This is a genomic window from Variovorax sp. Root318D1 (genome assembly GCF_001424835.1).
Taxonomy (GTDB): domain Bacteria; phylum Pseudomonadota; class Gammaproteobacteria; order Burkholderiales; family Burkholderiaceae_C; genus Variovorax.
Map to the genome: position 1 here is coordinate 283,634 of NZ_LMCQ01000001.1, position 55,836 is coordinate 339,469.

General features: G+C 66.5%; 53 protein-coding genes (1 of these 53 running past the window's edge). 9 read left to right on the forward strand and 44 right to left on the reverse strand.

What is annotated here, in order from left to right:
- The 12 genes from mdcB to ASC78_RS01335 form a co-directional block, all read right to left on the reverse strand.
- Nucleotides 1-71, reverse strand: partial view of a triphosphoribosyl-dephospho-CoA synthase MdcB gene (mdcB, locus tag ASC78_RS01280; protein WP_055795376.1) — the beginning only. Its footprint begins 793 nt before the window's first position; 71 of the gene's 864 nt are visible here — the first part of the coding sequence; its start codon is at nt 69-71; its stop codon lies beyond the left edge, outside the window.
- Nucleotides 68-760 carry a malonate decarboxylase holo-[acyl-carrier-protein] synthase gene (mdcG, locus tag ASC78_RS01285; RefSeq protein ID WP_055795378.1) on the reverse strand — a complete coding sequence of 231 codons (693 nt, stop codon included), beginning with the start codon at nt 758-760 and terminating at the stop codon, nt 68-70. Before mdcG ends, mdcB begins: the two co-directional genes overlap by 4 nt.
- 17 nt (nt 761-777) lie before the next feature.
- A complete protein-coding gene (gene mdcE / locus ASC78_RS01290; RefSeq protein ID WP_055795380.1) occupies nt 778-1,479 on the reverse strand; it encodes a biotin-independent malonate decarboxylase subunit gamma in 702 nt (233 codons plus the stop codon).
- Nucleotides 1,480-1,499: 20 nt separating this feature from the next.
- Nucleotides 1,500-2,381 carry a biotin-independent malonate decarboxylase subunit beta gene (locus ASC78_RS01295; protein WP_055795382.1) on the reverse strand — a complete coding sequence of 294 codons (882 nt, stop codon included), beginning with the start codon at nt 2,379-2,381 and terminating at the stop codon, nt 1,500-1,502.
- Nucleotides 2,378-2,710 (reverse strand): malonate decarboxylase acyl carrier protein, encoded by a 333-nt coding sequence (mdcC, locus tag ASC78_RS01300; RefSeq protein WP_055795384.1) that lies wholly within the window; start codon nt 2,708-2,710, stop codon nt 2,378-2,380. Before mdcC ends, ASC78_RS01295 begins: the two co-directional genes overlap by 4 nt.
- A 14-nt stretch (nt 2,711-2,724) precedes the next feature.
- Nucleotides 2,725-4,407 carry a malonate decarboxylase subunit alpha gene (mdcA, locus tag ASC78_RS01305; RefSeq protein WP_055795386.1) on the reverse strand — a complete coding sequence of 561 codons (1,683 nt, stop codon included), beginning with the start codon at nt 4,405-4,407 and terminating at the stop codon, nt 2,725-2,727.
- Nucleotides 4,408-4,452: 45 nt separating this feature from the next.
- Complete coding sequence (locus tag ASC78_RS01310; protein WP_055795388.1) at nt 4,453-5,826, reverse strand: SLC13 family permease; 1,374 nt, start codon at nt 5,824-5,826, stop codon at nt 4,453-4,455.
- Nucleotides 5,827-5,984: 158 nt separating this feature from the next.
- Nucleotides 5,985-6,899, reverse strand: coding sequence for a LysR family transcriptional regulator (locus ASC78_RS01315; protein WP_055795390.1), 915 nt, complete (start codon nt 6,897-6,899; stop codon nt 5,985-5,987).
- 118 nt (nt 6,900-7,017) lie between these two features.
- Entirely contained in the window at nt 7,018-7,326 is a 309-nt protein-coding gene (locus ASC78_RS01320) for a hypothetical protein (protein WP_055795391.1), read from the reverse strand.
- A gap of 14 nt (nt 7,327-7,340) precedes the next feature.
- Nucleotides 7,341-7,616: a hypothetical protein gene (locus tag ASC78_RS01325; protein ID WP_055795393.1), complete on the reverse strand. Its 276-nt coding sequence runs from the start codon at nt 7,614-7,616 to the stop codon at nt 7,341-7,343.
- 268 nt (nt 7,617-7,884) lie between these two features.
- Nucleotides 7,885-9,528 (reverse strand): AMP-binding protein, encoded by a 1,644-nt coding sequence (locus ASC78_RS01330; protein ID WP_055795394.1) that lies wholly within the window; start codon nt 9,526-9,528, stop codon nt 7,885-7,887.
- A gap of 31 nt (nt 9,529-9,559) precedes the next feature.
- Nucleotides 9,560-10,153 carry a 2-hydroxychromene-2-carboxylate isomerase gene (locus ASC78_RS01335; RefSeq protein ID WP_055795396.1) on the reverse strand — a complete coding sequence of 198 codons (594 nt, stop codon included), beginning with the start codon at nt 10,151-10,153 and terminating at the stop codon, nt 9,560-9,562.
- Between the two features lie 158 nt (nt 10,154-10,311).
- On the opposite strand from ASC78_RS01335, the gene ASC78_RS01340 reads away from it, so the two are divergent.
- Together ASC78_RS01340 and ASC78_RS01345 are read left to right on the forward strand one after the other, a co-directional pair.
- A complete protein-coding gene (locus ASC78_RS01340) occupies nt 10,312-11,052 on the forward strand; it encodes an SDR family oxidoreductase (protein WP_055795399.1) in 741 nt (246 codons plus the stop codon).
- A 7-nt stretch (nt 11,053-11,059) separates the two neighbouring features.
- Nucleotides 11,060-12,046 carry an NAD(P)H-dependent flavin oxidoreductase gene (locus ASC78_RS01345; protein WP_055795400.1) on the forward strand — a complete coding sequence of 329 codons (987 nt, stop codon included), beginning with the start codon at nt 11,060-11,062 and terminating at the stop codon, nt 12,044-12,046.
- 83 nt (nt 12,047-12,129) lie between these two features.
- Here the strand turns inward: ASC78_RS01345 and ASC78_RS01350 are convergent, their stop codons facing one another.
- The 18 genes from ASC78_RS01350 to ASC78_RS01435 form a co-directional block, all read right to left on the reverse strand.
- A complete protein-coding gene (locus ASC78_RS01350) occupies nt 12,130-13,200 on the reverse strand; it encodes an enolase C-terminal domain-like protein (RefSeq protein ID WP_055795402.1) in 1,071 nt (356 codons plus the stop codon).
- Nucleotides 13,201-13,221: 21 nt separating this feature from the next.
- The gene (locus ASC78_RS01355) at nt 13,222-16,761 is read right to left on the reverse strand and encodes an indolepyruvate ferredoxin oxidoreductase family protein (protein WP_082517360.1); all 3,540 of its coding nucleotides are present in this window, start codon (nt 16,759-16,761) and stop codon (nt 13,222-13,224) included.
- On the reverse strand, nt 16,758-17,702 hold the full coding sequence (locus ASC78_RS01360; protein WP_055795404.1) for a 2-dehydropantoate 2-reductase: 945 nt from the start codon (nt 17,700-17,702) through the stop codon (nt 16,758-16,760). Before ASC78_RS01360 ends, ASC78_RS01355 begins: the two co-directional genes overlap by 4 nt.
- Nucleotides 17,703-17,717: 15 nt before the next feature.
- Nucleotides 17,718-18,692 (reverse strand): Bug family tripartite tricarboxylate transporter substrate binding protein, encoded by a 975-nt coding sequence (locus tag ASC78_RS01365; RefSeq protein ID WP_055795406.1) that lies wholly within the window; start codon nt 18,690-18,692, stop codon nt 17,718-17,720.
- A 39-nt stretch (nt 18,693-18,731) separates the two neighbouring features.
- A complete protein-coding gene (locus tag ASC78_RS01370) occupies nt 18,732-19,736 on the reverse strand; it encodes a tripartite tricarboxylate transporter substrate binding protein (RefSeq protein ID WP_055795408.1) in 1,005 nt (334 codons plus the stop codon).
- Nucleotides 19,737-19,746: 10 nt separating this feature from the next.
- Nucleotides 19,747-20,844 (reverse strand): enolase C-terminal domain-like protein, encoded by a 1,098-nt coding sequence (locus tag ASC78_RS01375; protein WP_055795922.1) that lies wholly within the window; start codon nt 20,842-20,844, stop codon nt 19,747-19,749.
- A gap of 14 nt (nt 20,845-20,858) precedes the next feature.
- On the reverse strand, nt 20,859-21,641 hold the full coding sequence (locus ASC78_RS01380) for an SDR family oxidoreductase (RefSeq protein WP_055795410.1): 783 nt from the start codon (nt 21,639-21,641) through the stop codon (nt 20,859-20,861).
- 182 nt (nt 21,642-21,823) lie between these two features.
- Nucleotides 21,824-22,861 carry an AraC family transcriptional regulator gene (locus ASC78_RS01385; protein ID WP_055795412.1) on the reverse strand — a complete coding sequence of 346 codons (1,038 nt, stop codon included), beginning with the start codon at nt 22,859-22,861 and terminating at the stop codon, nt 21,824-21,826.
- Nucleotides 22,862-22,900: 39 nt separating this feature from the next.
- Nucleotides 22,901-24,082 (reverse strand): thiolase family protein, encoded by a 1,182-nt coding sequence (locus ASC78_RS01390; protein WP_055795414.1) that lies wholly within the window; start codon nt 24,080-24,082, stop codon nt 22,901-22,903.
- The gene (locus ASC78_RS01395; RefSeq protein WP_055795417.1) at nt 24,079-25,614 is read right to left on the reverse strand and encodes an AMP-binding protein; all 1,536 of its coding nucleotides are present in this window, start codon (nt 25,612-25,614) and stop codon (nt 24,079-24,081) included. The genes ASC78_RS01390 and ASC78_RS01395 overlap by 4 nt, the downstream gene beginning before the upstream one ends.
- Nucleotides 25,615-25,636: 22 nt before the next feature.
- Nucleotides 25,637-27,415, reverse strand: coding sequence for an acyl-CoA dehydrogenase C-terminal domain-containing protein (locus tag ASC78_RS01400; protein WP_055795419.1), 1,779 nt, complete (start codon nt 27,413-27,415; stop codon nt 25,637-25,639).
- A gap of 16 nt (nt 27,416-27,431) precedes the next feature.
- Nucleotides 27,432-28,616, reverse strand: coding sequence for an acetyl-CoA C-acyltransferase (locus ASC78_RS01405; RefSeq protein ID WP_055795420.1), 1,185 nt, complete (start codon nt 28,614-28,616; stop codon nt 27,432-27,434).
- A 2-nt stretch (nt 28,617-28,618) separates the two neighbouring features.
- The gene (locus ASC78_RS01410) at nt 28,619-30,391 is read right to left on the reverse strand and encodes an AMP-dependent synthetase/ligase (protein WP_162246071.1); all 1,773 of its coding nucleotides are present in this window, start codon (nt 30,389-30,391) and stop codon (nt 28,619-28,621) included.
- 5 nt (nt 30,392-30,396) lie between these two features.
- Nucleotides 30,397-31,596 (reverse strand): ABC transporter substrate-binding protein, encoded by a 1,200-nt coding sequence (locus ASC78_RS01415; RefSeq protein WP_082517362.1) that lies wholly within the window; start codon nt 31,594-31,596, stop codon nt 30,397-30,399.
- Between the two features lie 15 nt (nt 31,597-31,611).
- Nucleotides 31,612-32,394, reverse strand: coding sequence for an ABC transporter ATP-binding protein (locus ASC78_RS01420; RefSeq protein WP_082517363.1), 783 nt, complete (start codon nt 32,392-32,394; stop codon nt 31,612-31,614).
- A gap of 4 nt (nt 32,395-32,398) precedes the next feature.
- A complete protein-coding gene (locus ASC78_RS01425) occupies nt 32,399-33,175 on the reverse strand; it encodes an ABC transporter ATP-binding protein (RefSeq protein WP_235504945.1) in 777 nt (258 codons plus the stop codon).
- Between the two features lie 68 nt (nt 33,176-33,243).
- Nucleotides 33,244-34,317 (reverse strand): branched-chain amino acid ABC transporter permease, encoded by a 1,074-nt coding sequence (locus tag ASC78_RS01430; RefSeq protein ID WP_055795427.1) that lies wholly within the window; start codon nt 34,315-34,317, stop codon nt 33,244-33,246.
- Nucleotides 34,318-34,321: 4 nt separating this feature from the next.
- Nucleotides 34,322-35,194 carry a branched-chain amino acid ABC transporter permease gene (locus ASC78_RS01435; protein ID WP_055795429.1) on the reverse strand — a complete coding sequence of 291 codons (873 nt, stop codon included), beginning with the start codon at nt 35,192-35,194 and terminating at the stop codon, nt 34,322-34,324.
- 220 nt (nt 35,195-35,414) lie between these two features.
- Here ASC78_RS01435 and ASC78_RS01440 point away from each other — a divergent pair, with 220 nt between their 5' ends.
- A complete protein-coding gene (locus ASC78_RS01440; RefSeq protein ID WP_055795431.1) occupies nt 35,415-36,005 on the forward strand; it encodes a TetR/AcrR family transcriptional regulator in 591 nt (196 codons plus the stop codon).
- Nucleotides 36,006-36,053: 48 nt separating this feature from the next.
- A complete protein-coding gene (locus ASC78_RS01445) occupies nt 36,054-36,527 on the forward strand; it encodes a MarR family winged helix-turn-helix transcriptional regulator (protein WP_235504946.1) in 474 nt (157 codons plus the stop codon).
- Nucleotides 36,528-36,537: 10 nt separating this feature from the next.
- Here ASC78_RS01445 and ASC78_RS01450 read toward each other — a convergent pair whose 3' ends face one another.
- From ASC78_RS01450 to ASC78_RS01475, 6 genes are all read right to left on the reverse strand, one after another.
- Complete coding sequence (locus tag ASC78_RS01450) at nt 36,538-37,743, reverse strand: porin (protein ID WP_082517366.1); 1,206 nt, start codon at nt 37,741-37,743, stop codon at nt 36,538-36,540.
- 151 nt (nt 37,744-37,894) lie between these two features.
- The gene (locus tag ASC78_RS01455; protein ID WP_055795435.1) at nt 37,895-39,064 is read right to left on the reverse strand and encodes an ABC transporter substrate-binding protein; all 1,170 of its coding nucleotides are present in this window, start codon (nt 39,062-39,064) and stop codon (nt 37,895-37,897) included.
- A 37-nt stretch (nt 39,065-39,101) separates the two neighbouring features.
- Nucleotides 39,102-39,482 (reverse strand): YciI family protein, encoded by a 381-nt coding sequence (locus tag ASC78_RS01460; RefSeq protein WP_055795437.1) that lies wholly within the window; start codon nt 39,480-39,482, stop codon nt 39,102-39,104.
- Nucleotides 39,482-40,405: a VOC family protein gene (locus ASC78_RS01465; protein WP_055795438.1), complete on the reverse strand. Its 924-nt coding sequence runs from the start codon at nt 40,403-40,405 to the stop codon at nt 39,482-39,484. Before ASC78_RS01465 ends, ASC78_RS01460 begins: the two co-directional genes overlap by 1 nt.
- Nucleotides 40,406-40,414: 9 nt before the next feature.
- Nucleotides 40,415-40,729, reverse strand: a complete 315-nt coding sequence (locus ASC78_RS01470; protein ID WP_055795441.1) for an NIPSNAP family protein — start codon at nt 40,727-40,729, stop codon at nt 40,415-40,417.
- Between the two features lie 266 nt (nt 40,730-40,995).
- A complete protein-coding gene (locus ASC78_RS01475) occupies nt 40,996-41,889 on the reverse strand; it encodes a LysR family transcriptional regulator (protein ID WP_055795925.1) in 894 nt (297 codons plus the stop codon).
- Nucleotides 41,890-41,990: 101 nt separating this feature from the next.
- Between ASC78_RS01475 and ASC78_RS01480 the strand changes: the two genes are divergently transcribed.
- From ASC78_RS01480 to ASC78_RS01495, 4 genes are all read left to right on the forward strand, one after another.
- A complete protein-coding gene (locus tag ASC78_RS01480; RefSeq protein ID WP_235504947.1) occupies nt 41,991-42,905 on the forward strand; it encodes an NAD(P)-dependent oxidoreductase in 915 nt (304 codons plus the stop codon).
- A 5-nt stretch (nt 42,906-42,910) separates the two neighbouring features.
- Nucleotides 42,911-43,867 (forward strand): fumarylacetoacetate hydrolase family protein, encoded by a 957-nt coding sequence (locus ASC78_RS01485; RefSeq protein ID WP_055795928.1) that lies wholly within the window; start codon nt 42,911-42,913, stop codon nt 43,865-43,867.
- Between the two features lie 65 nt (nt 43,868-43,932).
- Nucleotides 43,933-44,946, forward strand: coding sequence for an ABC transporter substrate-binding protein (locus ASC78_RS01490; protein WP_055795445.1), 1,014 nt, complete (start codon nt 43,933-43,935; stop codon nt 44,944-44,946).
- A gap of 62 nt (nt 44,947-45,008) precedes the next feature.
- A complete protein-coding gene (locus ASC78_RS01495; protein ID WP_055795447.1) occupies nt 45,009-46,886 on the forward strand; it encodes an amidohydrolase in 1,878 nt (625 codons plus the stop codon).
- A gap of 34 nt (nt 46,887-46,920) precedes the next feature.
- Here the strand turns inward: ASC78_RS01495 and ASC78_RS01500 are convergent, their stop codons facing one another.
- Genes ASC78_RS01500 through ASC78_RS01510 form a run of 3 tightly spaced genes read right to left on the reverse strand, consistent with a single transcriptional unit; the run spans nt 46,921 to nt 50,576 of the window.
- Complete coding sequence (locus ASC78_RS01500; RefSeq protein WP_055795449.1) at nt 46,921-47,994, reverse strand: maleylacetate reductase; 1,074 nt, start codon at nt 47,992-47,994, stop codon at nt 46,921-46,923.
- Between the two features lie 3 nt (nt 47,995-47,997).
- Nucleotides 47,998-48,867, reverse strand: coding sequence for an intradiol ring-cleavage dioxygenase (locus ASC78_RS01505; protein ID WP_055795451.1), 870 nt, complete (start codon nt 48,865-48,867; stop codon nt 47,998-48,000).
- Nucleotides 48,864-50,576: an FAD-dependent oxidoreductase gene (locus ASC78_RS01510; protein ID WP_055795930.1), complete on the reverse strand. Its 1,713-nt coding sequence runs from the start codon at nt 50,574-50,576 to the stop codon at nt 48,864-48,866. The genes ASC78_RS01505 and ASC78_RS01510 overlap by 4 nt, the downstream gene beginning before the upstream one ends.
- A gap of 91 nt (nt 50,577-50,667) precedes the next feature.
- Here ASC78_RS01510 and ASC78_RS01515 point away from each other — a divergent pair, with 91 nt between their 5' ends.
- Nucleotides 50,668-51,144, forward strand: a complete 477-nt coding sequence (locus ASC78_RS01515) for a MarR family winged helix-turn-helix transcriptional regulator (protein ID WP_055795453.1) — start codon at nt 50,668-50,670, stop codon at nt 51,142-51,144.
- Between the two features lie 57 nt (nt 51,145-51,201).
- Here ASC78_RS01515 and ASC78_RS01520 read toward each other — a convergent pair whose 3' ends face one another.
- From ASC78_RS01520 to ASC78_RS01540, 5 genes are read right to left on the reverse strand one after another with little or no spacing between them, the layout of a single operon-like run.
- On the reverse strand, nt 51,202-51,915 hold the full coding sequence (locus ASC78_RS01520) for an ABC transporter ATP-binding protein (protein ID WP_055795455.1): 714 nt from the start codon (nt 51,913-51,915) through the stop codon (nt 51,202-51,204).
- On the reverse strand, nt 51,912-52,670 hold the full coding sequence (locus ASC78_RS01525; RefSeq protein WP_055795457.1) for an ABC transporter ATP-binding protein: 759 nt from the start codon (nt 52,668-52,670) through the stop codon (nt 51,912-51,914). The genes ASC78_RS01520 and ASC78_RS01525 overlap by 4 nt, the downstream gene beginning before the upstream one ends.
- Nucleotides 52,670-53,695 (reverse strand): branched-chain amino acid ABC transporter permease, encoded by a 1,026-nt coding sequence (locus ASC78_RS01530; RefSeq protein ID WP_055795460.1) that lies wholly within the window; start codon nt 53,693-53,695, stop codon nt 52,670-52,672. The genes ASC78_RS01525 and ASC78_RS01530 overlap by 1 nt, the downstream gene beginning before the upstream one ends.
- 4 nt (nt 53,696-53,699) lie before the next feature.
- Nucleotides 53,700-54,617 carry a branched-chain amino acid ABC transporter permease gene (locus ASC78_RS01535; protein WP_055795462.1) on the reverse strand — a complete coding sequence of 306 codons (918 nt, stop codon included), beginning with the start codon at nt 54,615-54,617 and terminating at the stop codon, nt 53,700-53,702.
- A gap of 4 nt (nt 54,618-54,621) precedes the next feature.
- Nucleotides 54,622-55,800 carry an ABC transporter substrate-binding protein gene (locus tag ASC78_RS01540; protein WP_082517369.1) on the reverse strand — a complete coding sequence of 393 codons (1,179 nt, stop codon included), beginning with the start codon at nt 55,798-55,800 and terminating at the stop codon, nt 54,622-54,624.
- Nucleotides 55,801-55,836 lie beyond the last annotated feature (36 nt).

The following is a 55,836-nucleotide window of genomic DNA, read 5'->3' on the forward strand; positions in this document are numbered from 1 at the left end:
GTGGCGGCGCGTCCGATGGCCGCCGGGGTCAGCGGTGAATGCGGTGTCTGCGAAAGGGCGAGGTTCGTCACGCGGCGACCTTCAACCGTCCGGCGTGTTCGCACCACGCGGCATCGCGCTGCAGGGACACGCCACCCAGTTGCTTGACCATCACCGCCCGCGTGCGTCCGGCGCGCCAGTCGCTCCATTCACGCCAAGCCACTGCCGCGCCGTCCGCGAACAGGAGCTCGCCATCCAGACGGGGACGTTCCGCTTCGAAAGATCCGAGTGCACGAACCACGGCATCGGCATGTGCCGCCCCGTCGACGGTGACCGACAGATCGATATCGGAATCCGTCCGCACGTGATCGAGACCGCTGATCGCCTGCCAGCCGTAGCTGCCGAACACGCGCGCCGTCGCATGGCATGCGTCGAGCCTGCCAAGCAGTGCGCTTGCTGCGTCGCGCGCCGGCGGTGGCAGCAGCTCCTGCATGTCGGCGAGCCGCGGGAACTCGCCGAGGCCATCCAACGCTGCGTACGGCACCTGCAGCGCGAGCCGGCGCCTGTCCCAGCGGGCAGGCGCAGGTAAACCGAGCGCGATCCAACCATCGGCCAAGGCGTCCGCCGGCTGGCGCGTCACGACCAGCGGCAGTTGCTGCGAAGCCCAATGCGCGAGGCAGTCGTGCGACTGTGTATCCCACGGCCGGCCGAGCACGGCGGCCCAGCCGCTCGGGGAGAGGCGGGCGAGTTGATGGCGACGCAGCGGAACCATGGCGGTCATACGTATTCAGGTTGCGGTCAAGCGGCGTCCAGTACGCGCTGCACGACCGAGGCGGCGAGGCGGCGTCCGCCCCGTTCGGCACCGTCCCGTGCGCGCCGGTCTTCTGTTGGCGTGTGGGCCAACGCGTCACGCAGGCAGGCCTGCAAGTCGCCCTGCCAGAGCGCACGCACGCCGCCCATCGCCACATAGTTCTGCACGCCGGGTGCGAACACCGGGTTGGACTGCGACAGCGCCGTGAGTTTTTCTTCCGGCAACTTGGTCACGCGGGCCATGGCCGGGATGCGCATCACGCGGATCTCGGCATCCGGCAGCGCGTAGCAGGCGTCTGCAATCAAGCCCGAGGTGATGAAGCCGCCGGACAGCGCCTGGTCGTACACCAGGCCGATCACACGATGGCCGCGGCGCCGCGCCAGGTCGATGCTTGCGCCCAGGTGCGCCATCGCACGGTTGATGCCGAGCAGTTCGTCGCGCCGGCGCAGTTGCTGGCCCTGGGTGTCGATCAAGAGCAGGATCGGCCGGCCCGGGTGTTGCGTGACGGTGTCCAGGACCACGCGGGCCTGAGCCAGCGCGAGCCGGACCCCGATCGGCGCGTGGTTTGTCGTGCCGATCACGGCAACAGGCTCGCCGTCGAAGATGACTTCGCCCTGCAGAAAATCGCCGTCTTCGCGCATGCCGTGGTACGGGCCGAAGAGCTGGGTGACAAGTGAATTCCACTGCATGGATTGCCTCTTTCTCTCTGTTAAGCGGTGCGAAGCGCGCGAACGGCTTCCACCGAAAGCTCGGGTACCTGCCCGGCAGCGGCAATGCCGAGTGCGCTCCAGAGCAGCGCCGCCTCGTCGCGATCCGCGGTGTCGATGGTGTCCAGGGCGTGCAGGCGTTGCGTGAGCAGTGAGTGCTCCTGCTCCAGCGCCGCAAGCGTGAACGGCTTCGATTTGCCGATTGCCGCGATGGCGGCTGCACGAAAGGCGGCCACGTCGTCTTCGACCAGCGCATCGCAGTCGCCAGTGAGCCAGCGGTGCTTGCCGCCCGTGGTGCGCCAGACCAGTGCCCGGTCGCGCGAGTCGAATTCATCCACGCCGTGTGAAGCCTCGATCACCTCGGGCCCCGACATTGCCAGCCGGCCGACGTCGCTCATCACGATGTGGTCGGCACAGCGCGCCACGATGCCCATGCCGCCGAAGCAGCCGTTGGCGCCGCCGATCAGCACCAGCACCGGAATGCCCGCGGCGCGCACGTCGAGCAGGGCGCGCATCACTTCCGACACCGCAATGAGACCGGCGTTGGCCTCGTGCAGTCGCACGCCGCCCGATTCGGCCAGCAGCAGAACGGCGGCAGGCCGGTCGCGCAGTGCGCGCTGCATCAGGCCGACCAGCTTGGCGCCATGCACCTCTCCGACGCCGCCGCCCATGAACGCGCCTTCCTGCGCGGCCACGAACACGCTGCGGCCGTCGAGCATCGCGCGGCCGACCGCCACGCCGTCGTCGAAGGCGGAGGGCACGCCCAGTTGCGCCAGGTGCGGGCTCATGACCCGCTCGCTCGGAGGCAGCCACTCATGAAAACTGCCGGTATCGAGCAGCAGCGCCAGCCGCTCGCGCGCTGAGCATTCGGCATAGCTGATCATGGCTGGCCTCCGGTGATCTCGGCCACCGCCTGGTCGAGCCGCAGGCTCACCACCGCGGGCGTGGCGCCCATGTCGTTGATCGAGACGCGCACGCCGGCCAGCGGATGGCGCGCGTGGAAGTCGTTCATCACGGCCTGCCAGATGGGTCCGAAGCCGCGCGCAGACGTCTCGATGCGCACTGCGCAGTCATTGCCGCCAGCCGGCTCGAGCATGACTTCGAGGTTGCCGGAGCCGACGACGCCGACCAGCACCGGCGCAAAGGCGCCGGCCGGCTGGCCGCCGGAGAAAGAAAAGTCCAGGGTTTCGAGGCCTGCGGGAACGTCGCTCATCGTTGAATCTCCTCTTACCAGTTTCTGAAGCGCTTGGGCGGTTGGTACAAGCCGCCGGAGGCGCGCACGAGGTCGCGCATGTTGCGTGCGGCCAGCAGATTGCGCGTGGCCTGGCGAGGGTCGATGCCCAGGTCCTGCGGCCGGCGGATCACGCCGCGATCGCGCAGGTTCTCGACCGCCCGCTTGTCGCGCGCCAGGCCCACCGCGGTGTAGCCGGCCACGCCGCGAATCGCTTGCTCGCGCTCCGCGTCGCTGCGGCACATCAGCAGGTTCGCAATGCCTTCCTCGGTGAGGATGTGCGAGACGTCGTCGCCGTAGATCATGATTGGCGGAAGCTCCATGCCGGCCTGCTCCTGCAGCGTCCACGCGTCGAGCCTGTCGACGAAGGCCGGCTGCATGTGCTCGCGGAAGGTCTCGACCATCTGCACCACCAGCTTCTGCCCGCGCGGCGTGCCGGCCGCGCCGGTGCGCCCGGCGCGCGCCTCGCGCCCCGCCTTGAGCCAGGCAGGGCTCGCGTGGCGGCGGCCGCGCGCATCGGCGCCCATGTTGGGGGCGCCGCCAAAGCCGGCGATGCGACCCAGCGTGGCGGTGGAGCTGTTGCCATCGAGGTCGATCTGCAAGGTCGAGCCGATGAACATGTCGCAGGCATAGTGGCCCGCCGCCTGGCAGAACGCGCGGTTGCTGCGCAGGCTGCCGTCGGGGCCGGTGAAGAACACGTCGGAACGCGCGCGGATGTAGTTCTCCATGCCCAGCTCGGAGCCGAAGGAATGCACGGACTCCACCCAGCCCGCTTCGATCGCCGGGATCAATGCCGGATGCGGGTTCAATGCCCAGTGCTTGCCGATCTTGCCCTTGAGGCCGAGCGATTCCGCATAGGTCGGCAGCAGCAGCTCGATGGCCGCGGTGTCGAAGCCGATGCCGTGGTTCAGGCGCTGCACGCCGTACTCGGCGTAGATGCCCTTGATGGCCATCATCGCCATCAGGATCTGGACCTCGCTGATCTGCGCCGGGTCGCGCGTGAACAGCGGTTCGATGAAATTCGGGCGCGGTGCCTTCACCACAAAACTCACCCAATCGGCGGGGATGTCGATGCGCGGCAGCGTCGTGGTCTTGCCGTCGACCATCTCGTTGACCTGCGCAATCACGATGCCGCCCGAGAACGCGGTGGCTTCGACAATGGCCGGCGTGTCCTCGGTGTTGGGGCCGGTGTACAGATTGCCCTCGGCGTCGGCTGCTTGCGCGGCGACCAGCGCCACCTTGGGTGTCAGGTCGATGAAATAGCGTGCGAACAGTTCGAGGTAGGTGTGGATGGCGCCGATCTCGATGCGCCCGCCCGACACGAGCTTGGCCAGCCGCGCACCCTGTGGCCCCGAGAAGCTGAAGTCCAGCCGCGCGGCCACGCCGTTCTCGAACACGTCCAGATGCTCCGGAAGAGCCAGCACCGACTGCACCATGTGTAGGCCATGCACCTTCGCAGGATCGACCTGGACCAGCGCGCGCGCCAGGAAGTCGGCCTGCTTCTGGTTGTTGCCTTCGAGGCAGACGCGGTCGCCGGGCGAGAGCACTGCTTCGAGCAGGGTGGCAACGGCTTCGGTCTCGACGCGCTTGCCGGCGAGCCGGTACCCGAGCGCGTTGGCCGCGCGCGCCAGGCGGGCGTTGCGGTCGTCGGCCTTGGAGGTCCAGGAGCGGGAATTCATGGGAGGTTGATTGGAGTGAAGGTCAGTCGAAACAAAAGCAGCGCCTCACAGCACCACGAAAAGCAGCCACACCACCACGGGGGCCACCAAGGTCACGATGGCGCCGTACACCATCAGCTGCCGGAAGAACACGTCGCGGTCCACGCCCTTGGCGTTGGCCAGCACCAGTGCGCCATTGGTCGAGAACGGACTGACGTCGACGATGGTCGAGGACACGGCCATCGCAGCGATGAAGCCAATGGCACTGACGCCCGTGTCGCCCTGCAGAAACGGCACCGCCAGCGGGATCAGCGAGCCGAGCACCGCGGTCGAGGAGGCGAAGGCCGACACCACGGCGCCGACGAAGCACAGCAGCAACGCGGCCACCATGGGCGAGGTGAGCCCGGCCACGCTGTGGCCGACGAAATCGATCGTGCCCATCTTGTCCATCACGCCCACGTAGGTGCTGACGCCCACGATCAGCATGATCTCCGGCCACGACACCTGGCCCAGGGCGCGCCTTTGCAGATTGGGCGCCATCAGCGTGAGCACGAGGCCAATGCTGATCGAGACGAAGCCGATGTCCTGCTTGAAGAACAGCGTCAGCACGGCCAGCGCGAGCAGCCCGGCGACGGTGGCGATCTGGTAGAGGCGCGAACCCTGGTCGGCCGGGACCGCCGGCGCCGCGTCCATGAGCGACTCGCCAGCCGCAGTCGCGACGCGGCGCTCTTCCGCGAACGATTCGGCCTCCGCATCGCCAAATACCTGCGCCCCGCCCTGCGCATGTGCAGCGCGGCGCGTTGCGGGTACTGCGCCGGACACGTCGGCCTTCTGACGCAGCAGCTTCATGCCGCCCATGAGGAAGAACAGCAGCAGCGACACGGACAGGTTGACGCCCAGGCTCGCAAGCATCGTCGTGATCTCGCTGAGCGGCAGGCCGGCCTTGGCGACGATCTTGTTGGTGATGCCGCCGTAGATGCTGATCGGCGAGAAGCCGCCGCCTTGCGCGCCGTGCACGACCATCAACCCCATCAGCAGCGGATTGATGCCGTACTTGGCGGCAAATCCGAGAGCGATCGGCGCGATGATGGCCACCGCCGCAGGGCTGACCGCGCCCACCGCCGTGAGCAGCGCGGCGATGAAGAACATGATCCACGGAATGGCGGCAATGCGCCCGCGCACCGCACGCACCGCCAGCTTCACCAGCCAATCGATGGTGCCGTTGTTCTGCGCCAGCGCAAAAAGGTAGGTGATGCCCACCAGCGTAAGAAACAGGTCGGCGGGGAAACCACCCATGATCGCCTTGGCGTTCATGCCCGCCACCAACGTGCCGACCAGGAAGGCGCCGACGAAGGCGATCACGCCCATGTTGATGGGCAGCACCGTGGCGAGCACGAACATGCCGACCAGTGCGTAGATCGAAATCCAATGTGAACTCATCGATGCGTCTCCGGTGTTTTAGGTGGGACGCACATGCACGGCGCGTCTGGGTCCGTACGGTACGCACCCCCTCCGGGACGATCAATGAAGCGGCGTCTGCGACCTTTACGCCCAGTGAAACGATCGAGGGTTAACCCTGACGATCAACTGCCCCGTACTCAGCCGAGGTCGGCTTTGGCCAGGCGGCACACCGACAGCAGCGCGAGCAGGTTGGGATCGCGCTCGCGGGTGCGCAAGAAATTGAGCGCGATGGTCTGGCGCATCAGGTACCTGGGCTGCAGCGGGATCAACTGCACCTTCTGCGGCATGACGCCGCGCACCCGCCCGGGCAGCAGCGTGTAGCCGACGCCACCGCTCACCAGGTTCATCAGCGAGAAGATGTCGTCGGTCTTCATCACCACGTTGGGCGTGAAGCCGGCGATGCGGAAGGTCTCGACAAACCCCCGATAGGTCACGAAGCCTTCGCTCAGGCTCACGAAGCGTTCGCCGGCGCAGCTGCTCAGGTCGATTTCCTTTTGCCCGGCGTAGGGGGAGCCCACCGGCGCGGCAAACTGGATGTCGTCCTCGAACAGCGGCTCGGATTCGACATCGGCCACATCCTCGGGGATCGCCATGAGCGCGGCGTCGATCGCGCCATCGCGCAGCTTTTGCAGCAGGTGGGCGTTGGACCCGAGCACGAGTTCGGTGTGCAGGTCGGGCTTGCGCAGCTTCATTCCCATGATCAGCTGCGGCACCGTGCGGCTCGTCAGCGAATAGAGCGAGCCGATGCGAATTCGGTCGGCCGAGTAGCCGGCGACTTCCCGCGTGGCGCGAATGCCCTGGGCCATGGTGCGAAGCACCTCGCGCGCCACTTCCGCCAACGCATGGGCGGCTTCGGTCGGGTGCAGGTTGCGGCCCTCGTGCCGAAACAGCGCGCAGCGCAGCCCGGTTTCCAGCGAATGCAGGGCGCGGTGCACGCTCACGGCGCTGATCTCGAGCTTTTCCGCCGCACGGGCCAGGTTGCCGGTCTCCATGAAGGCCAGCAGGATCTCGAGCTTGCGAAAGGTGATCTCTTCGTCGACGTGGAGGAGCATGCGCGGCCCTGGGGATGAAGGCCGATCGTAAGCCTTGTCGACCTGCGACGACGGCAAGGTCACCGGCCGAGAGCTTCGATACCGAACCGGCATCGAACTCCAGTGCGGCAGAAGAGGCCTAGAAGGCAGCGCTTTGGGACCGCGCCTGGCCTGAATCCGGGCGTCGCGCAGTGATTGAAGCCGTTCGCGTCGCTTGTGGCCGAGTGGGAAGGTCGTCGTCTGTTCCGCAATAGCGTGCCACGGCGCGCCCCAGGTGCGTGATCTCATTCACTGTCGCACGCGGCGGCGCCGCGCCGTGTGGCGGCGTGAATGCCACCTTGATGTAGCCGGCAACTTCCAGGTGCCTCAGCTGATCGATGACAGAGTTGCCCCAGAACTGCACCGGCAGTTGCGCAGCCAGGACTTGGGTGAACAGCGTATGTCCCATGTGCCTCTCCAGTCTCACATCAATCGCGCTCCGCGGGAAAATCGCATCGAGGTCTGGGCAAAGTTGCGGATGTCGCCCAACTTCGCGATCTCGGCGAGGCCCTCGTCGGTGATGCCCTCCACCGTCGCAATCGAGGCTTTGGTGTACCGCCCGGCCGGCTGAAGCGCCGTAATCCTGGCCTCGATCAAACCGGTGGCAATGAGCACGGATACATCGCGAATTTCTTCCGGCTCGACGACCTGCACCGGCAGTTGGGTGCGTAGAAGCCTCATCAAGAACAAGAGCGGCATTCGATCCTCCGGGTTGCCGGCTCGCTATGCCCAATGTGCCGGCTTGTACTTGGGAAAGAAAGTGTGTTCTCGGGTGCGACAAGTTGCAACCGGGCCTATCTTCAATCGGGGCTATATCTGTGAGCGGCATCACATCTGCTGACGTGTTCAGGCATGGAAATGCCAATTCCAGCGCTTTTTTTTGCCTTGGTCCATGGCTGGTACCGGTACCGCCCGGGATGGAGCGCCTGCGCACCGCAGCAGGCTGAAGCTCCAGCCGGGCCTGTCGTCAGACTGCCGCCGCGGGCACCCGAAGCTCCTTGCGCAGGATCTTTCCCACCGCGCTCTTGGGCAATGACTCCAGGAAGGTGATGTGGCGAGGCACCTTGTACGCCGCAAGGTGCTTGCGGCAATGCGCTTCCAATGCCTCCGCCTGCAAGCCGGGTGCGCGCCGGACGACGAAGAGGTGAGGGACCTCCGCCGAACGCTCGTCCGGCACCCCGACGCACGCGCATTCGAGTACGTCCGGGTGCATGGCGACCACCCCCTCGATCTCGTTCGGATAGACGTTGAAGCCGGAGACCAGGATCATGTCCTTCTTGCGGTCGACGATGTACATCAGGCCCTGCGCGTCCATGGTGACGATGTCGCCGGTCTTGAACCAGCCGTCCGGCGTGAAGGACCTGCGCGTTTCGTCTTCGCGGTTCCAGTAACCCGCGAAGACCTGCGGGCCCTTGATCAGCAACTCGCCGGGCGTGCCGAGTGGCACCGGCTCGCCCGCATCGTCGACGATCAGAACATCGGTGGAGGGCACGGGCGCACCGATCGTGCCGTTGCAGCCGGGCGCATTGAAGGTCGCGCTGGGGGATGTTTCAGTGAGCCCGTAGGCCTCGGTGATGGGCGGGCCCCCGGCTTTCACCCACTTCGCGGCAACTGCTTCCTGGATCGAGGCGCCGGCGCCGATGACCACGTTGCAGCGGGAGAAGTCGATGCCCGCGATCTCAGGCAAGGTCACCATGGCATTGAACATCGTGTTCACGCCGATCAGCATGTCGAAAGGCGCCCGCTTGAGTTCGGCGCAAAGCGCCTGGGCATCGCGCGGGTTGACGACCAGTCGGTTGTGCGCGCCACTGGCCAGCGACGTCAATGTGGTCCCGAGCGGAAAGATGTGGTACAGCGGCAGCGGCGTCACGATCTCGAAGTTGTCGATGTCGAGCGCCAGTGCCAGCCATGAACGCATCTGCAGGGAGCTGGCAAGCACGCTGCGGTGCGTCAGGCACGCCCCCTTCGAAACGCCCGTCGTGCCGCCGGTGTACTGCAGGAAAGCCAGGTCGGAGGGGCTGACACGCTCGCTGGCGAAGTCGGCATCCGCGAGCGAGGAGGTTGCGTCCCGCAAGCTGACGACTTGGCGGCCATGACTCGCCGGCACTGCGTCCGCCTTGCCGCCCGTCGCAAACAATGCCTGCTTCACCTCTTTCATCGGCACGGTCATCACATACCGAACCTGTGTCTGGTCGAGAACCTCGTTGACGAGTCCCATGAAAGGCTCGGCTGCCAGCAGTGCGGACGAACCGGAATCGGCCAGCTGATATTGCAGCTCGCGCGCCGTGTAGAGCGGATTCATGGTCACGCCCACCATGCCCGCGCGCAGGATGGCCGCCAATGCCACCGGATAGATGAGGTTGTTGTGCAGCAGCAGGGCCACCCTGTCGCCCCGCTTGAGACCGGCCGCTTGCAGCGAACGGGCGAGCAGCGCCGATGCATGCTCGACCTGCGCGAAGGTCAGCGATTCACCGGCGCACGTCACGGCCGTCTTGGCGGCGTGCCTCGTGAAAGCGCGTTCCAGCAGGGTGACGAGGGTCTCTTGTTCGTCGAGGACGATGTCGCGGGGAAGTCCTGCCGGGTAGGAGGCATGCCAGAGTCGTTGTTCCATGTGATTTTCCTTCGTGCGGTGGGGCGGAGGTTCAGGGCTGCAGCGCTTCGCGAACGAAGTCCATCCGGTCCTGGCCGAAGAACATCTGGTCGCCGACAAAAAGCGTGGGTGCGCCGAACACGCCGCGCTCGACCGCCTCTTGCGTCGTCGACTTCAGCGCGGCCTTGGTCTCGGGGTCCTGCGTCAGGCGCTCGATTTCGGCGGGATCGAATCCACCTTCGGTCAGGATGCGTGCCGTGAGCTGCGCATCGTTCAGGTTGAGCGCGTCGATCCAGAGCGCCTTGAACACGCAGGCCAGCAGTTGCTGCAGCTGCTCGGGGCGGCGCAGCTGGACGCCGGTGACCGCGCGCATGAGAAACAGCGTGATGACCGGGAAGTGCGGATTGCCCTGGAACGGCACGCCATACCGGCGCGCATGGCGCTCGTAGTCCATCTGCGTATAGCGTCCCTTGACGGGAATGGTGGCGGGCGAGGCGTTGCCGGTGGCCTGGTAGACGCCACCCAGCAGCATCGGCCGGTAGACGAGGTCGGCGCCATGGCTGGCACACAAGCCCGGCAACTGCGTCCAGGCGAGGTACGACGACGGGCTGCCGACATCGAAGAAAAAATCAACTGACTTGCGCATTCATGGCTCCTTTAAGTTAACGAACGTTTGGTAAACGGAAGCTATGTGATTAATGCAACCCCGTCAACGGGGTTTCACTGGGTTCTTCTTCGATTGACAAACGAGCGTTCAACAATTAACGTGCGATGACTTAACGGACGTTTTTTAAAGGAGAACGCATGGACCCATCAACCAATCCCCGCGGTGTGGCTCTCGTCGTCGGCGCCGGCGACGCCACTGGCAGCGCCATCGGCGCGCGCTTCGCCCGCGAGGGCTACGTCGCTTGCCTGACACGGCGATCGGCCGACAAGCTGGAGCCGGCCGTCGAGCGCATCCGCGCAGCTGGCGGCCAGGCTTTCGGCTACGGCAGCGATGCACGCAAGGAGGACGACGTCGTCGCCCTGATCGATCAGATCGAGAAGGAGCGCGGCCCGATCGAGGTGATGGTCTTCAACATCGGCGCTAACGTGCCCAGCAGCATCCTGGAGGAAACCGGGCGCAAGTACATGAAGATCTGGGAGATGGCCGCCTTCAGCGCATTCCTGAATGCGCGCGAGGTCGCGCGCAGGATGGTTGCGAGGGGACGCGGGACGATTCTCTTCACCGGCGCGACGGCAGGCATCCGCGGCTCGGCGAATTTCGCGGCCTTTGCCGGTGCCAAGCATTCCCTTCGCGCGCTGGCCCAGAGCATGGCGCGCGAACTCGGCCCGCGCGGCATCCACGTGGCGCACATCGTGGTCGACGGCGCCATCGACACGGACTTCATCCGTACCCAATTCCCGGAACGCTACGCGCTCAAGGAACAGGGCGGCATCCTGAACCCCGAGCACATCGCGGAAAACTACTGGTACCTGCATACCCAGCCTCGTGACGCCTGGACCTTCGAGATGGACCTGCGCCCCTACATGGAAACCTGGTGAAAGACACATGAAAACACGCATCACTGAACTCTTCGGCATCCGCCACCCGATCATCCAGGGCGGCATGCACTACGTCGGCTTTGCGGAGCTGGCCGCGGCCGTCTCCAATGCCGGCGGCCTCGGGCTCATCACGGGCCTGACCCAAAGGACGCCCGAACTGCTGGCCAAGGAAATCGCGCGCTGCCGGGACATGACGGACGAGCCCTTTGGCGTGAACCTCACGTTCCTGCCGACCTTGTCTTCGCCGCCATACCCCGAGTACATCGCGGCCATCGTCGAAGGCGGCGTTCGCATCGTCGAGACGGCGGGGCGCAGTCCCGAGGCCTACATGCCCGCGCTCAAGAAGGCCGGCATCAAGGTGATCCACAAGTGCACCTCGGTGCGCCACGCGCTGAAGGCCGAAGCGATCGGCTGCGACGCCGTGAGCGTCGACGGTTTCGAGTGCGGCGGGCATCCGGGCGAGGACGACATGCCCAACATGATCCTGCTGCCCCGGGCCGCCGAGGAGTTGAAGATTCCGTTCGTGGCCTCCGGGGGCATGGCCGACGCGCGCAGCCTGGTGGCGGCCCTGGCGCTGGGCGCGGAGGGCATGAACATGGGCACGCGCTTCGTGGCGACGCAGGAAGCGCCGGTCCACCAGAACGTGAAGGACGCCATCGTGGCGGCCACCGAGCTCGACACGCGGCTCGTGATGCGCGGCCTGCGCAACACCGAGCGGGTGCTGACCAATTCATCGGTCGAGCAGTTGATCCGGATCGAGAAGGAAAAAGGCGCCGATCTCAAGTTCGACGACATCATCGACCAGGTGGCCGGCGTTTACCCGCGCGTGATGATGCAGGGCGAGATGGATGCGGGCGCCTGGAGCTGCGGCATGGTGGTCGGCCTGATCAACGACATTCCGACCGTGCAGGAGCTGATGGACCGCATCATGGAAGAGGCCGAGCAGCTGATCACGCGGAGGCTCTCAGGGTTCCTGGAGCCTGCCCTGGCATAGCCTGCGGACATCGGCCGGCTCACTTTGCCCAGTGAGCCGGCTCCGCATTTGACATCATGAGCCGCCGTCCGTTGACGGGGCGTTCACACCAGGTATCGCTGCACGGCTGCTTCGTTGAACTCGACACCCGACCCCGGCCGCTCGCTGGTGTAGGCCATCCCATCGCGCACGTCGAGCGGCTCCTTGAGGATCGGGTTCCACCAATCCATGTATTCGAGCCAATGCGCGGTCGGCGTAGCGCAAAGCAGATGGGCGCTGACTTCCGGCCAGAAATGGTTGGAAAGCGCCACACCATAAAGCTGGCCCAGTGCGGCAATTTGTTGCCAACCGGTGACCCCGCCACATCGCATGGCGTCGGGCATGGCCAGGCCGCGCACACCCGCGTCGAAGGCATGGCGGAAACCGAGAGCCCCCAACCAGTTTTCACCGGCTTGCAACGGCGTGGTGGTGGCCGCTGCCAACTGCACCAGACCGGCGTGGTCGTGGGCAACGATGGGCTCTTCGATCCAGGCGAGGCCTTCGCCCTCCAGAGCGCGCAGGCGCCTCGCCGCATCGCTGGTACCAAGCGACTGGTTGTAGTCGACCATGATGGCCGCGTCCGGGCCCATCGCCGAGCGCATGGCGCGCACGACGGCCAAGTCTTCCGCGACGGTCGGGTAACCGATCTTCGCCTTGACCGCTCTGAAGCCTTTGCGCGCCCACTTCTCGGCGGACCGGCCGCTGCCCAGCGCGCCCTCGTAGCTGACGCCCGCATAGGCCTGGACCGGTCGCGGCGATGATCCAAGCATGGTGGACAGGGGCCGCTCGTGTGCGCGAGCGAAAGCGTCCCAGACGGCCATGTCGATCCCGGCCAGGGCCATCCCGACCAAGCCTTCGGTGCCAAGCATCCGGAAGTGCCCATGCAGCCTGCTCGAGAGATCGGCGGGCGCCAGAGGCTGGCCGACGGCGACCGATTCGAGATTGCGCATCAGCTCGGCCAACGGCTTCTGTGCGGAGAGCCCGTAGCTGAAGAGGATGCTATGGCCTTGTACGCCAGCGTCCGTGTTGATGGTCAGGAGCACGAGGGGCGACACCCCGACCGTGCCGGAGGCAGTGCGCAGGGGCTCGGGCATTGGCACGATGACGCAGCGGACCTGGAACGAGGAGATTTTCATTGGGTGCTCTCGAAAATGGGTTCAGGCCGCCGCCCGCGCCGTTGTTGCCGGTGGTGCAGAGGAGGGCTCGAATTCGGCCAGCAGCGCCTGCCGGGCAATCTCCGCTTCAGCCATGCTGCGCTCCTTCACGTGGCCATAGCCGCGGATGCGCTGCGGCAGATGGGCCAACTGGATTGCGATCTCCAGGTTGCGTGCGCGCAGTTCGCTTGCCAGGCGCTGCAACAGCACCTCGTAGTTGGCGATCAGCTCGCGTTCGGCACGGCGCTCGGCGGTGTAGCCGAACAGGTCGAATGGCGTGCCGCGCACAAATCGAAGCCGGGCCAGCACGCGCATCGCAGGCAGGATCCAGGGGCCGTATTCTCTTTTCTTCAATTGCCCGGTCAGCGGGTCGCGGCGCGACAGCAGGGGCGGGGCCAGGTTGAAGCGCAGGCGCTGCGGCCCCTCGAATTGCGCGGCGAGCGCGGCCTGGAACTCCGGTGCCGCGTGCAGGCGCGCCACCTCGTACTCGTCCTTGTAGGCCATCAGCTTGGCGAGGTTTTCGGCGACGGCCAGCGACAGCCGCTGACTGCCGGGTGCCACCGCGGCCTCGGCTTGCGCGATTTTTTCGACCAGTGCGCGGTAGCGCCGGGCGTAGTCGGCGTTCTGGTAGCGCGTGAGCAGTTCGGTGCGGTGCGCCAGCACCTCCTGCAGCCCTTGCGGCAGCTTCGGCGCGGGCGGCGAAATACCGGCCGAGGCCGCCTCGACCGCGGCGCGGTTCGTGACCCACAGGCGGCCCAGGCGCAGCGCGCGACGATTCGACTCGACCTGTACGCCATTGAGCTCCAGGGCCCGCTCGATGGCCGCCACGCCCACCGGCAGCCAGCCCTTCTGCGCCGCCACACCCAGCAGGAACGTATTGGCCGCCACCGCATCGCCACACAGCGCGGTGGCGAGGCCGGTCGCGTCGACATAGTCCACATGCTCGGGGCGTACCACGCCCGCGACCTTGCGCTGGAGCATGGACACCTCGACCCGATGGTCCGGGTTCCTGGTGAAAACCGCGCTCGGCGGTACGCGGTCGTTGCCGAGGAAACGGCTGCGTTCCATGTCCAGCGTGCGTGACGCTTCGTCCGCCAGACCGGCGAGCATGTCGAAGGCCAGCATCAGGTCGGCTTCGCGCAGCCCGATGCGCTGGCTGGCGATGCCCGAGGGCGCCGCCGCGACGCGCAAGTGGCTGAAGACCGTCCCATTCTTCTGAGCCACGCCGGTCATGTCGTAGACCGAGGCGGCCTTGTGTTCCAGGTGCGCCGCCATAGCCAGCACCGCGCTGACCGTGATCACGCCGGTGCCGCCGATGCCGGCCACCATGACGGAAAAGCCATCGGCAACGGGCTGCACCGGCGGTACGGGGATGTTCTGCAGCAGCGCCTCGGGTATGTCGCCCTGCGCGGGCCGGCGCAGGCTGCCCGAGCTGACCGTGACGAATGACGGGCAAAAGCCCTCCGCGCAGCGATAGTCCTTGTTGCACGAGGACTGGTTGATGGCGCGCTTGCGGCCCAGGGCGGTTTCCACGGGTTCGATGCTGATGCACCCGGATTGCGCCGAGCAGTCCCCGCAGCCCTCGCACACGGCCTGATTGATGAACAGCCGCTTGGGCGGATCGACCATGACCTTGCGCTTGCGCCGGCGGCGCTTCTCCGCGGCACAGGTCTGTTCGTAGATGAGTACGGTGCAGCCCGCCACTTCGCGCAGTTCGCGCTGCACCGCATCGAGATCGTTGCGGTGACGTATCGTCACCTCTTTGGGCATGGCGGCATCGGAGCGGTGCAGATCCGGATTGTCCGACACCAGCACCACCTGCTTCACGCCTTCGCCCAGCACTTGGCGGGCCACCCGGCTGACCGAAATAGGCCCATCCACGGGCTGTCCGCCCGTCATGGCCACGGCGTCGTTGTAGAGGATCTTGTACGTGATGTTGGCTTTGCTGGCGACCGCGCCGCGCAGCGCCAGCAGGCCGGAGTGGAAATACGTGCCGTCCCCGAGGTTCTGGAACACATGGCGTGTCTTGGTGAAATGGTGCAGTCCGCTCCAGTTCATGCCTTCGCCGCCCATCTGCGTGGACAACAGGGTGCGCGCCTTGTAGAACATCGCCATGCTGTGACAGCCGATGCCCGCCAATGCGAAGCTGCCTTCGGGCACGTTGGTGGATGTGTTGTGCGGGCAGCCCGAGCAAAAGTAGGGAGGGCGGCTGTCCTGGGCCGTCGCCAATGAGATGACGCCGCTGCGGCGAGGGGCCAGCAGCGCAATGTGCGCCTCCAGCGCTGCATCGGCCAGGCCCGCCGTGCGAAGGCGCGCGGCGATCGCCAGCGCGAGGTCCAGCGGTTCGAGTTGCTTCTCGAGGGTGACCAGCGGCGAACCATGCTCGTCGTTTTTGCCGACGATGCGCGGGCGCGCCGCGTCGTTGTACAGCACGGCGGCGGCCTGCCGCTCGACGAAGGCGGCCTTTTCCTCGATGAAGAACAGCTCGGCCTTGCCGGCGGCGAATTCCTTCAGCCCGACCGGCTCCAGCGGCCACACCATGCCGACCTTGTAAAGCGCCAAGCCCAGCGTGCGAGCCCGCGCGTCGTCGATGCCCAGATAGGACAGCGCCTGGCGCGTGTCCTGGTAGGCCTTGCCGGCTGAAACCAGCCCGAACCGCGCACTCTGGTCGCCCATCGTGCATTGGTCGATGCGGTTGGCGCGCGCAAAGCGCAGCACCAGCGGCAATCGGTGATGCATCAGGATGGTTTCGTCGCGCGCCGGCGCGAACGCGCCACGGTAATGCACGCCCTCGGGCGGCAACAGATCGGCCGGGTCGGGCAGGGCGATGTGCTGCGCCTGCGGGTCGATGTCAACCGTGGCCGTCTGCTCGATGGTCTCGTTGACCACCTTGAGGCTGGCCCAGCAGCCGGCGTAGCGCGACAGCGCAAAGCCTACCAAACCGAACCGCACGATGTCCTCGACGTTGGATGGATACAGCACCGGGATCGAGTTGGCGGCCATCGCCTGCTCGCTTTGATGCGCAACCGTCGACGACTTGCCGGGGTGATCGTCGCCGAACACCGCCAACACGCCACCGCGCGGATGCGTGCCGGTGTAATTGGCGTGCTTGAAGGGGTCTCCGGAGCGATCGACGCCGGGCCCCTTGCCGTACCACATGGCGAACACACCATCGACGTTGGCGGGACCCAGCGCGTCCAGCTGCTGCGTGCCCCAAACCGCTGTCGCGGCCAGATCTTCGTTGACGCCCGGATCGAAAACGATGCCCGCCTCCTTCAGGTGCCGCGCCGCCGCCCACAGTGCCTGGTCGAAAGTCCCCAGCGGCGAACCGCGATACCCGCTGACATAGCCGCCGGTGGACATGCCCGCGAGGCGGTCGCGTTCACGCTGCAGCAGCAGCACGGCGATCAACGCCTGCGCGCCGGTCAGGAATGCCGAGCCCTGCGCCAGATTGAAGCGCTCGTCCAAGCTGGCGAGCGAGCGCAGCGCGCCGGCTTCGACCGAGGGTCGGGCGCGATCGATGATGTCGGGCGTCGGGCTCATCGTGCGGACGCTGCCGCGTGCTGGGCCTCGTAGACCTGCAGATTGCAATATGCGGTCTGCAGCAGGGGAACCGCTGCGCCCACGAGCCTGGCTTGTGCAATCAGGTCGCCCAGGATGGCCTGTGATTCCAGTCGCGGTATGCCGGCCATCATGTCGCGCGCCATCGACGCGGCCCAGGGTGAAGTCGGGTCCAGCAGGACGCGCTGGACCATGCCGACCGAGGCCGGGCCCGGCGGGTGGCCGGACAGGGTGGCAACCTGCGTCACTTCGTCGATCGACTGACGGATCACGGCCTCGCCACCCGTGGCGCCCAATATCTGGCCGACACTCGCGCGCATCAGCGTGGTCGCGGTGGCCCCGGACGCGAGCATCACCCACTTCTCCCATAACTCCTGCTCGATGTCGGCGGAGAGCCTGCGCATGCCGGGCGTGCGCGCGATCAGTTCGTGAAAGCGCTGCGCAACGGGCTCCTGCGACGCAGCACGCGCGCCGAGGACAAACACGTCGTTAGGCCCGAAGTGCTGGATCGCGCCGTCGGGCATCAGCATGGTGGCGATGTAAGCAATGCCGCCGAGCACCTTGTCGCTGCCGAAGCGCTGGTCCAGCCGGTTGTAGGCTTCCACGCCATTGATGACGGGCAGCACCAGCGCGCCCGCTGCCACTGCGGGGGCGATCGTGTCCATCGCCTCGTCGAGATCGAAGGCCTTGCAGGTCAGAAGCACCACATCGGCCTGTGCCGCAGGCCCGGCCAGTTCGGCGCGGCTGAGCGTCGCAACGGGCAGGTTCATGTCGCCCAAGGCACTGCGCGCGACCAGCCCGTGCTCGCTCAGCTGAGCCCGGCGCCGCTCGCGCACGAGGAAGCGCACTTGTGCCCCGGCCTGTTGCAGGCGGGCCCCGTAATAGCCACCGGCCGCGCCGGCTCCCAACACCAGAATTTGCATGGAGATTCCCTCTGTTTACTGCGCTTGCAAGTTGATCGACTTGGCCACGGCCCGCATCTTGGCGGCCTCTTCCCTGAAGAAGTTGGCCGCCTGTACCGTGTCCAGGGGCCCCAAGACCCGCGAGCTGTTTTCGCGCACGAAGCGCAGAAATTCAGGCTTTCCCAGCGCCTCGGCGCTGGCACGGTTCAGGCGCGCCACTTCGGCATCCGGAACCCGCGTCGGGACAAACAGGCCGCTCCAAACCGAGTGACTGAACGACTTGAGGGAACTGCCCTCGTTCAAGGTCGGAACGTCGGGGAGGTCGGGGTTGCGCTGCTCGCTCGCAATGCCGATGGCCTTCACCTTGCCGGACTTCAGCAATCCGACCACAGGACCGGCGAGGGGAAGGAACGCCAGATCAATCTGGCCGCCCACCAGGTCGGGCACCATCGAGGCCGTGCCTTTGTAGGGCACCGCCATCAGCTTTGCGCCGATGCGCGCTTCGAAGTCGGCTGCCGCTATGTGGGATGAGGAGCCGTGGCCGATGTTGCCGATGGAGAGTTCCGGGTTGCCAGGCTTACGTACGTAAGCCACAAGCTCATCGACGTTCTTGAACGAATGCTTGGACGCGCTCAGCAAAATGAAGTCAGTCGTGCCCAGGGGCGCGACCAGCTTGAACGACTCTGGCGAGTATTTCGCCGTAGCAATGCTCAACGGTGCCAGGATCAGGTCGGGTCCGCTCGTGCCCAGGACCACAACGTTGTCGGGCGCCGCCGAAGCCACGTTCATCGCGCCCAGCGCGCCGCCCAGGCCTGGCAGGTTCTCTACGACGACGGGCTGGCCCAATGCGTCCTGCAGGGCCGGCTGTATCTGCCGGAAGGTCACGTCCACTGCGCCTCCGGCAGGCCAGGCCACCCGAACAATGAGGGGCTTGCCGCTCGCGTTTTGTGCATGCGCGGCGGGAAGGAAAAGCGAAGCGGCGACGGCCACGGCGAACAGAATTTTTTTCATCGCATTGCTCTTTTCTCTGGATGGGCTCGACGCGGCGCGCTACTGCGGATGCAGGTTGGTCTGGCGTGCGAGATCGCCGTACTTCAGGATCTCGGAGTTGTAGAAGTCGTCGGATTCCTTGGCCGACATCCTCAAGGTGATGACCCCGCCTTCGCTGGCGAACTTCTGGAATTCCGGGCTCAGCACCGCTTCGGTCACCGCCTTGTTCAGGCGTTGCACGATGGCGTCTGGCGTGGCTCTCGGCACCAGCAAGCCGATCCATTGCCGGTGGAGGACTGGCCGCTCGGGGTGGGCTTCGGACAGCGTGGGCACATCGGGCAGCATGGGGTTGCGCTTGGCGGCCGCGATGCCGATGGCGATCAGCTTCTTTTGTTGAACCATCGCCACGGTGGCCATGCCGAGTGGGATGAACCCGATGTCCACGTGGCCACCCAGCAAATCCTGGACGAGTGGCGCCATTCCCTTGTACGGTATGCCTGCCGCTTTGACGCCGCTGGCCGCCTTCATGTCGTCGCCTGCGAGCTGCGAGCTCGACCCCGGGCCCTGATGGGCCAGCGACAGGCCGTTTGGCAATGTCTTGCTGTAGTCCACAAGCTCGGCCAGCGTATGGGCCGTCATCGAGGGCCGGGCCACCAGCAGCATGTCGCTCAATCCCAGTGCCGCCGCCAGCCGGAACTGGTCGGGTCTGTATTGGGCCGACGCCATGGCCAGCGGGGTCAAGATCACGTCGTTGGTGTGCCCCGCCACGACATAGCCGTCAGCCGGCGCCTTGAGGACATTGACTGCACCGATCGCTCCGCCCGCGCCGGACAGGTTCTCGACCATCAATGGCTGGCCCAGCTCGGCCTGCATCCTCGGCAGGATTTGTCGGATGAAGACGTCGGCAGTTCCGCCCGCCGGAAAAGCCACCCGGATCGTTACCGGTTTGGTCGGATAAGCCTGCGCCCATGAATTCGAGCTGATGGCTGCAGCGGCGATGAACGCCCCCAGCAAGATCGATCGTTTGATGCTGTGCATGAAATTGTCTCCGTCCTTGTTGGGCACCCGCCATCTTTCAGAAGCGGTGGGCGTACTTGGCTATCGCGCTCTCGTTCCATTCGACCCCGCTGCCGGGTCGGTCGGGGATGTGGATCAAGCCGTTGCGGACCTCGAAGGGCTCTGCCAGGATCAGATCGGCCCAATCGCACCACTCGAGCCAGTGGGCGGTTTCCGTCACCCGCATCAGGTGAGCCGAAAACTCGGGGTACAGGTGGGTGGACACCGGCACCCCCTTGGCTGCCGCGATGCCGGCGGCACGCATCCAGCCGGTGACGCCGCCGATGCGCATCAGGTCGGGCATCACGAAGTCTGTCGCGTCCAGCTCGAGTGCGATCTGCAGGTCGCGCGGACCCCAGAAGTTCTCGCCGACCTGGATCGGTGTCGCCAGCCGGCGGCGCAACTGCGCCAATCCCGAGAGGTTGTCGCATGCAATCGGCTCCTCCATCCAGTCGAGCCCTTCGCCGTCCAGCGCACGGCAGCGGGCGATGGCTTCGTCCATGGTGTGGGCCTGGCTGAAATCGGCCATGAGTTGCAGCGATGCGCCGCCAGCGCGCCGGGCGGCCGCGATGGCCGCAAGATCCTGCGCCAGGCTGTCGCGTCCCAGCCGGATCTTCAGGGCGGTGAAGTCCCCTTGCGCGATGAGCTCCTCGGTCTCGCGCTCGACCTCCGAAGGGTCGACCAGCCATAGGCCGTTGCTGTTGTATGCCTTGACCGGGCCCACGCTGCCGCCAAGGTAGCGGGCCAGCGGCATCTGCGCCGCCTTGGACAGCGCGTCCCACAACGCCATGTCGAGGCCGGCGATCGCCGCCAGCGTGACGCCTTCCAGTCCGATGGGCCACAGGCTCTGGCGCGCCTGTCGGAACAGGTCGACCGGGTTGGCGGGCTTGCCCTTGAAGCGTTCGACCAGGTCGTGAATGAGGGGCGCGATGTAGCGCACGCTGTTGGGCAGGTACGGCTGCAGGTAGCTGCGCCCCACCACGCCGCCCTGCATGTGCAGGTCGATCAGGATGATGGTCCAGGCCGGCGGGGACATGCTCTTGAGCACCGGCGTGCGCTTGAGCGGCACCAGCACGGCACGCACGTCGACGGACTCGATGGCCAGGGGAGGGTGCACGGCAACCACCGCGTTCAGCCCAGAGTGCCCGTGAAGGCGCCGCCATCGAGCAGCAGGTTCTGCCCGGTCATGAAACCGGCGTTGGCACCGCACAGGAAAGCGCAGGCCTGGCCGAATTCCTCGATCGTGCCAAAGCGCCCGGCCGGCACCTGCTGCAGCATGGCGTCGCGTGCTTCGTCCGCGGTCTTGCCGCTGCGCTTGCCCAGCACGGCGAAGCCCATGAGGATGCGGTCAGTCGCGTGGAAGCCGGGCAGCAGGGCGTTGATCGTCACGTTGTGCTTCACGATCTGCCGTGACAGTCCGGCGACAAAGCCGGTCAGCCCCAGGCGTGCGCCGTTGCTGAGCCCGAGAAAATCAATGGGTGACTTGACGGCGCTCGAGGTGATGTTGACGATGCGCCCGAACTTGCGGGCGATCATGCCGTCCACCGTGGCGCGGATCAGTTCGATCGGCGCCAGCATGTTGGCGTCCAGGGCGGCGATCCACGCGTCGCGGTCCCATTCCCTGAAGTCGCCCGGTGGGGGCCCGCCCGCGTTGTTGACCAGAATGTCGGGTGCCGGCATCGCCGCAAGCACGGCTTGGCGGCCCTCGGGCGTTGCGATGTCGGCGGCCACGGTCTTTACCGTCGCGCCGGTGCTGGTGCGGATTTCGTGCGCCGTGCTCTCCAGAGCGTCCAAGCCGCGCGCGGTGATGAGCAGTTCCAAGCCTTCATTCGCGAGCGCCAGGGCGCAGCCTTTGCCCAGCCCCTTGCTCGCGCCGCAGACGATCGCGCGCCTTCCTCTGATCCCCAAATCCATTGCTCACTCCTGGGTGTTTACAAGGTGCCTACACGCGCAAGAGGGTGTGCCTTGCGTCGCCAAATTTTGTGGCGACCGTTTCGGCTCGACGAGGTCTGCCAGCGCCAGAGAGGGGTTCGTTTGTGCCATGCAGCCTTGTCCCGGGGCTGCGGGGCTTTTCCTCGCGAGGCGAGGCGAGGCGCTCAGGCGACTCCGGTGCGGTAGTCGCTCGGCACCTTGCCGGTCCAGCGCCTGAAGGCCTTGCGGAAGTTGGTGGCTTCGGTAAAGCCCACGCGCTCGGCGATGTCGACCACGGGAAGCTTCGAATTGCTGAGATAGCCGATCGCCAGTTCCTTGCGGGTCTCGTCGACCACGCTCTTGAATGTCACGCCCTCGTCCGCCAGACGCCGGTGCAACGTGCGCACCGACACGCCCAGCCGCTCGGCCAGCCGCACTACCGACACCATGCAGCGGGCATCGTCCAGGCAGGCGCCGCGCACCTGCGCCGGCCAGCCGCCGGCCTGGTAGCCGCCGTACACAGGGGCGACACACAGCCGCCTGCATAACTCGTGGGTGATCGAATTGGCACCCGCACACGCCGCATCCAGGATCGAAGCATCGAAATGCCATTCGAGCACGTCGGCGCCGAACTCGGCCGTGCAACCGAAGACCTGCGCGTAGGACCGCCAGTGCGTTGGAGCCGGGTAGTTGCAGACGAGGCGCCGGGCGGGCAGTGGCACTTCGAGCACGCGCTGGAACAGGGCGTTGAGCGAGCTGCGCCAGAACTCCGCCACGAAGGGGAGTACGGCGCCGAAGCGCTCGGCCGGCGCACAAGCGAGGATGGCCAGGTTGCCCTGGACGCGCAGCGTGGGCTGCAGGAACGGCATGGCGGGCTGCATGTGCGCAATCCCGAATTCAAGTCCGTCCCGGAAGGTGGCGCTGCTGGCCATTGCGAATCCGTAGATGCCGAAGTCGCCGATGCGCTGGCGTGCCCCGGCGCGCAGGGCCACGTCGGACCCGGACGACAGCTTCTGTGCATTGGCAAAGACTGCCATGCGTTGGACTTGCGACATGGGAGCGTAGGCGTTGCCGATGTCGCCAGGCTCCAACCCCGTGCGTGCGAAGAGGTCGGACAGGGCGACTCCCTCGCTTTGCAGCTGCGCCGCCAGCGCCGAAAAACCCAGCATGGCGGCGCCGGGCGCAACGGCCGCGTGCACGATCGGCGGGGCCAGTTGCGTCATCGAGATACTCCGCTTCGATCGAGCGAGCCTGACCCGCTGCTAGACCCGTTCGAGACACAGGGCAATGCCCTGTCCTCCGCCGATGCACAGCGACACCACGGCCTTGCGGCCTCCGGTTCGCTGGAGCGCATGGGCCACCTTCGTGATCAGGATCGCACCCGTTGCGCCGATGGGATGGCCGTGCGCGATTGCGCCGCCGTCGATGTTGTATCGCGAGGGATCGATCTTCAGCTCGTCGCGTACGACGATCGCGATGGCCGCGAAGGCTTCGTTGACCTCGAAGCGGTCGACGTCCTGCACGTTCCATTCGGCACGGCCGAGTGCTTGGCGGATGGCGGGCAGCGGCCCCAATCCGAAGAAGCCCGGCTCGACCCCGGCCACGGCGACACTGCGGATGGCGAGCATCGGCGTGAGGCCGGCCTCGCGCGCGACCGAAGCCTCGCAAACGATCATCGCGGCGGCCCCGCCGTTGATGCCCGGGGCGTTGCCGGCGGTGATGGTGCCGTCGGGACGGAAAGCGGGCTTCAGACGCGCCAGCGTCTCGGCCGTGGTGTCGGGGCGGTTTCCTTCGTCCGCGGCGAAGACTGTGGATGCCTTGCCGCCCTTGATCGTCAGCGGCTCGATCTCGTCCTTGAACCATCCGGCCTTTTGCGCGGCGGCAAACCGCTGCTGGCTCTGGGCCGCGAACGCATCCTGCGCTTCGCGCGTGACGCCGTATTTCTGCACCAGGTCTTCCGTGTGCCACCCGGAATGCTTGCCGGAGAAGGCGTCGTTCAATCCGTCGAGCAGCAGGGAATCCATGGCCTCGGCATTGCCCATGCGCGCGCCGAAGCGCATGCCCGGCAGGAGGAACGGCGCGCGGTCCATGTTCTCCACGCCGCCGGCAATCACCATTTGCGAAACCCCGGCGAGTACTTCCGCGTACGCGGTTGCGACTCCCTGTGCGCCGGAGCCGCAGACTCGGTTCACGGTCATGGCGGGCGCCGCCACGGGAAGGCCACCCTGGACCGCGGCCTGCCTGGCCACGTTCATGCCGTTGCCCGCCTGCACGACGTTGCCCATCACCACGGAATCGACGCGCGCCGGGTCCAATCCGGAACGGCGCAGCACCGCGGCAATCGCGTGCGCGCCCAGCGCAGCGGTGGGCGTTGTCTTCAGCGACCCGCCGAAACTGGCGATCGCGCTTCGCGCAGGGGAACAGATGACGATCTCTTTGCTCATGGTGGACTCTCCTTGGTTAGATAACGGTCGCGCAGCAATTTCTTGTAGAGCTTGCCGGTCGCGTGGCGAGGAAATTCGAATTCGAAATCGATGCTCCTGGGCACCTTGATCGACCCGAGCTGCGCGAGGCAGCGGGCCTTCAGCGCATCGGCGATCGCTGGGCCGGTGAAGTCCGGGTGCGCCGGCTGGATGACGGCTTTGACTTCCTCGCCGTATTCCTCGTTCGGCACCCCGAACACTGCGGCATCCGCAACGCGCGGATCCTGCAGCAGCACGTCTTCGATCTCTTGCGGGTAGATGTTGACGCCGCCCGAGATGATGACGAAGTCCTTGCGGTCGGTCAGGTAGAGGTAGCCTTCATCATCGAGACGGCCGATGTCGCCGAAGGAGCGCCAGCCCTGCGGACTCGTCGCCGCACGGGTCTTGGCGGGGTCGTTCCAGTACTCGAATTGCGCATCGCTTTCGAAGTAGACGTTCCCGGTTTCACCCGCAGGCAATTCATGGCCGGCGTCGTCCAGGATGTGCAGGATGCCGTCGGTCGCGCGTCCGACCGAACCCTTGTGCTGGAGCCATTCGCGCGACGTGATGGCCGTGGAGCCGATGCCCTCGGTGCCCGAGTAGTACTCCTGAAGAATCGGACCCCACCAGTCGATCATCGCCTGCTTGACGTGCACCGGGCAGGGCGCCGCGCCATGGACCGCCTGCACCATGGAGGCCATGCTGTAGCGGCTGCGTACGCCCGCTTCCAGGCGCAGCAGGCGGTGGAACATCGTCGGCACCCAGAGCGAATGCGTGCATCCGAAATGCGCGATGGCGGCGAGCGCGCGCTCGGCGTCGAACTTCGACATCACGATGCTGGTGGCGCCGGCATGGATGGCCGCCGAGAGGAACCGGTTGGGGGCGCTGTGATAGAGCGGCGAGGTGGACAGGTAGACCGAGGAGGCGTCGAGCGAGAACGACCGGGCCACCGCGGCATTGCGGTTGTCGACCGCATCGAAGTCGCCCTCGAAGGGCGGCTTGCGCACGCCCTTGGGCCGGCCGGTCGTGCCGGATGAATACAGCATCTCGCGTCCTGGCGCGAGCACCGGCGGCAGCTCGCTCGACGCCGCCAGGAAATGCATCTCCCAGGATTCGATGGCCGTATCCGCAAAGCCGATACCGACGCGTCGTGCGCCACCCAGGTCCAGCGACGAAGCCGTTCCGGCGCTCATGCAGCCGGATGCCAGGATGGCGACCGACGCCATCGAGTCCTTGGCGATGTACTCCAAATCCGCAGCCGACAGCCGCGTCGAGGCGAGCACGTAGTACAGCCCGATGCGTTGCGCTCCGAGCGCAAGAAAAAGCAGTGAGGGCGAGTTCTCGATGCACAGGACGATGCAGTCGCCGCGTTTCAATCCGAGCGACAGCAGGGCGTTGGCCGCCCGGTTCGCCTCGCGCTCCAGTTGCCGGAAGCTGAACGCTTCGCCGGATTCGAGAAAGTGCGCCGCCACCTTGTCGGGCGTGGCAGCTGCGAAGCGGCTCAGGTGGTACATGCCGGGCGATCGACAAGAGTGGTCAGAAAAGATCGATGGCCGGTTCCATCAAAGCGGACGATCCCGCCCGGATCTCACCGCACAGCGCTGCCGTCTGCGGCAGCAGCCGCTCAAAGTAGAAGCGGGCTGTCGCGATCTTCGATGCGTAGATCGGGTCGGTGGAGCCGGCGTTCTTGAACGCCACCTCGGCCATGCGGGCCCAACTCCACGCGAGGGCCAGGTGCCCGACCAGGCGCAGATAGGGCGCAGCGGCGGCGCCTGCGGCGTGCGGATCTTGCGCCGACGTGTCCACCAGTTCGCGGGTGAGCTGCCTGATGTCGGCGACCAGCCCGGCGAGCGGCTCCGCGAATTCGCGCATCGACTCGCGCGGGCCGCAGGTCTCGGCGAATGCGTCGGCCATGTCCAGGAAGACGCCCATCTGCCGGCCCTGGTCGGCCAGCACCTTGCGCCCGAGCAGGTCCATGGCCTGCACGCCGTTCGTGCCCTCGTAGAGGCCCACGATGCGCACGTCCCGAAGGTGCTGCTCCACGCCGTTCTCGCGGATGTAGCCGTGCCCGCCGAACACCTGCATGGCAAGCAGCGTGCACTCCACCGCGAGGTCGCTGGACAGCGCCTTCACGAGCGGGGTCAAAAGGCCCAGCAGTTCGGCCGTCTCGTTGCGCTTGGCCGCGTCAGGATGAAGACGCTGAAGATCGCTCAGCTGTGCGGTCCACAGCGCCAATGCGCGTGCGCCCTCGATGTTCGCCTTCTGCGTGAGCAGCATGCGGCGCACGTCGGCATGCCCGATGATCGGATCCGCCGCTTCGCTGGACGATCGCGCGCCGCTGGCGCGGCCCTGCAGGCGCTCCTTCGCATAGGCCAGGGCCTTCTGGTAGGCCGCTTCCATCAGCCCGATCGCGATCATGCCGACCAGCACGCGCATGTGGTTCATCTGCACGAACATGCCCGCCAGCCCCTTGTTGGGCGCGCCCAGCAGCCAGCCGGTGGCGCCGTCGAAATTGATGGTGCAGGTCGAGTTGCCGTGGATGCCCAGCTTGTGCTCGATGGAGCCGCAGACCACCGCATTGCGCGCGCCGGCCGCGCCGCTCGCATCGGGGATGAACTTGGGAACGATGAAAAGAGAGATGCCTTTCACGCCGGGTGGTGCGTCGGGCATGCGCGCGAGCACCAGGTGCATGATGTTGTCGGTCAGGTCCTGCTCGCCACCCGAGATGAAGATCTTGCTGCCGGTGATGCTGTAGCTGCCGTCGGGTTGCGCCACGGCACGGGTGCGCATCAGGCCCAGGTCGGTGCCGGCGTTCGGCTCGGTCAGGCACATGGTGCCGGCCCACTCGCCCGAGGCGATCTTCGGCAGGTAGAGCGCCTTCTGCTCCTCCGACCCGTTGGCCGCCACGTTCACATAGGTGGCATGCGACATGCCGGGATACGACGACCACGCCATGTTCGCGCCGCCGAAGACTTCATAGACCGCGTTGGCCACGACCGAAGGAAAGCCCTGGCCGCCGAACTCGGGGCTGCACGCGAGGCCGGCCCAGCCGTTCTTCGTGAACTCGTCATAGGCCTTCTTGAAGCCGGGCGGGGTCTGCACCACGCCGGGCGAGGGCATGCTGCACCCGTGCTCGTCGCCCGGGCCATTGAGCGGCGCGATCACCTCGGATGCGAACTGGCCGGCCGCGGTGAGCACCTGGTCGATGGTCTCGGCATCGAGCTCCGGCTGGCCGCAGGCCTCCAGCATGGCCGGCACCTGGAGCACTTCGTGCAGAACGAATTGAATGTCCCGCATGGGGGCTTGATAGGTCATGGTGCTGTTCCTTGCCTCAAGCGACTTCGAACAGGCCCGCGGCGCCCATGCCGCCGCCGATGCACATCGTCACGACAACGAAGCGCGCGCCGCGCCGCTTGCCTTCGATGAGCGCATGCCCCACCAGCCGCGAGCCGGTCATGCCGTAGGGGTGCCCGATCGTGATGCCGCCGCCGTTGACGTTCAGCTTTTCTGGGTCGATGCCCAGGCGGTCGCGCGAGTACAGCACCTGGCAGGCAAAGGCCTCGTTCAATTCCCACAGGCCGATGTCGCTCACCTTGAGGCCGTGGGTCTTCAGCAGCTTGGGCACGGCCAGGACCGGGCCGATGCCCATCTCCTCGGGCGCGAGGCCGGCCACCGCGATGCCGCGGTACGTGCCCAGGGCCTTGAGCCCGCGGCGCTCGGCAACCGCGCGCTCCACCAGCACGCAGGCCGATGCGCCATCCGAAAGCTGACTCGAATTGCCTGCGGTGATGACGCCGCCTTCGACGACCGGCTTGAGACTGGAAAGGCCTTCGAGCGTGGTGTCGGGGCGATTGCCTTCATCGCGGTCCAGCGTCACGTCGCGGTAGCTGATCGCGCCCGTCTGCTTGTCGGCCACGGCCATGCGCGCAGTGATCGGCACGATCTCGTCATCGAACAGATGGCGCTCCTGCGCCAGGGCGGTGCGGCGTTGTGCTTCCGCGGAATAGGCGTCCTGCGCCTCGCGCGAGATGCCGTACTTCTTCGCCACGATCTCGGCCGTGTGCAGCATCGGGATGTAGGCGTGCTGCACGCGCGCGATGAGCAGCGGGTCGGCCTCTTCACCCACCCACTTGACGAAGGGGTTCTGCACGGCGGAGATGTTCTCCTGGCCTCCGCCCACCGTCACGTCCATGCCGTCGACGATGATCTGCTTGGCCGCCGTCGCGATGGCCATCAGTCCCGAGGCGCATTGCCGGTCCATCGTCTGTCCCGGCACCGACTGCGGCAGTCCCGCCGCGAGCGCCGCAAGGCGTCCGATGTTCATGCCCGCGGTGCCGGCGGCCATCGCGCTGCCGATGACCACGTCCTCCACTTCCCCGGGATTGATGCCTGCGCGCTGTACGGCGTGCTGGATGGCGTGGCCCATCAGGGTGGGCGACTTGATGTTATTCAATGCGCCGCGAAACGCGCGGCCGATGCCTGTGCGTGCGGTGGAAACGATGACGGCTTCTCTCATGATCAGACTCCAAGGGGTTCGGTAAACAGGTTGGCGTATCGGCTCGCCACGACGCGGCGATTCAGGCGCAGCGCGGGCGTAAGTTCTTCGTCGCCTTGATGCAACGAGCGCGGGATGACCCGGATCGTGCGCACGCGATGGTTCTCGGGCAGACGCCCGTTGGCAATTTCCACTTGCGCCGCGATGAGCGCCGTGATCTCGGGCAGGCCGAGCAGGCTGGCGTAGTCGGTGAAGGGCAGGCGCTGCTGCTGCGCATGCTTCCTGATTCGCTCCTCGTCCAAGGCGAGCAGCGCGGCCGAATGTCCGCCTTCCGCCGGCACGACGATCGCATCGGCGATGTAGGCACTGAGCCGGAATGCGTCTTCCGCAATCTCCGGGCTGATGGATTCGCCCCGTGCGCCGATGGACTGCGCGCGCACGCGGCCGAGCAGGTGCACGCGGCGGTGTTCGTCGACACGCCCGAGGTCGCCGGTGCGCAGCCAGCCGTCCTCAAGGATCGCGGCAGGGCTCAGTGTTCCGCGCACCCAGTAGTCCGGGCGCGGGATCGCGCCGCGCACCAGCACTTCGCCGTCGGGCGCCAGCTTCAGCTGAGTGCCTGTCTCGAATGGCGCGGATGCAGTCGCCATCGAGCGGCCGGCGGGAGCGATCCTGCAGAAGCCGGCCTCGGCCATGCCATAGCAATCGAGCAGGGGAATGCCGATGGCGTCGAACCAGTCGGCCACCTGCGTGGGGCTGGAGGCGCCGCTCGCGAGGGCGAGCCGCACGTTCCGCAAACCCAGGGCGGAGCGTATGCGCGCCTGCGTCCTGCGCTGCAGCCAGCCGGGCCGGCGCGCCGAAAGGCTCGAGGCGTATGCGGTTCGGGCGACAGGCACGGCTTCCTGCATGAACAGCTCGGTCGTTCCTTGCAGCTTCTCGAAGAAGCGCGGGGCGGCAAACAGGACGTGCGGCTCGACCTCGCCCATGTCGTTGAACACCGTGGACCCGTTCTCCGGCAAGTGGAGCAAGGTTTCGTGCATGAGCATGGCCTTCTGGGCCAGCATGCGTTCACCGTAGTGCGCCAGCGACATGATCGACAGGGCCCGATCGCCGGGGCGCAGCTGCAGCCAATGACTCACGGCGCGCACTTCCCTTAGGAAGTCGTGCTGTCGCCGCGCCACCAGCCGCGCCGGGCCGGTGCTGCCCGCCGTGGCCGCGAGGAATGCAATCTGCTCCCCGGTACCGGCGTCGATGCGGCTGTCGAACAGCGCCGGATCCCTGGCCGCGGCTTGCGCACCGCGCGCAAGCCATTCGTCGTAGGAACTGACCTGGGCGTCCGTGAAGCGCGAGAGGCCGCGTGTATTGAGGACCACGATGTGGCGCAGATCGGGACAGGTGTCGCGTACCGCCAGCACCTTCACCAGTTGGTCGGCGTTCTCCACGAACACCACCCGCGACCCGGCTTCGACCAGCGCATGCCCGACTTGCGCGGCCGTGCTGCACGGGTACATGCCGTGGGATACGAAACTCATGGCCTGCGCGGCCATGTCGACGATCAGCCACCGGGGCCGATTGTCCGAAAGGACCGAGACCACCTCGCCGGCCTGCAGCCCGGCATCGGCCATCGCGAGCCCGATGGCCCGCGCCTCGCTGAAATAGCCGCTCCAGGACAGGCCCTGCCAGATGCCGCGCTCCTTGTGCCGGAGGGCGGGCCGATCGCCCCATTCCGCGCACCGGCGCCGCCACAACTGCGGCAGCGTCGCGAGGCGCGCCTCGTCCGCGGCCAGGGATGCCGACACGTGGATCACAGGGCGCTCTTGGCCGGGTCGACCACGCTGGATCGTGCAGTCCAGCGGCCCTGCACGACCTGCTCGACCCGCGTCCATTCCGGGTCGATGTGGTTGTTGGCGAAGCGCTGCGTGTCGTACGACGCCACGCCCTTGAAGGTGGACGCCTGGAGCGCCTTGACCAGCTTGTCGGTCGTCAGGTCGCGGCCCGCAGTGCGCAGTTCCTGCAGGAACCAGCTGGTGTAGTCGTAAAAGGCTGCGGCCACGTCGTCCGGCTCCGCCTTGAACCGCTTGCGGTAGGCCTCGGCCCACGACTTCTCGGCGGGGGTGGCCTGGTCGGGCGTCGCAATGCGCCAAGTGCCGACGCCGTATACGCCTTCCATCGCATCCTTGCCGAGCGCGACGGTGAGGCCGGCGCGGCCCGGGCTGGCGGTCAGCACGTTGACGCCGGTCAGCCCGAGTTTCTTCACTTCGGCCGCCACCGCGATGGTCTCGCGCGTGGTGGTTGCGCAGACGATGAGGTCAACGCCCGCGGCCTGCATGCGTGCGACGTGCGAGGAGAAGTCGAGATCGCCCACCTTGTAGCTGGCTTCGGCCGCGAGCGGCATGCCCTTGGCTGCGAGCGCCGCCTTCACGCCCTTGCCGACCAGGTCGCCGAAGGGGCCTTCCTGGTAGACGAAGCCAACCTTCTTGCTGCCCAGGTTGCCGGTGGCCCACTTGACGGCGGACGAGGTGGTGCTGTCGTAGTTCAGGTTGGTCGTGAAAAGCAGTGGCGTCTGCCCGGCCGCCTGGCGCACCAGGCCCGAGGCTGCGTAAGGCGCGAAGCAGACCACGCCGGCATCCACCGCCTTTTTTACCGTGGCCACGTTCGGCCCGGAGCCGAAGGGGCAGAGCAGGGCAAAGACCTCGTCCTTGCGGATCAGCTTGTCCACGGCGCGCACTGCCTGCGACGGCTGGCTCGCGTTGTCCTCGATGACCAGCCGGAGCTTGCGGCCGTTGATGCCGCCGGCCTCGTTGGCCTCGTCGATGCGCATCTGGATGCCGTTGCGGATCACGGGCATGCCGACCGCCACCGGTCCGGAAAGGTCCAGGTGCGTGCCCAGGACGAGTTCCTTGTCGCCCACACCCGCTGCGCGCGCGGATGTTGCGGTCCACAGGGCGCCCGGTGCCGCGGCGGCAAGGCTTGTCTTCAGGAGGGTTCGGCGATTGAGTGTCATGGCAGGGTCCTTTTCTCAGTTCCAGGAAGGGCGCCGCCGCGCCGGCCGGATCCCGCCAGCGACGCCTTGCGGCAGGTGGTGCGAAGCGCCACCCAGGTAAAACTCCTTGATGTCTTCGCGCTGCGAGAGGGCCTCGCAGGTGCCGGCGGCGGCCACGCGCCCCAGCTCGATGACGTAGCCGTGGTCGGCGGTGGCCAGCGCGATTGCCGCGTTCTGCTCGACCACCAGCACCGCGGTCCTGGTCTGCTCGCGGATGCGCTTGATGATGGCGAAGATGTCCTTGGTGAACAGCGGCGAGAGGCCCAGCGACGGCTCGTCGAGCAGAAGCAGGCGCGGCCGCCCCATCAGCGCGCGGCTGATCGCCAGCATCTGCTGCTCGCCGCCCGAAAGCAGGCCCGCCTGCTGGCGCTGGCGTTCGCGCAGGCGCGGGAACCAGTCGTACATCTGCTCCATGTCGCGCGCGATCTCCGCGTCCTTGCGTGCGAACGCGCCCATGCGCAGGTTCTCCGCGATGGTGAGGAACGGGAAGATCTGTCGCCCTTCAGGCACCAGCACGACGCCGCCCCGGGCCACGTCATCAGCGTCCTTGCCGCCGACGGACCGGCCCTCGAACTCGACGGTTCCGTTGGAAGGCGCGAGCACGCCTGCAATGGTGTTGAGCAGCGTCGTCTTGCCCGCGCCGTTAGCGCCCAGCACGGTGACGATCTGCGCGGCATGCACTTCGAGGCTCACGCCGTGCAGCGCACGCACCGGGCCATACCATGTCTCGAGATTGCGGACGGAGAGCAGCGAAGTCATGACATCAGGTCCCCAGGTAAGCCGCGATCACGCGCGGGTCGGCTTGCACCTGTGCTGGCGTGCCATCGGTCAGAACCTGTCCCTGGTCCATCACCACCACGCGATTGGCCACGGCGGCGACCAGCGACATGTCGTGTTCCACCATGACCACGGTGACGCCCAGTTCGGTCTGAATGTCTTCCAGCCAGTACGCGAGCCTGCGCGTCTCCTCGGGGTTGAGCCCCGAGGCCGGTTCGTCAAGCAGCAGCAACTGGGGCTCCGCAGCCAGCGCGCGACCGAGCTCGACGACCTTGCGCACGCCGTAGGGCAGTTCCGCCACCGGCCGATGCCGGAATGCGGCGAGGTCCAGCAGGCGCACGACGTCTTCGACGCGTTCGCGCGTGTGGGCTTCCGCGCGCTGCACGGACGGCAGATTGAACATCTGCGAGAAGAAGTTGCCGTGGTTCGCACGGTGGCGGCCGAGCAGCAGGTTCTCCAGCACTGTCGCGCCTTCGAACAGCTCGATGTTCTGGAATGTGCGCGCGATGCCCTGGCGTACCACGTCGTGCCGCGCGAGGCGCGAGATCTCGTGCCCGTTGAAGCGGATGCTGCCGCTGCTGGCGTCGAACACGCGCGTGATGAGATTCAGGAGCGATGTCTTGCCCGCGCCGTTCGGACCGATCACCGCGAGAATCTCTCCCGCGCCGACCGAGAAGCTCACATCGCGCACGGCCTTCACACCGCCGAAGGACAGGCTCAGCCGCTCGACCTCGAAGAATGCGGCGTTCAATAAATCCCCCACGCTTGTCACTTCGTGTACTGCGCTGCCCCCCAAGGGGGCCTTCGCCCCTTCGGGCGGCCGTGCGGCGCTCATCGGTAACGCTCCGATTTCATGTAGACCTTGGTCTGGTGAACGCTGCTCTTGCGCACCCACGGAAACTCGGCGAGAACCTTGCGGATGCGGACCCAGCGGGCGTTGAGGCCGCCCGGTTCGAGCAGGACGAAGAAGGTCAGCACGGCGCCGTAGACGAAAAGCTCCAGCCCGAACTGCGCGCCGAGCCTGGCAGGCAGCGCCTCCTTGAGCGAGGAGATGAAGGAGGGCAAGAGGCCGATCAGGATCGCGCCGAGGACGGCTCCTCGCAGGCTCCCCAGTCCGCCGATGAACACCATCAGCACGAGCTGCAGCGACAGCGCCAGACCGAACGCTTCCGGTGTGATGTGCTGCATCTGGTGCGAGAGCAATGCACCGGCCAGGCCGGAGCACGCCGCCGAAAGGCTGAAGGCCAGCACCTTGGTGCGCGCGACGTCGATGCCCAGGCCCTGCGCGGCGGCCTCGGAGTCGCGGATGCCGATGAAAGCGCGGCCGGTGGCGGACCGCATCAGGTTGACCAGCAGGAGCAGGACCACCGCCAGCACCACCAGGCAAAGGAAATAGAAGGCGCGCGGACCGCCGAGGCTGAGCCCGAAAAGGGTCGGGTCCGGGACGGCCATCCCGCTGTGGCCCCCGGTGACGCTCTTCCAGCGGCCGAGGACATGCTCGCAGACGATGGCGAACGCCATGGTGACCATGGCCAGGTGCAGCCCCGACACGCGAATGGCCGGCATGCCGACGAGCAACCCGCCGAGCGCCGCGCCCGCGGTGGTGAGGAGCAGCGACACGGGCAGCGGCACGCCCTGGGTCAAGAGGATGGTGTGGATGTACGCGCCGATGCCGACGAACGCCGACTGGCCAAGCGACACCTGCCCGGTGAAACCCGTAAGCATCATGAGCCCGAGGCTGGCCACGCACATGATGAGGATGAACGTCGCCTCGCCAATGTGATAAGCCGGCAGCACCCATGGCGCGGCAATCAGGGCCGCGGCGAGCAAGCCATACGCGAGCCGCTCGGGTTTGCCGCGCAGCAGCCGCCGGCCGTCTTCGAATCCGGTTTCGTAGCGTGCCATGGTGTCAGACCCTCCGGCCGTGGCTTTCGCCAAGAATCCCGCGCGGATACAGGATGAGAACCGCAATGAGCACCAGGTAAGGCGCCACGTCCTTGACGCCGTCGGGCAGGTAGACGCCGGCGAACTGTTCGATGAGGCCGATCAGGAGCCCGCCGATGACGGCGCCCGGCGCGCTGCCGAAGCCGCCGAGAACCAGGGCTGCCAGCGCCTTGAGCATGACGAACCACAGGCCCAGGTCGACCAGCGTGATGGGCGCGAGCAGCAGCCCGCACAGCGCGGCGATGGCGCCGGAGATGGCCCACACCAGCGAATTGAGGCGCTTCACGCGAACCCCGCACAGATAGGCCGCCAGCTGGTTCTGCGACGTCGCGTGGATGGCAATGCCAAGCGTGGTGCGGCGCAGAAAGTAATAGAGAAGGGCCGTCACGGCCATTGCAGCGCCGACGATCACCAGGTTGAGCTCGGCCACCACGCTGCCGCCGAGCTGCATGGATTGCCCCGTCCACGGCGTGGGATAGCTGCGCGACTCCGGTCCGAAGAACATGCTGACGCCGCCGCGAATCATGAAGCCGATCCCGATGGTGAGCATGACGCCCGAGAATTGGGGTCGGCCGACGATCCTGCGCATGATCTTCGCTTCCAGCAGAAAGCAGAACGCGGCCGAGATGCACAGCACGACGACGAAGCTGAGCCAGAAGGGAAGGCCAGCCGAGACGACCAGACCCCAGCCGAGGAACGCGGACAGCATCACCACGTCGCCTTGGGCGAAGTTGAGAACCTCGGTCGCCTTGTAGCTGAGCACGAGGCCGAGCGCGACGAGCCCGTAGATTGCACCGCTGGAGATGCCTTGCACGATCAGCTGGGTCAGTTGCGTCATCACATCATCCGGTCTTGGCTTTGGTCTTTAAATAACGATCGTTTGGTAAACGATGGTGAACTATAGGTTTGCAACGCGGGCAGCGTCAACACGCCGGAGCGGGTTTGGCGCAGGGACAAACCCTCGGTCGAGTGACGGGGGGCCTAGATAGAAGTACGTTCGTTTAACAAACGAGCGGCATGCTATGATGGGGTACCTAACGATTTGCAGAGGCCCATTCATGCGCTATCCGACGACCCACAAAGAGGAAACCCGCAAGAAGCTGCTCGCCAATGCCCGTGCGATCGCCAAGAAGGGCGGCTTCGGAACCACTGGCGTCGATGAATTGATGGCCAGCATCGGCCTGACCGGGGGCGCCTTCTATGGACATTTCCCGTCCAAGGAAGCGCTGTTCGCCGAGCTCCTCGAACACGAGATCTCCAACAGCACCGACATGCTGGCCGGAGACCGCGACTCGCCGCCCGACCACGTCGCCAAGCGCTTGCGCAGCTACCTGAGTTCGTACCACGCGCTGCACCCCGAAACCGGCTGCGTCCTGCCGGCACTGGGGCCGGAGATCGCAAGGGCGGGGCCCGAGGTGCGTGCGGCGGTCGAGGAGGGGCTGAAGCGCTTGCAGAAGAGCTGGAGCTCGCGCATCGGCGACCCGGATGCGGCATGGGCGCTGATTGCCCAGTGCGTTGGCGCACTGGTTTTGTCTCGGGCGGTCGAGTCCGAGCGCACCCGCAAGGAAATTCTGGCTTCCAGCCGCCGCTTCATCGACCAGACGCATGCGCTGGACGAGGCCCCCGCCAAACCGTCTAAGGCCTCCTGACAGCCGCGGCCGATGCTGCCCCGGCGCCGCACTCCTGCACGAGCGCCGGTGCAATCACCATCAACTGAGGCGGCGCACGCAGTGGGAGGCGGCAGTCTCCAGCGCTCCGCCTGCACCGACACCCAGGCGCATCAACTCGCCCGCCTCGTCAGGCAGCACTACGACGCGGAACTCGGCAAGGCCGGCCTCAGGACCACGCAATACTGGCTGCTGGCGGAAGTGCTGGCGCATGGGCCGGTGCGCCCGTGCGACTTGGCCGAGGCGATGTCGCTCTCGCCCTCCACGCTCACCCGCAACCTCAAGCCGCTGGTCTCGACCGGCTTGCTGGAGCTTGGGCCAGGCATCGACGGGCGCACGCGCAGCGTGCGCATCACCGCTTCCGGCCGCCGGAAGTGCGACGAGGGGCTGCCCCACTGGACCGCCGCTCAGGCCAGGGTGCATCGATTGATCGGGAGCCGGAACGTGAGTGCATTGCATGCACTCATCGAGGAGTGCTTGAGCAGCATGTCGGCGGGGCAATGAATGTCGCTCCTCAGAACGAATGCCGCATCCCCAGCATGGCACCCATCTGGGAGCCGCCCGCAACGGGATTGCTCCCCGCCGCGCCCGAGCTCACCGACAAGGCAAGGTTGCCGTCATTGGAGATGTGTCCGACCGTCGCGTACAGGGCGGTGCGCTTGGACAGGTGATAGGTGCCGCGGACAGCGGCAAGGGTTGCGCTGTTCCTGCTGTTCTTGTAGTTGAGCCGGAAGACCTGTGCGTCGAGGGTCAAGGCCGGCAGCACGGGGTAGCTTCCGCCCACATACCAGAGGTCGCTTCGGGGGGTGAGGGGACTGGCGTCGTTGTTTCGCCGGATCAGGCCTGCGGAGAGTTGTCCCTCGCCCAGCTTCACATATCCGTTTGCAGAAATGCGCCGGTCCTTGAGCGCACTGCTCGCGAGGCCCGCAAACGCCCCGGGACCGCCGCGGATCTCGTCAACGGCAAAGGCTGTGCCCCACCTTGCGGCGTCGTACTTCAGCAGCACGGACCACTCGCGGCAAGCCCTGGTGTCGGCAGCACTTTCGCCGGCGCAGTTGGTTCCCGCCGGACTCGGCCCTGCATTCACCACGTCGCGTCCGAGGCTGTAAGAGGCGCCCATCGTGAAGCCGCCGAACGTACCCCGGTAGACGATGGCGTTGTCGGCGCGCGCGTTCGGGATGTAGGCGTCGAGCGAGCCGCTGCCGTAGACGTTGGGCCCGAGCACGTCCGCGTCCAGCAGCGACCAGAACAGCATCGTGTACTGGCGGCCCAGCGTCACGGTGCCCCAGCCTCCGGACAGGCCCACGAAGGCTTGCCGCCCGAAGCTGCGGCCGCCCTGATTCAAGGTGCCGGTGTCCGGTCCAAAGCCCGATTCCAGCACGAAGACGCCGCGCAGGCCGTCGCCGAGATCCTCGACGCCGCGCACGCCCCAGCGGGATGGCAGGCTGCCCGTCAGCGACGGCATGCGAATCAGGCGGTTGCTGCCAGGGCCGACATTGCTGATGTACTCGACACCGGTGTCGATCAGCCCGTAGAGCGAGACGCTGGAAGCCGATGCGGCCCGGGCGCGCGATTGCGCCTCCGATTCGACGCGCCGCGCATCCTGGTCGGGCGCCGTGGCGGGACCGCTGACGCTCGGCGACTGTGCCCAGGCGCTTGCGGCAAGCATGCAGGCTGCGGCGGCCGCGATCGAGTTCTTCTTCGAGATCTGTCTGTTCATGGTTTGTCTCCAGGTGTTATTGCGAAAAAAGGGCGAGCGCCATCCACACCGATGCCTCGCATCGATTGCGGTGTGAAAGAGAGAAAGAAAGAGGGAGGGAACTGCCGGCGCCTGCGGCCGGCGAGCTCAGCGGATCAGGCTGACCGCTGAATCACTTGGCTATGCACTGCGATGCATAGGCGTCCGCATGCGACTGCAGGACGTTTTCCGCCAGCAAGCGGAATTCAGGCTTGCCCGCCGCGCCCTTGGCGACTTCGAACACGTGATAGTTCTGGACCGGGAAGTTGTTGGCGCCGAAGCGGAACGCACCGCGCACGGACTTGAACGGCGTCGTGGCAATGGCCTTTGTCAGCGCCTTGCGGTTGGAGGCATCGCCCTTGAGCTTTGCAAGGGCGGCGTCGAGCGCCATTGCGGCGTCGTAGCTGAAGGCAGCATAGGCGGAGGGCATGCGTGCGTACTTCTTCTCGAAGGCTGCGACGAACTGGCGGGACTCGGCCCCCGGGTTGCCGGGCGACCAGGCGTCGGCGGTAATGACGCCCACGGCGGCGCTGCCCATGGCAGTCATCGAGGTGCCCTCGACGGTGTTGGTCGTATAGAGCGGGATCTTGCCGAGCAGGCCGGCCTGCTGATACTGCCGCACGAAGGTCACGCCGAGCCCGCCAGGATAGAAGGCGAAGACCGCCTCGGGCCGGGCTGCGCCGAGGCGCGTCAGCTCGGCGGAAAAATCCAGCTGGTTCAGCGGCGTGTAGAGCTCGTCGACGATCTCGCCCTTGTAGAAGCGCTTGAGCCCGGCGATCTTGTCCTTGCCGCCGACAAAGTTCGGCGTCATCACGCTGATGCGCTTGACGCCCTTGTCCGTCAGGTACTTTCCCATGGCCTCCGCGGGCACATCGCTTTGCCACGAGGTCACGAAAAGGTTCGGCTTGCATTGCGCGCCTGCCGCAGCCGACACGCCGGCGACCGACCCGAGGAACGGCACGTCCGTCGATGCGATCTTGTTTTGAAGCGCCATCATGATGTTGGCGAAGGTCAGGCCGGTGACCACGTCGACCTTCTCTTTCTCGAGCAGCTTCGAAAGGGCGCCAAGCGCAACCTCGGGCTTCTGCTGATCGTCTTCCTTGAAGAGGGTGGCGGTGGTGCCGCCGAGCTTGCCGCCCAGTTGCTCGAGCGCGAGGTTGAAGCCGTCGAGCTGGTCGCGTCCGACATCGGCCGAAGGGCCGCTCAGCGTGGCGAGGAAGCCCACTCTCACGTCGGCATGGGATGCCGAGGCCAGCAAGGCGATGCAGAGGGCGAGAGCGTTGTGCTTGATGGTCTTGTTCATGATGTCTCCTCACAGGTGGGGTTTTGGCGGGGCGGCGCTAGAGAAGGCGGGCGGACTGGTCCGACAGCCGCACGGCGACGGAGAAGCCGCCCTCCATCAGCAGCCATTTCTTGACCTCGATCGTCACCACGCCCTCTTGCACGAAGGGATCACACGACAGCAGCTCCCGCGCATGCGAGGCGGACGCGGCGCGCACGATCGACAGGCCGCCGAGCGAGCCGGGCGCGCTCGTGTCGTCCGTGAAAGGCCCGGAGGCGAACAGCTCGCCGCGGCGTTCCGCGGCGATCATCCAGTGCAGGTGTGCCTCCAGCAATTGCGGCATGCGCGCCAGGTCGCCCGGCTTTCGCAGCGCCACGTAGAGCGGCTTGTTGAGCATGGCGCGCAGCAGCTCATGCGCGCTCTGGTCTTGCGCGGCCATCACTCGCGCTCTTCAAAGTTCATGGGGAACTCCGGCGGCGGCGGTGTCGCCGCCCACACCGCGGTCAGCTCTTGCGGCGTGACGTTCAAGGCTTCCCATTCGCTGTCGTCCTCTGGAATGACGTCGATGTCCCAGAAATATTCGACCAGGCTGTTCCACGGATCGCGGATGTAGTGGAAGTAGTTCGAGCCGCCCACGTGCCGCCCCAGCCCGAAGCCGTCCTTGTAGCCCGCACGCAGCAAGGTCTGCGCGCCGATTTCGATCTCGTCGATGTCGCCGACCTCGAAGCTGAGGTGGTGCAGACCGGTGTGCGTGCTCTGGGCAAAGGCCACGATGTGGTGGTCGCCTCCCGCGCTGCCGCGCAGGAAGGCCAGAACGTCGCCCGCGCGGTCGGACACCTTCATACCCAGGACCTCGGTATAGAACGCGACCGATTTGTCCACGTCGGGGGAGAACTTGATGAGGTGGCCCATGCGCCGCGGTCTGGCCCTTTTCTGTTGCGAGGAGGGATCGCATGCGCGCGTGCCGATGCGGCGGTAGCGGCCGGGCGCATTGATCTCGGCCGGCGCCTGCGTGCTCGATGGCTGCGGCTCGGCCACCTGCACGTTGAGCCAGTCGCCATGCGGGTCGCGAAACCAGATGCCCGCCATCGGCCCGAAAGGGCTGGGGGCCAAGGCCACGCCATGGCGTTCGAGATTGGCCATCAGCGCGTCCATGCCGGCCGCATTGGTGCCGAGCGAGACGTAGCTCAACTTCTTGCGGGCGCCGGGCATCAGGCGCAACAGCTCCTGGGCACTTCCTTCGCAATGGAAGAGCAGGTCGTCACCCGAGACCCGCGTCTCAAGGCCGAAGAGTTCGTAGAAGGCTCGACCGACTTCGAGTTCCGGAACGGTCATGCCCACTTGCAGCAACGAGCGGATCATGGGGCTCTCCTAGCGGATCGGCGAGAAGCTCGCCGGGGTCAGCAATTCGCTGCGCTGCCGCACCACCAGGGCCGCTGTCTTTCCGAGAAAGCTGCGCCACTGCGGATTGGCCGAGAGTGCGGCGCGCCGCGACACGCGGTCTTCGTAAGAGTCGAAGCCCCACAGCTGCACGATGCGGTTCAGCTCGCCGACTTCGGCGACGAAGTACCCGATGAGGCGGCCCAGCGCCTGCTGCTGCAACGGGAGTCCTTCGGCCTCGTAGCCCGCGAGAAATTCAGGCAGCGAGCCGGGCTTCAGTTCATAGGTGCGTTGTTCGATGATCATGGCCAGTCTGGAGAGATCGTGCGGCCGGCGTGGCCGATGCACTCACTCAGTCTCCTTGTTGATGTGGCTGGATTCTGCGTTTTAGCGACCGACCAAACCATACTGAATCGATGATTCATTCGTATAAACGCAATTTGTGGAGCGAGCCGAATGGCGACTCTCACAGCTGCGATGCATGGAGCGAAGACGCAGGCGAACGCTGCCCGTCTTGAGGCTCGTCGAGCCGGAGTGGCGTGACCCGCGCGCCGCTGAGCGGGCCGATGGCGTCAGGTGGGCGCCAGCTGCTGCACGACGAAATCGCGCATCCACTTGTTCGCGGGATCCTGGTGGTAGCGGTCGTGCCAATACAGGAAAATCTCGAAGCTGGGCAGGTCGAGGGGAAGCGGCTTGATGACCAGCGGGTAGTGCTTGGCCAGCGTCTCGGCAAGGACCGCGGGGGCCGACCACAGGAGATCGGAACTCACGACGAAGTGAGGCGCCGCCAGATACTGGGGCAGCCGTATCTTGATGCGGTTTCGCGCACCCGCGTCGATCAGCGCCCGTTCCAGCTGGATATGGCCGCTGCCGGAGTATTCCACCAGCAGATGTTCGCTTTCGCTGAAGCGTTCCAACGTCATTTTCTTGTCGGCGAGCGGATGCCCGGCGCGCATGACGCACACGTAGTGCTGGGTGTGGATCAGGCGACGGTGGATCCCCGCTTCGAGCGACGGCAGGAATCCCAACGCGAAGTCGATCTGTCCGGCCGCCAGACCGCTGACGGTTTCCGGGATCGTTCGAAAGACCGTTCGCAGCCGGATGCCCGGCGCGCACTGTGCAAGGGCCGCCATGATCGGCGGAAAGGACACGGCTTCGCCGATGTCGCGAGTGCGCACGGTGAACATCCGCTTTGCCGTCGCCGGCTCGAAGCCCCGGCGCTCCACCTGCGTCTTGCGGACCATGGACAGCACGTCCAGCAGCATCGGTGCCAGGTCCGACGCCAGGGGTGTGGGCTCCATCTTGCGGCCGACGGGCGTGAACAGCTTGTCCTCGTACTCCTCACGCAGGCGCTTCAGTGACGCGCTCACCGCGGCCTGGGTCAGGCCGAGGCTCTCGGCCGCGCCGGTCACGGAGCGGTCGCGCCAGATGGCCTCGAAGGTATAGAGGAGGTTCAGGTCTTTCACGCGCAAAGTATAGAAGTGATTTATGGGAATGAATCATCGAATCGGTCTGGATTGATGCGCATCGGAACCGCAGAATCCGCTTCCATAACCAGGAGACACAGGTGCTACAACCTCATCACGTCATCGGCATGATCGGCATCGGCCAGCTCGGCCTGCCCATTGCCGTCAATCTCATGCGGGCCGGCTACAGGGTGGTCGGCTTCCGACGCACGGACCGCGAGGCGTTCACGCGCGCCGGCGGCGAGGCGCTGCAATCTCCGGCCGAAGTGACCCGCGCGGCCGACGTGCTGTTGCTGTGCCTGCCTGGTGAAGACGCGCAGGCGGCGGTGCTCCACGGCGCGGACGGTGTCTTGCAGGCTCTCGCTCCCGGCAAGATCGTCATCGAGATGGGCACCTACACGCGGGACTACAAGGTGCAGCAGGCGCTGCGTGTGCAACAGGCCGGCGCCCGCATGCTCGAGGCCGAGGTAAGCGGATCGCCTCCCATGGTGGTCGAGCGCCGCGCTGCCCTGTACGTGGGGGGCGACGAGGGCTTGTTCCAGGAATGCAAACCGGTGCTGGATGCCATCACGGAGCACCATTTCCACCTGGGCGATGTCGGCTCCGCGGTCGCAATGAAGCTGATCGCCAATACGCTCGTCACTATCCATACGCTTGCCGCCGCGGAAGCCATGAACATGGGCGTTCGCGCAGGCTTCGCGCCTGAGCGGGTCGCGGAAGTCATTCGCCAGGGCGCGGGCAATTCCGCCATGTTCACGATCCGCGCGCCGCTGATGGCCGCGCGGGCCTTCACGCCCGCTCCCGGCTCGTTCAACACCTTGCACAAGTACCTGCGGCTCGGCGCCGGGATGGCGCGTGAGCTGGGTTGCGCCACGCCTCTCTTTTCTGCCGCCGCTCCGTACTTCCTGCGGGCACTGGAAGGCGGCATGGGCGAAGAAGACATTGCCGCCGTGATCAAGCTGCTGGAAGCCGAATCGCGTCCATCCAACCCAAGCGGCAGCTTCTCTCTCGAATGACCTCCATGAAGTATCAACTGTTCACTTATGAAAAAACGGAACGCATGGCGCGGTCCGGCATTTCGATCGGCACGGACTGGTTCGACTTGGGCCATGTGGCAAGCACGGCTGGTTGCACGAGCCTGGCAGCGGCGAGCCTCGATGATCTCGTCGCTCGCTGGGCATCGTGCATGCCTGAACTCGACACGCTGGCCGCCGACCTTGCCACCAAGCCGGATCGGTTTTCGTCCGCTGCGCTCGATCCGGCCAGCCTCGTTCTGCGTTCCCCGTTCGGCCGGCCCGGTGCCATCTATGCGGCGGGCGCCAATTACCGCGATCACGTGGAAGCCATGGGCCGCGCCTTCAACCAGAAGCTGGTGCTCGATCCGAAGAAGGAGGGCGTGCCGCCCTGGCACTTCCTGAAGGCAGGGGCCGCAACCCTCTCCGGCCACCGCGGCGAAGTTGCGTATCCGGCGCGCACAGAGCGCCTGGACTGGGAGGCCGAACTCGCTGTCGTGATCGGCAGGCGTGCCGCAAAAGTCAGCGTGAGCAGCGCACTGGATTACGTGGCGGGCTACATGTGCGCCAACGACCTGTCGGCACGCGACCACCTGGTGCGGGACGGCGTGGATCCTTCGTCTCCCTTTCGCTTCGACTGGATCGGGCACAAGTGCTTCAACGGCTCGTGCCCATTGGGGCCGGTATTCACGCCGGCACAGTTCGTCCGCTCGCCGGAGAACCTGGCCATCAAGCTCTGGGTCAATGGCGAGCTGCGGCAGGACTCGAACACCAGCAATCATCTCTATGGCGTTGCCGAACAGATCGCCTACCTGAGCGAGCGCGTGGACCTGCTTCCCGGCGACGTGATCCTGACCGGTACGCCGGCAGGTGTCGGCATGGAGACCGGCACCTTCCTCAAGCGCGGCGACGTGACGAGGGTATGGATCGAGGCGCTCGGAGAGCTCGAAACCCGCATCGTGTAGCCGCGGCTGCATCGCACAACCAGACGGAGGAGGTGTCAGTGAAGCAGGTCTTGAAACAGGCGTCCATGTTCATCCGGTTTTTCATTGTTCCGTTGCTGGCCGCGCTGGTCGCGGGATGCGCAGGCGGCACCCGTGTGGTGGCGGAAGCTGAGCCGCCGTTGCGCGTCATCGTGTTTCCCGGCGCATTCAACTGGCCGCTGTGGGTGGCCGAGGACAAGGGGTTCTTCGCCAGCGAGCGGCTGGCCGTTGCGATCACGCCGACACCGAACTCCACGTTCCAGATGAAGGGCCTGATCCAGGGCGAGTTCGACATCGCCATGACGGCCATGGACAACGTCATCGCCTACCGGGAAGGGCAGGGCGAGGCGGGCGTGGACGGACCCGATCTGGTGGCGGTCATGGGTTCGGATGCGGGCTTCCTGCGGCTGGTCGCCTCGCCGGAGAGCCGCGGCTATGCCGATCTGCGGGGCAAGACACTGTCGGTGGACGCCCTGACCACCGGCTACGCTTTCGTGCTGCTTGAACTGCTGGAGCGCCACGGCCTGGTGCTGGACCGCGACTACAAGACCGAGCGGGCGGGCGGCGTGTTGCAGCGCTACCAGTCGCTGCTGGAGCGCAAGCACGCGGCGACCATCCTGGTGGCGCCGTTCGACGCGATGGCCGAAGCGCAGGGCTTCAACCGCTTGGCCAATGCGACGGACGAGCTTGGCCACTACCAGGGCGTCGTGGCCGCGGTGCGCCAGGGCTGGGCGCGTGCCCATCCGGAGCGCGTGCGGGGCTACATCCGCGCCCATGCGCGCGCCGTCGACTGGCTGCGCGAGCCCCGCAACAAGGACGAGGCGCTCAGGGTCTTCCTGGCCCACATGCCGCCGAACACACCGCCGCAGGCAGCGGACAGCGCCTACCGCGCGCTGCTGTCCGGCCCCGAAAGCTTCCAGCGCGGGGCACGGATCGACCTTGCAGGCGTCGAGACCGTCGTGAAGCTGCGCGCCAAGTTCGGCAGGCCCGGCGCCAAGCTGCACGATGCCGCGACCTACTACGACCCGAGCTTCCACGAAGCCGCTTTTCACAACCACTGAACCGGGAGCCCGACATGTACCGCAGAACCCTTCTCCAGGGAGCCGCCGGTGCGGCCGCCGTCATGGGCTTGCCTGGTTGCGTCACCACGCCAGGCACGACGCAGGCCGACCTGATCCTTCGGGGCGGAAGGATCCACACGCTCGATGCACGCAACCGCGTGGTGTCGTCCGCCGCCGTGCGTGACGGCAAGATCCTGGCGGTCGGTTCCGATGCGGAAACCGCGGCATTCCAGGGGCCCGGCACGAAGCTGGTCGAACTGGCCGGCCGCGTGGTGATCCCGGGGCTCAACGACTCGCACATCCACCTGATCAACGGGGGACTCCAATACAACCTGGAGGTGCGCTGGGACGAAGTCGAGTCGCTGGCCGATGCGCTGCGCCTCTTGCGGGAGCAGGTGCAGCGCACGCCGCCCGGCCAATGGGTGCGCGTGCTGGGCGGCTGGTCGGAGTTCCAGTTCGCCGAAAAGCGCATGCCCACCATCGAGGAGATCAACGCCGTCTCGAACGATGTGCCGGTGATGCTGCTGCACTTCTACGACACCGCGCTGCTGAACAAGGCGGCGCTGCGGGCGCTGGGCTACACGAAGGACACGCCGCAGCCCGCCGGCGGCGAGATCGTGCGCGACGCGCTCGGCCATCCCACAGGCGTGATCCTGGCCAAGCCCAGCATGTTCTCGGTGTATTCGGCGATGCGCCGCGCACCGCAACTCGACCATGCGGCGCGGCTGAACTCGATGCGCCAGTTCATGGGCGAACTCAACCGCGTGGGCATCACGAGCGTGAGCGACGGCGGCGCCGACAACAACCTGGCCGACTACGCATTGATGAGCGAGCTGGCCGGCGGTCGGCACCTCACGGTGCGCGTGGCCTGCAGCATGTTCAGCTTCTCGCCGGGCAAGGAGTATGAAGATTTCGCGTCCTGGATCCGCCAGGTGAAACTGACCGACGACCCGATCTACAAGATCCGCGGCGCGGGCGAGATCCTCACTTTCTCGGCCTTCGATTCGGCCAACTTCCTGCTGCCGCGGCCGAACCTGCAGCCGACAGGCGAAGCGGAGTTCGAGAAGGTCATCCGTCTGTTCGTCGAGCACGGCTGGCCGTTCCAGTTCCATGCGTCCTACGACGAGTCCATCACGCCACTGCTGGGTGTGCTGGAGCGCGTGCAGCGCGATGCCCCGCTCGACCGCGTGCGCTGGTTCCTCGATCATGCCGAGACGATCTCGCCGCGCAACATCGACCGCGTGAAGGCGCTGGGCGGCGGCATCGCCGTGCAGAACCGCATGACCTTCCAGGGCGAGAGCTTCTTGCGCCGCTACGGGGCCGGCGTGGCCGATCGCGCGCCGCCCGTGGGCGAGATGCTGCGTGCCGGCGTGCCAGTCGGCCTGGGCACCGATGCAACCCGCATCGCGAGCTACAACCCGTGGATCTCGCTGCAGTGGTTCGTGACCGGGCGCACCGCCGGTGGCCTGCAGATGGTGGGCGCCGCGAACCGGCTCGACCGGCAGCAGGCGCTGCGGCTGTACACCCAGGGCAGCGCCTGGTTCTCCGGCGACGAGGCGGCCAAGGGTTCGCTCGAGCCGGGCAAGCTGGCAGACCTGGCCGTGCTGTCGGCCGACTATTTCGCCGTGCCCGAGGACCAGATCCGCAAGATCGAATCGGTGCTGACGGTGATGGACGGGCAGGTCGTGCATGCCAAGGGGCCTTACCGTTCGATGGCGCCGGCACCACTGCCGGTGAATCCGGACTGGTCACCGGTCGCCTCGGCCCGCGCGGCCGAGGAGGAGGGCCGCTACCTTGCCAAGGCAATGCGCGGGTCGCACGCCTGCGGCCACACGCACGCCGATGGAGACAGCTGCGCCGGCCACATCCATGCGCACAGCTGGATCGCCAGCGGCGAAGGCGGCATGTGGTCGCTCAGCTGCAATTGCATGGTCGCATGAGAAAAGCGCGGCGCCATGGTAGGCGCCGCGTCGCTCAAGGCAAGGGCGGCGCGCCCTCGTAGGCGCGCTGCAGCATCGCGCGCAATGCGGCACGGGCTAGCGGCCTCGGGTTGGGGTACGGGTTCTGCACGGCGAGATCGGCCACGCGGTCGAGCGACGCCGCCGGCAGGCCGAGTTCCTTCAGCGCCAGCGGTGCGCCTGTCGCCCGCATGAGTTCGTGAATCGCCTGCGGCACGCGGTTCTCCGCAGCGCCGAGCGCGCGCGCCGCACGCGACATGGCCTCCGGTGCGCTGGCGGCGTTGTAGGCCAGCGTATGCGGCAGCATCACCGTGTGGGTCTCGGCGTGCGGCAGGTTGTAGCTGCCGCCCAGCGTGTGGCACAGCTTGTGATGCAGGCCCATGGACACGGCGCCCAGCACCGTGCCGCACAGCCAGGCGCCGTAGAGCCCCTGTTCGCGTGCCGCGTCGGATTGCGGCGCTTCCTGCAAACCCTGGAGCGCAGCGGCCATGGCGCGCAGGCCTTCCTCCGCCATGAGCGACACCACCGGGTTTCGATCGTGCGCATAGAGCGCCTCCGCGGCGTGTGCCATGGCATTGAAGCCGCTGGTCACGCACACCCTGAGCGGCAGCGTGCGAATCAGGTCCGGGTCGTACAACACGGTGCGCGGCAACACCCGTGCATCGCGGCCGGTCTTCTTGATGCCATCCTCGGTGATGCCGTAGATGGACGTCATCTCGCTGCCGGCGTAGGTGGTGGGAATGGCCACGATGGGAAGCGCATGCTCCAGCGCGATGGCTTTGCCCAGGCCGATGGTCGAACCGCCGCCGACGGCGACCATGCCATCGGCGCCCACCGACCGGGCGTGGGCCACGGCTTCGCGCGCGGTCTCGATGGGTACATGCATGGCGGCACGATCGAAGACGCCGGCGGCACGCGCGCCCAGTCGCGCCGCGACCGACTCCGCGGTTTCGCGCTGCTCGGGCGTGCACAGCACCAGCGCACGCCGCACGTTCAAGGCAAGCAGTTCCTCTTCGAGGCGGCTCAGGCTGCCGCGTCCGAACAGCACGCGGGCCGGCGCGCATTGGTAGGTGAAGGCCAGGTGCTCCATCGTTCAGTCCGCCGACGGTGTGCTGCGGTTCAACACGAAGTCGTAGTCCAGCGTGTAGTAGACCGGAGGCTTGGCCGGGTCGTCGCTTTCGTGGCGCTCCCAATCGGCGATGAGACTCGGGCGGACGCCGAAGACTGCATCGGATTCCAGGTAGGGCCCGCCACGCCGGAACACGTGAGTGATCAAGCGTTCATAGCCTTCCGCCTGGATCATGAAATGCAGGTGCGCCGGGCGCCAGGGGTGGCGGCCGAGGGAATCAAGCATGGCGCCCACCGGGCCGTCGTGCGGAATCGGGTACTCATGCGCGACGATGGAGCGGAAGTGGCAGCGGCCATCTGCATCGGTGCGCAATTGGGCGCGGGCCCGATGCTCGGACAGCGACGGGTCAGGTTTCTGCACGTCGTAAAAACCTTCTTCGTCGGCCTGCCAGACATCGACCAGCGCGTGAGCAACCGGTTCGCCGTCTGCCCCGGTGACCCGGCCCTGCACGAAGCAGGGCGCACCTTTGGCGCCGTTGGCGATGTCGGCGCCATGCTCGATCATCGGCGCGCCCTCGACGAAGAAGGGCCCGAAGACCGTGGCCTCGGTGCAGCCCGCCGGCTTGCTGTTGTTCTGAGCCATGACCAGCGTGGACAGTCCGAGCACGTCCGACAGCAGGATGAACTCCTGCCGCTTGTCGTCGGTGATGTGTCCCGCGTCGGTGAGAAACCGGATGCCGCGCCACCACTCGTCCTCGGTGAGTTTCACCTCGCGGGCGAAGTCGTGCAGATGACGCACCAGGCTGGCCATTACGCTGCGCAGCCGGGCATCGGGGCATCGATCCATCGACTCGAGCACGGCCTCGGTGATGGTGAATGAGTCGAGCGGTTTCATGGGTGGTTCTCCTGAAGGGAATGGTGGCCCGTGGCCTGGTCGAACACGGCCTGCGCCTCGTCGGCGGAGCTGCCGCGCCAGGCGACGATCTGGTCGGGACGGATCAACACGAGCGGTGCCTCGTACAGGTCGCGCAGCATGGGCTCTGCAAGCCGCACGATCCGCAGGTCCAGGCCGCGCGCGTGCGCCATCGCTTCGAACGGCGCCGTGTCGGGCGGCTCCAAGCCCAGCGCGAGCACCGTCCAGTCGCGCCCGAAAAGATCGAACAGCGAACGGCCATCGTCCAGCCAGGCGTGCGGCGGCCGGCCGCCGGGGCAGGCGGTGGGGACGTAGCGATTGGGCTCATCGGGCGGCGCCGCCGTGCCATCGGCCACGATCACCGGCGAGCCGTCGTAGCGCCCGCCGAAAGTGACACCGGGAATGTTGAACTCCAGCCGTGCGTGCGCGTCCAGATGCTCGGCGGCGGCGCGGCGCTCGGCATCGCCACGGGGCGAATCTTCTTCGAGTTCGGGGCTCGCAGCGAACAGGCCGACCGAATCGGCGAATCGTCTCGCGTAGCCGGTGTTGCGCTCGGCCAGCGGACGGCGCTCCGCCTCGTAGCTTTCCAGCAGCGCCGCGGGCGCCAGCCCGCGCAGTACTGCGGCCAGCTTCCAACCCAGGTTCACCGCGTCTTCGACCGCGGTGTTGTAGCCCAGGCCGCCGGTGGGCGTGAACAGATGGGCCGCATCGCCCGCGATGAACACGCGGCCGCGCTGGAACTGTTTGGCGACGAGGGCGTGGCCGGCCTGCCAGACGCCCATCGACAAGATGTCGATCGGCACGTCCACGCCGACCGTCTGCGCGAAGATGCGCCGCGCATCGGCTTCGGTCCAGGTCTCCGGGTTCTCGTGCGGATGCACCGCCGCATGAAAAGCGTACTCGGCGACGCCGTCCACGGACGCCATGAAGGCACGCCGCTCATGATTGACCGCGACGTACATCCAGGCCTTGGGATGCGTCAGCGCCGAGATGAATTGCGGAGACCTTAGGTAGATGGCGAACATCTTGCCGCCCATGAAGTCGCGCTGGATGCCGGTGACGCCGCCCCATTCGACGCCGAGCTCGGTACGCACGATGCTGCGCGGGCCGTCGGCCCCGACCAGGAACCTGGCCTTCACCTCGACCGGGTCACCGCCTTCCGTGGGCCGGATGCACGCATCGATGCCGTCGCCGGCGTCGGCGAAGCGTTCCAGCCGCCAGCCGTAGCGCACGTCGGCCGTGGGCCACGCCTCGGCATGGCTGCGCAGCGCCGCCTCCACGAACTTCTGCGAAACGCGGTGCGGCAACTCGGCCGCGCTCCACGAACCGGTCATCGACCTGATCTTCTCGGTGGCCTCCGCCGCCGTTGGCAAGTGAATGCGTGCCAGTTCATGGCCCGTGTAGCGCGTGAAGTAGGCGATGTCGGTCGGATGGTCGGCCGGCAGGCCCAGGCGCCGGATCTCGTGCGCGAAGCCCAGCCGGCGGAAGTGCTCCATCGTGCGCGCCTGGGTGGCGTTGGCCTGCGGGTTGAAGGCGGTTCCCGGCTTCGCATCGACCAGCAGGCAGCGGATGCCCCGTCGGCCGAGTTCGTTGGCGAGCATGAGGCCGCACGGGCCGCCGCCCGCGATCAGGATTTCTGTCTCCAGCGTGCGTGGCTGCACGGTGGCAGTAGTATTGGTGGAATAGGTCATGGACATGGGCCGTATGGGCTCGGCATCGCCGGCGAAGCGATGGCTCCGCATAGATGCTTAGGTTACCTAAATACTTCAGGATTGCAAGACTTTGAGGAATTCCCCTACGCCCGGAAAGGGAGCGCGCGTCGACGAGGGCTGGCGCACCGACAACGTCGGACGACTGCTCAGCAGCGCGCTTCGCCGCTTCGAGGAGCGCGTCATGTCGCTGATGGTCGAGCGCGGCCATGCGCAGACGCGCCGCTCGCATGTCAATCTCACGCGCCACCTCGACATCGGAGGTACGCGCATCACCGAACTCGCCCGGCGCGCCGCAATGACGAACGCGGCGATGACGGAGCTGATCGACCAATGCGAATCGATCGGGCTCGTCGAGCGGATGGCCGATCCCGCGGACAAGCGCGTGCGCATCGTCCGGTTCACGCCGGTCGGTGAAAGCTGGCTGAAGGATTTCGGCCGCGCCGTGGCGCAGGCGCAGCGCGAGATGTCGAAGGAGGTGGGTGAGGACCAGTTGGCCGTGGTGCTGGCCGCGCTGGCAAGCTACGCGGGCACGGGCGGGGAGCCCTGAGGGCGCCCCGCGATCCCCGCGATCCCCGCGGGCTCGGCGGGGAAATTCAACGGCTTGCTACACGCCCAGATACTGATGAACGATCTGCGGCTGCGCGCGCAGTTCGGTGGAGCTGCCTTGCCAGACCACGCGCCCTTTTTCGATCACGAAGTGCCGGTCCGCCAGGTTCAACAAGGACTTGACGTTCTTGTCGATGACGATCTGCGACAGCCCGTCGCGCTTGAGATCGGCGAGCGAGCGCCAGATCTCGTTGCGGATCAGTGGCGCGAGGCCTTCGGTGGCCTCGTCGAGCACCAGCAGGCGCGGATTGGTCATCAGCGCGCGGCCGATGGCCAGCATCTGCTGCTCGCCGCCGGAGAGCTGCGAGCCGAGGTTGCCGCGCCGCTCCTTGAGGCGAGGAAAGAACTCATACACGCGGTGCAAACTCCAACGCTCGCCAATGCCCTTCTTGTTGTCGCGCGCGGTGGCGACCAGGTTCTCTTCCACCGTGAGATTGGGAAAGACCTGGCGGCCCTCGGGCACCAGCGCAAGGCCGTGGCGCGCGATGCGGTGCGAGGGCAGGCTGTCCACGCGGGTGCCGCCCACGGAGATGCTGCCGGCCGAAACGGGCAGCATGCCGAACAGGCACTTGACGGTGGTCGAGCGGCCCATGCCGTTGCGGCCGAGCAGGGTGACGACCTCGCCTGTGCCGACCGAGAAGGAGATGTCGAACAGCGCCTGCGCATGGCCGTAGGAGGCCTGCACGCCTTGGACCGATAGGAATTCGCTCATGCTTCGGCCTCTTCTTCGCCTAGGTAAACGGCCCGCACTTCGGGATGGTTGCGGATCTCTTCCGGCGTGCCGGTGAACAAAATCTTTCCGTAGACCAGCACGCTGATGCGGTCGGCCAAGGCAAACACCGCGTCCATGTCGTGCTCGACCAGCAGGATCGTGTACTGGCGCTTCAGCTGCTGCAGCAGCGCGATGACGCTGGTGGATTCCTGCACGCTCATGCCGGCCATGGGCTCGTCGAGCAGCAGGAACTTGGGTCCGGCCGCCAGGCTCATGGCCAGCTCGAGCTGGCGGCGCTCGCCATAGCCGAGGTCGCCGGCCGGCACATGGAGGCGGTTTGCAAGGCCCGTGGCGGCAAGCGCCTCTTCGGCGGACTGGCGCGCTTGGCGGTCAGCCGCCATGGGTTGCCAGAACCGGAAGGCGTGCTTGCGCGAGGCCAGCGCTGCGAAGGTCGCGTTCTCGATCACGCTGAAATCCTCGAAGATCGAGGTGATCTGGTAGGACCGCAGCAAGCCGCGTTGCGCGCGTTGGTGGATGGGCAGCGCGGACACGTCGGCGCCGCGGAACCACACGCTGCCGCTGTCCGCTTCGAGCTCGCCGGACAGCTGGTTGATGAGGGTCGTCTTGCCGGCCCCGTTGGGGCCGATGATGGCGTGAAGCTCGCCTTCATGGATGTCGAGCGACACCGAGTCGGTGACGAGCAGTGCGCCAAAGCGTTTGGTCAGCCCGTCGGTGCGAAGGACGCTGGTGGTCATCATGCGGATCCTTTCGCTGCGGAGATCGCATTGCGTGCCGTGGCCGAGTCGTCGACAAGCGTTGGTGCCTTGGGCGTTGGCCTTGCGTCGAAGCGCTCCAGCAAGCCGACGATGCCTCGCTTGCCCAGCAGTGCAACGATCACGATCAGTGGCCCGAAGATGACCATCCAGTGCTCGGTGAAGCCTTTCAGGACCTCTTCCAGGCCAAGAAAAACCAACGCACCCATGAGAGGCCCGAACACCGTTCCCAGGCCGCCGATTACGACGATGACGATCAGCTCGCCCGAGACGGACCATGCGAGCGTGCTGGGTGAAGCAAAGGCGTTGAGGTTGGCCAGCAGCAGCCCCGCGACGCCGCACAGCATGCCCGACACCACATACGCCAGCAGCTGGTAGCGAACCACCGGAATGCCGGCGGCACTCACCCGGCGCGCGTTCTGTCTGGCACCGCGGATCACCATGCCGAACGGCGCGACGCGCAGGCGCGCGAGCCACCAGATCGAAAGCACCAGCACGACGAACGCCGCGACATAGACACTGGTCGCCGACGACAGGTCGATGGGCCCGAAGCGGCTGCCCAGAGCAATCGACAGGCCGTCGTCGCCGCCGTAGTTCTTCAGACTCACGAACAGGAAGTAGCCCATCTGCGCAAAGGCCAGCGTGATCATGATGAAGGCGATGCCGCTGGTGCGAAGGCTGATCGCGCCAGTGACCAGCGCGACCAGGCCGCAGGCACCCAGGCAAAGCAGCAGGTGGACCCAGCCGCTGCCGACGCCGTGGAACGAGGCCAGTCCGACCGCATAGGCGCCGAGCCCGAGGAACAGCGAATGGCCGAAACTCACCAGGCCGCCATAGCCCAGCGCGATGTTGAGCGCGCAGGCGGCGATCGCATAGATGATGATGCGCGCGAAGAAGGCGATGTAGAAGGTCTGGCCGGTGGCCTCGGCCACGAACGGCACGCTTGCCAGCAGCAGCAGGACCAGCAGCGGCACCCAGGTGCTCGGGCGGGAAAGAAGTGTGGTCATGGGACTACCGGTTGGCGGGGAAGAGACCTTGGGGGCGCCACGCGAGCACCACGGCCATGAGCAGGTAAACCAGCATCGAAGCCAGCGCGGGACCGGCCGCATCGGCAAAGGAACGCTCGGTGACCTGGCGCAGCAGGAACGGCAGGAACACGCGGCCCATGGTGTCGACGATGCCCACGATCAGCGCGGCATAGAAGGCGCCGGTCACGGAGCCGATGCCGCCGATGACGATGACCACCAGCGTCGTGATGAGGACCGACTCGCCCATGCCCGATTGCACCGACAGGATCGGCCCGGCCATCGCGCCGGCCAGCCCCGCCAGCATCGCGCCGACGGCGAAGAGCATCGCGTTCAGCAGGCGGATGTTCACGCCGAGCGCGGCCACCATCGCGGGATTGACGGCGCCGGCGCGGATCAGCATGCCGACCTTGGTCTTGTTGATCAGCAGCCAGGAGCCGACCGCGACGGCCAGCCCGACCGCGATGATCGCGATCCGATACGAGGGGTAGCTGAATCCGCCGATGTCGATGGCGCCGCTCAGGAACTCGGGCACTTGCAGGAAGACGGGTTGCGACCCCCAGATGATGCGCACCAGTTCGTTGAAGAACAGGACGAGGCCGAAGGTGGCCAGCACGTGATCGAGGTGGTCTCGCCTGTAAAGCCGAGATACCGCCACGAACTCCAGCGCCAGGCCCAGCAGCAGCGAGCCGCCCATGGCCGCCGCGACGGCCCATCCGAACGACCCCGTGTACTGGAAGGCCGTCGCCGCGAAGTAGGCCCCCATCATGTACAGCGAGCCGTGCGCCAGATTCACGAAGCTCATGATGCCGAAGACCAGCGTCAAGCCCGCCGCCAGCAGGAACAACAAGACCCCGTACTGGAGCCCGTTGAGCAGCTGTGCAAGAACAACCGTGCTGCTCATGGGATCACTTCAGCGCGCACTGCGCGTGGTAGGCGTCGACCTGCTTCGGCAGCGGCGTGGCCAGCAGCTTGCCGGTGACGCTGCTGCCGTTCTTCACGGTCTCGAACGCGTAGTAGTTCTGCACCGGCAGGTTGTTGTTGTTGAAGGCGAAGGGCCCCCGCACCGATTTGACTTCGCTGCCCGCGGCCTTGACGGCGGCGGCCAGCGCCTTGCTGTCGCCGGCCTTGGCCTTGCCCAGCGCAATGTTCAGGATGTTGGCCGCGTCGTAGGCCGTTGCGGCGTACTCGCTGGGCGTGCGCTTGTATTTGGCCTCGAAGTCGGCCACGAACTTCTTGCTCTCGGGCGTGTCCAGCGCCGCATCCCACATGGCGCCGCTGATGCTGCCGACGGCCGCGTCGCGCAAGGCGGGGAGGGTGGTGCCGTCGACGGTGAAGACCGAGTAGAGCGGCAGCTTGCCCATCAGGCCGGCCTGGGCCATCTGCTTGATGAAGTTCACGCCCATGCCGCCGGGATAGAACACGAACACGGCATCGGGCTTGGCCGCCTGCAGCTGCGCGAGCTCGGCGGAATAGTCGGGCTGGTTGACCTGGGTGTAGACCTCTTCGACGATCTGGCCCTTGAAGTAGCGCTTGAAGCCGGTCAGCATGTCCTTGCCGGCCTGGTAGTTGGGGGCCATCAGGTAGACCTTTTTCACGCCCTTGTCCTGCGCGAACTTGCCCATGGCTTCGGCTGCGCCGTCGTTCTGCCAGGCGGTCGAGAACACATTGGGCTTGCAACCGGCGCCGGCCAGGGGCGACGGCCCCGAGTTGGTGGCAATGGCGACGACGCCGGACTCCGCGATGCGCGGCAAGCTGGCCATCATCACGTTGGAAAAACTCAGTCCGACGATGGCGTCGACCTTGTCCTTGTCGATGAACTTGCGCACGATCTGGCCACCGATCTCCGGCTTGAGCTGGTCGTCTTCCTTGAGCACCGTGGCCGGTTGCCCGCCCAGCTTGCCGCCGAGCTGCTCGACCGCCAGCATGAAGCCGTCGACCTGGTCCTGGCCGACGACCGCGATCGGCCCCGACAGCGGCGCCATGAAGCCGATGGTGGCTGCCGCGGCGAGCTGGCTGGCGCCCGCGCAGGCGAGGGCGGCCAGAACCAGGCTGGTGCGGCGAAGGGAAGGAGTGCGTGTCGTCATGTCTTGTCTCGAGTGCTTATGAAATAAAAAAAAGGG

What these genes read in the sequence shown, in the direction of transcription:
- ASC78_RS01470 (WP_055795441.1), bottom strand. Translation starts at nt 40,729, where the DNA reads ATGATCATCGAACAACGCACCTATGAACTGAAGCCCGGCTCGCTGCCT.
- ASC78_RS01510 (WP_055795930.1), bottom strand. Translation starts at nt 50,576, where the DNA reads ATGACCTATTCCACCAATACTACTGCCACCGTGCAGCCACGCACGCTG.
- ASC78_RS01350 (WP_055795402.1), bottom strand. Translation starts at nt 13,200, where the DNA reads ATGAAAATCTCCTCGTTCCAGGTCCGCTGCGTCATCGTGCCAATGCCC.
- ASC78_RS01520 (WP_055795455.1), bottom strand. Translation starts at nt 51,915, where the DNA reads ATGAGCGAATTCCTATCGGTCCAAGGCGTGCAGGCCTCCTACGGCCAT.
- ASC78_RS01460 (WP_055795437.1), bottom strand. Translation starts at nt 39,482, where the DNA reads ATGGCCGCGCAAGACCAGAGCGCGCATGAGCTGCTGCGCGCCATGCTC.
- ASC78_RS01325 (WP_055795393.1), bottom strand. Translation starts at nt 7,616, where the DNA reads ATGCCGCTCTTGTTCTTGATGAGGCTTCTACGCACCCAACTGCCGGTG.
- ASC78_RS01455 (WP_055795435.1), bottom strand. Translation starts at nt 39,064, where the DNA reads ATGAACAAGACCATCAAGCACAACGCTCTCGCCCTCTGCATCGCCTTG.
- ASC78_RS01340 (WP_055795399.1), top strand. Translation starts at nt 10,312, where the DNA reads ATGGACCCATCAACCAATCCCCGCGGTGTGGCTCTCGTCGTCGGCGCC.
- mdcA (WP_055795386.1), bottom strand. Translation starts at nt 4,407, where the DNA reads ATGAATTCCCGCTCCTGGACCTCCAAGGCCGACGACCGCAACGCCCGC.
- ASC78_RS01385 (WP_055795412.1), bottom strand. Translation starts at nt 22,861, where the DNA reads ATGACGCAACTGGCCCCGCCGATCGTGCACGCGGCCGTTGCGCCCGGC.
- ASC78_RS01380 (WP_055795410.1), bottom strand. Translation starts at nt 21,641, where the DNA reads ATGGATTTGGGGATCAGAGGAAGGCGCGCGATCGTCTGCGGCGCGAGC.
- ASC78_RS01335 (WP_055795396.1), bottom strand. Translation starts at nt 10,153, where the DNA reads ATGCGCAAGTCAGTTGATTTTTTCTTCGATGTCGGCAGCCCGTCGTCG.
- mdcC (WP_055795384.1), bottom strand. Translation starts at nt 2,710, where the DNA reads ATGAGCGACGTTCCCGCAGGCCTCGAAACCCTGGACTTTTCTTTCTCC.
- mdcE (WP_055795380.1), bottom strand. Translation starts at nt 1,479, where the DNA reads ATGCAGTGGAATTCACTTGTCACCCAGCTCTTCGGCCCGTACCACGGC.
- ASC78_RS01490 (WP_055795445.1), top strand. Translation starts at nt 43,933, where the DNA reads ATGTTCATCCGGTTTTTCATTGTTCCGTTGCTGGCCGCGCTGGTCGCG.
- ASC78_RS01390 (WP_055795414.1), bottom strand. Translation starts at nt 24,082, where the DNA reads ATGAGCAAAGAGATCGTCATCTGTTCCCCTGCGCGAAGCGCGATCGCC.
- ASC78_RS01500 (WP_055795449.1), bottom strand. Translation starts at nt 47,994, where the DNA reads ATGGAGCACCTGGCCTTCACCTACCAATGCGCGCCGGCCCGCGTGCTG.
- ASC78_RS01435 (WP_055795429.1), bottom strand. Translation starts at nt 35,194, where the DNA reads ATGACGCAACTGACCCAGCTGATCGTGCAAGGCATCTCCAGCGGTGCA.
- ASC78_RS01345 (WP_055795400.1), top strand. Translation starts at nt 11,060, where the DNA reads ATGAAAACACGCATCACTGAACTCTTCGGCATCCGCCACCCGATCATC.
- ASC78_RS01450 (WP_082517366.1), bottom strand. Translation starts at nt 37,743, where the DNA reads ATGAACAGACAGATCTCGAAGAAGAACTCGATCGCGGCCGCCGCAGCC.
- ASC78_RS01310 (WP_055795388.1), bottom strand. Translation starts at nt 5,826, where the DNA reads ATGAGTTCACATTGGATTTCGATCTACGCACTGGTCGGCATGTTCGTG.
- ASC78_RS01360 (WP_055795404.1), bottom strand. Translation starts at nt 17,702, where the DNA reads ATGCAAATTCTGGTGTTGGGAGCCGGCGCGGCCGGTGGCTATTACGGG.
- ASC78_RS01405 (WP_055795420.1), bottom strand. Translation starts at nt 28,616, where the DNA reads ATGAGAGAAGCCGTCATCGTTTCCACCGCACGCACAGGCATCGGCCGC.
- ASC78_RS01465 (WP_055795438.1), bottom strand. Translation starts at nt 40,405, where the DNA reads ATGATCCGCTCGTTGCTGCAAGTGGGCATGACCGTTCCGGAACTCGAA.
- ASC78_RS01420 (WP_082517363.1), bottom strand. Translation starts at nt 32,394, where the DNA reads ATGACTTCGCTGCTCTCCGTCCGCAATCTCGAGACATGGTATGGCCCG.
- ASC78_RS01540 (WP_082517369.1), bottom strand. Translation starts at nt 55,800, where the DNA reads ATGACGACACGCACTCCTTCCCTTCGCCGCACCAGCCTGGTTCTGGCC.
- ASC78_RS01320 (WP_055795391.1), bottom strand. Translation starts at nt 7,326, where the DNA reads ATGGGACATACGCTGTTCACCCAAGTCCTGGCTGCGCAACTGCCGGTG.
- ASC78_RS01525 (WP_055795457.1), bottom strand. Translation starts at nt 52,670, where the DNA reads ATGACCACCAGCGTCCTTCGCACCGACGGGCTGACCAAACGCTTTGGC.
- ASC78_RS01400 (WP_055795419.1), bottom strand. Translation starts at nt 27,415, where the DNA reads ATGACCTATCAAGCCCCCATGCGGGACATTCAATTCGTTCTGCACGAA.
- ASC78_RS01415 (WP_082517362.1), bottom strand. Translation starts at nt 31,596, where the DNA reads ATGACACTCAATCGCCGAACCCTCCTGAAGACAAGCCTTGCCGCCGCG.
- ASC78_RS01505 (WP_055795451.1), bottom strand. Translation starts at nt 48,867, where the DNA reads ATGAAACCGCTCGACTCATTCACCATCACCGAGGCCGTGCTCGAGTCG.
- mdcG (WP_055795378.1), bottom strand. Translation starts at nt 760, where the DNA reads ATGACCGCCATGGTTCCGCTGCGTCGCCATCAACTCGCCCGCCTCTCC.
- ASC78_RS01440 (WP_055795431.1), top strand. Translation starts at nt 35,415, where the DNA reads ATGCGCTATCCGACGACCCACAAAGAGGAAACCCGCAAGAAGCTGCTC.
- ASC78_RS01365 (WP_055795406.1), bottom strand. Translation starts at nt 18,692, where the DNA reads ATGAAAAAAATTCTGTTCGCCGTGGCCGTCGCCGCTTCGCTTTTCCTT.
- ASC78_RS01395 (WP_055795417.1), bottom strand. Translation starts at nt 25,614, where the DNA reads ATGTACCACCTGAGCCGCTTCGCAGCTGCCACGCCCGACAAGGTGGCG.
- ASC78_RS01430 (WP_055795427.1), bottom strand. Translation starts at nt 34,317, where the DNA reads ATGGCACGCTACGAAACCGGATTCGAAGACGGCCGGCGGCTGCTGCGC.
- ASC78_RS01355 (WP_082517360.1), bottom strand. Translation starts at nt 16,761, where the DNA reads ATGAGCCCGACGCCCGACATCATCGATCGCGCCCGACCCTCGGTCGAA.
- ASC78_RS01495 (WP_055795447.1), top strand. Translation starts at nt 45,009, where the DNA reads ATGGGCTTGCCTGGTTGCGTCACCACGCCAGGCACGACGCAGGCCGAC.
- ASC78_RS01315 (WP_055795390.1), bottom strand. Translation starts at nt 6,899, where the DNA reads ATGCTCCTCCACGTCGACGAAGAGATCACCTTTCGCAAGCTCGAGATC.
- ASC78_RS01485 (WP_055795928.1), top strand. Translation starts at nt 42,911, where the DNA reads ATGAAGTATCAACTGTTCACTTATGAAAAAACGGAACGCATGGCGCGG.
- ASC78_RS01295 (WP_055795382.1), bottom strand. Translation starts at nt 2,381, where the DNA reads ATGATCAGCTATGCCGAATGCTCAGCGCGCGAGCGGCTGGCGCTGCTG.
- ASC78_RS01530 (WP_055795460.1), bottom strand. Translation starts at nt 53,695, where the DNA reads ATGACCACACTTCTTTCCCGCCCGAGCACCTGGGTGCCGCTGCTGGTC.
- ASC78_RS01330 (WP_055795394.1), bottom strand. Translation starts at nt 9,528, where the DNA reads ATGGAACAACGACTCTGGCATGCCTCCTACCCGGCAGGACTTCCCCGC.
- ASC78_RS01535 (WP_055795462.1), bottom strand. Translation starts at nt 54,617, where the DNA reads ATGAGCAGCACGGTTGTTCTTGCACAGCTGCTCAACGGGCTCCAGTAC.